This is a genomic window from Gottfriedia sp. NPDC057991 (genome assembly GCF_042886615.1).
Classification (GTDB): Bacteria; Bacillota; Bacilli; order Bacillales; family Bacillaceae_G; genus Gottfriedia.
This window is the reverse complement of sequence record NZ_JBHVQN010000002.1, coordinates 634,385-692,055: the sequence shown is the minus strand read 5'-3', so window position 1 is coordinate 692,055 and position 57,671 is coordinate 634,385. Positions and strand designations below refer to the sequence as shown.

At 33.9% G+C, this 57,671-nt stretch carries 53 protein-coding genes, 2 pseudogenes and 1 other annotated feature (2 of these 56 running past the window's edge); of the genes and pseudogenes, 5 read left to right on the top strand and 50 right to left on the bottom strand.

The window, feature by feature from the left end:
• The 3 genes from ACFVR2_RS10810 to ACFVR2_RS10800 form a co-directional block, all read left to right on the top strand.
• A protein-coding gene (locus ACFVR2_RS10810; RefSeq protein ID WP_387361512.1) for a MarR family transcriptional regulator crosses the window boundary here: on the top strand, positions 1 to 466 show its 3' portion. 20 nt of this gene lie to the left of the window's left edge; only the last 466 of its 486 coding nucleotides appear in the window; its start codon lies off the left edge, out of view; its stop codon occupies positions 464 to 466.
• A gap of 150 nt (positions 467 to 616) precedes the next feature.
• Positions 617 to 1,852 carry an MFS transporter gene (locus ACFVR2_RS10805; RefSeq protein ID WP_387361510.1) on the top strand — a complete coding sequence of 412 codons (1,236 nt, stop codon included), beginning with the start codon at positions 617 to 619 and terminating at the stop codon, positions 1,850 to 1,852.
• 216 nt (positions 1,853 to 2,068) lie between these two features.
• Positions 2,069 to 2,695 (top strand): NUDIX hydrolase, encoded by a 627-nt coding sequence (locus tag ACFVR2_RS10800; protein WP_387361508.1) that lies wholly within the window; start codon positions 2,069 to 2,071, stop codon positions 2,693 to 2,695.
• Positions 2,696 to 2,772: 77 nt separating this feature from the next.
• Here the strand turns inward: ACFVR2_RS10800 and ACFVR2_RS10795 are convergent, their stop codons facing one another.
• From ACFVR2_RS10795 to ACFVR2_RS10775, 5 genes are all read right to left on the bottom strand, one after another.
• A complete protein-coding gene (locus tag ACFVR2_RS10795; protein WP_387361506.1) occupies positions 2,773 to 2,910 on the bottom strand; it encodes a molybdate metabolism regulator in 138 nt (45 codons plus the stop codon).
• A 60-nt stretch (positions 2,911 to 2,970) separates the two neighbouring features.
• Positions 2,971 to 3,330, bottom strand: a complete 360-nt coding sequence (locus ACFVR2_RS10790) for a DUF4240 domain-containing protein (protein ID WP_387361504.1) — start codon at positions 3,328 to 3,330, stop codon at positions 2,971 to 2,973.
• A gap of 114 nt (positions 3,331 to 3,444) precedes the next feature.
• The gene (locus tag ACFVR2_RS10785; RefSeq protein ID WP_387361502.1) at positions 3,445 to 3,639 is read right to left on the bottom strand and encodes a GNAT family N-acetyltransferase; all 195 of its coding nucleotides are present in this window, start codon (positions 3,637 to 3,639) and stop codon (positions 3,445 to 3,447) included.
• Between the two features lie 86 nt (positions 3,640 to 3,725).
• A complete protein-coding gene (locus ACFVR2_RS10780) occupies positions 3,726 to 5,501 on the bottom strand; it encodes an ABC transporter ATP-binding protein (protein ID WP_387361500.1) in 1,776 nt (591 codons plus the stop codon).
• The gene (locus tag ACFVR2_RS10775; RefSeq protein ID WP_387361498.1) at positions 5,498 to 7,237 is read right to left on the bottom strand and encodes an ABC transporter ATP-binding protein; all 1,740 of its coding nucleotides are present in this window, start codon (positions 7,235 to 7,237) and stop codon (positions 5,498 to 5,500) included. The genes ACFVR2_RS10780 and ACFVR2_RS10775 overlap by 4 nt, the downstream gene beginning before the upstream one ends.
• A gap of 605 nt (positions 7,238 to 7,842) precedes the next feature.
• On the opposite strand from ACFVR2_RS10775, the pseudogene ACFVR2_RS10770 reads away from it, so the two are divergent.
• Positions 7,843 to 8,131 (top strand): annotated as a pseudogene (locus ACFVR2_RS10770) (IS1595 family transposase); the annotation flags it as partial.
• An 83-nt stretch (positions 8,132 to 8,214) separates the two neighbouring features.
• Here the strand turns inward: ACFVR2_RS10770 and ACFVR2_RS10765 are convergent.
• The 30 genes and pseudogenes from ACFVR2_RS10765 to spoIIGA all read right to left on the bottom strand — a co-directional run bounded on the left by ACFVR2_RS10765 (position 8,215) and on the right by spoIIGA (position 38,480).
• Positions 8,215 to 8,553: a hypothetical protein gene (locus tag ACFVR2_RS10765; RefSeq protein ID WP_387361496.1), complete on the bottom strand. Its 339-nt coding sequence runs from the start codon at positions 8,551 to 8,553 to the stop codon at positions 8,215 to 8,217.
• A gap of 291 nt (positions 8,554 to 8,844) precedes the next feature.
• Positions 8,845 to 10,050, bottom strand: a complete 1,206-nt coding sequence (locus ACFVR2_RS10760) for a hypothetical protein (RefSeq protein WP_387361494.1) — start codon at positions 10,048 to 10,050, stop codon at positions 8,845 to 8,847.
• Between the two features lie 65 nt (positions 10,051 to 10,115).
• Positions 10,116 to 10,841, bottom strand: a complete 726-nt coding sequence (locus ACFVR2_RS10755; RefSeq protein ID WP_387361492.1) for a YiiX/YebB-like N1pC/P60 family cysteine hydrolase — start codon at positions 10,839 to 10,841, stop codon at positions 10,116 to 10,118.
• Positions 10,842 to 11,232: 391 nt separating this feature from the next.
• Positions 11,233 to 11,778 (bottom strand): annotated as a pseudogene (locus tag ACFVR2_RS10750) (DUF1572 family protein).
• A gap of 731 nt (positions 11,779 to 12,509) precedes the next feature.
• Positions 12,510 to 13,148 carry an orotate phosphoribosyltransferase gene (gene pyrE / locus ACFVR2_RS10745; RefSeq protein ID WP_387361490.1) on the bottom strand — a complete coding sequence of 213 codons (639 nt, stop codon included), beginning with the start codon at positions 13,146 to 13,148 and terminating at the stop codon, positions 12,510 to 12,512.
• Positions 13,145 to 13,858: an orotidine-5'-phosphate decarboxylase gene (gene pyrF / locus ACFVR2_RS10740; RefSeq protein ID WP_387361488.1), complete on the bottom strand. Its 714-nt coding sequence runs from the start codon at positions 13,856 to 13,858 to the stop codon at positions 13,145 to 13,147. The genes pyrE and pyrF overlap by 4 nt, the downstream gene beginning before the upstream one ends.
• Positions 13,830 to 14,771 carry a dihydroorotate dehydrogenase gene (locus ACFVR2_RS10735; RefSeq protein ID WP_387361486.1) on the bottom strand — a complete coding sequence of 314 codons (942 nt, stop codon included), beginning with the start codon at positions 14,769 to 14,771 and terminating at the stop codon, positions 13,830 to 13,832. The genes pyrF and ACFVR2_RS10735 overlap by 29 nt, the downstream gene beginning before the upstream one ends.
• Positions 14,768 to 15,538, bottom strand: a complete 771-nt coding sequence (locus ACFVR2_RS10730) for a dihydroorotate dehydrogenase electron transfer subunit (protein ID WP_056471012.1) — start codon at positions 15,536 to 15,538, stop codon at positions 14,768 to 14,770. Before ACFVR2_RS10730 ends, ACFVR2_RS10735 begins: the two co-directional genes overlap by 4 nt.
• On the bottom strand, positions 15,535 to 18,747 hold the full coding sequence (gene carB / locus ACFVR2_RS10725; protein WP_387361483.1) for a carbamoyl-phosphate synthase large subunit: 3,213 nt from the start codon (positions 18,745 to 18,747) through the stop codon (positions 15,535 to 15,537). The genes ACFVR2_RS10730 and carB overlap by 4 nt, the downstream gene beginning before the upstream one ends.
• The gene (locus tag ACFVR2_RS10720; protein ID WP_387361481.1) at positions 18,732 to 19,832 is read right to left on the bottom strand and encodes a carbamoyl phosphate synthase small subunit; all 1,101 of its coding nucleotides are present in this window, start codon (positions 19,830 to 19,832) and stop codon (positions 18,732 to 18,734) included. Before ACFVR2_RS10720 ends, carB begins: the two co-directional genes overlap by 16 nt.
• On the bottom strand, positions 19,829 to 21,115 hold the full coding sequence (locus ACFVR2_RS10715; RefSeq protein ID WP_387361479.1) for a dihydroorotase: 1,287 nt from the start codon (positions 21,113 to 21,115) through the stop codon (positions 19,829 to 19,831). Before ACFVR2_RS10715 ends, ACFVR2_RS10720 begins: the two co-directional genes overlap by 4 nt.
• A complete protein-coding gene (locus ACFVR2_RS10710; protein WP_387361477.1) occupies positions 21,099 to 22,010 on the bottom strand; it encodes an aspartate carbamoyltransferase catalytic subunit in 912 nt (303 codons plus the stop codon). The genes ACFVR2_RS10715 and ACFVR2_RS10710 overlap by 17 nt, the downstream gene beginning before the upstream one ends.
• Before the next feature lie 81 nt (positions 22,011 to 22,091).
• Positions 22,092 to 23,390 carry a solute carrier family 23 protein gene (locus ACFVR2_RS10705; RefSeq protein WP_387361766.1) on the bottom strand — a complete coding sequence of 433 codons (1,299 nt, stop codon included), beginning with the start codon at positions 23,388 to 23,390 and terminating at the stop codon, positions 22,092 to 22,094.
• Positions 23,391 to 23,526: 136 nt separating this feature from the next.
• Complete coding sequence (gene pyrR / locus ACFVR2_RS10700) at positions 23,527 to 24,069, bottom strand: bifunctional pyr operon transcriptional regulator/uracil phosphoribosyltransferase PyrR (protein WP_056471028.1); 543 nt, start codon at positions 24,067 to 24,069, stop codon at positions 23,527 to 23,529.
• Positions 24,070 to 24,255: 186 nt separating this feature from the next.
• Positions 24,256 to 25,164, bottom strand: a complete 909-nt coding sequence (locus tag ACFVR2_RS10695; RefSeq protein ID WP_387361475.1) for an RluA family pseudouridine synthase — start codon at positions 25,162 to 25,164, stop codon at positions 24,256 to 24,258.
• Positions 25,161 to 25,619 carry a signal peptidase II gene (gene lspA, locus ACFVR2_RS10690; protein WP_069035614.1) on the bottom strand — a complete coding sequence of 153 codons (459 nt, stop codon included), beginning with the start codon at positions 25,617 to 25,619 and terminating at the stop codon, positions 25,161 to 25,163. Before lspA ends, ACFVR2_RS10695 begins: the two co-directional genes overlap by 4 nt.
• 71 nt (positions 25,620 to 25,690) lie before the next feature.
• On the bottom strand, positions 25,691 to 26,014 hold the full coding sequence (locus ACFVR2_RS10685) for a TraR/DksA family transcriptional regulator (RefSeq protein WP_387361473.1): 324 nt from the start codon (positions 26,012 to 26,014) through the stop codon (positions 25,691 to 25,693).
• Positions 26,015 to 26,267: 253 nt separating this feature from the next.
• Positions 26,268 to 26,957, bottom strand: a complete 690-nt coding sequence (locus tag ACFVR2_RS10680) for a CAP domain-containing protein (RefSeq protein WP_387361471.1) — start codon at positions 26,955 to 26,957, stop codon at positions 26,268 to 26,270.
• Positions 26,958 to 27,072: 115 nt separating this feature from the next.
• Complete coding sequence (locus tag ACFVR2_RS10675) at positions 27,073 to 27,438, bottom strand: hypothetical protein (RefSeq protein WP_387361469.1); 366 nt, start codon at positions 27,436 to 27,438, stop codon at positions 27,073 to 27,075.
• Between the two features lie 162 nt (positions 27,439 to 27,600).
• Positions 27,601 to 30,357 carry an isoleucine--tRNA ligase gene (gene ileS / locus ACFVR2_RS10670; RefSeq protein ID WP_387361467.1) on the bottom strand — a complete coding sequence of 919 codons (2,757 nt, stop codon included), beginning with the start codon at positions 30,355 to 30,357 and terminating at the stop codon, positions 27,601 to 27,603.
• Between the two features lie 205 nt (positions 30,358 to 30,562).
• Positions 30,563 to 30,786 (bottom strand) — a binding site (T-box leader).
• Between the two features lie 55 nt (positions 30,787 to 30,841).
• On the bottom strand, positions 30,842 to 31,330 hold the full coding sequence (locus ACFVR2_RS10665) for a DivIVA domain-containing protein (RefSeq protein WP_387361465.1): 489 nt from the start codon (positions 31,328 to 31,330) through the stop codon (positions 30,842 to 30,844).
• Positions 31,331 to 31,415: 85 nt separating this feature from the next.
• Positions 31,416 to 32,189, bottom strand: coding sequence for a YlmH family RNA-binding protein (locus ACFVR2_RS10660; RefSeq protein WP_387361463.1), 774 nt, complete (start codon positions 32,187 to 32,189; stop codon positions 31,416 to 31,418).
• Between the two features lie 67 nt (positions 32,190 to 32,256).
• A complete protein-coding gene (locus tag ACFVR2_RS10655; RefSeq protein WP_387361461.1) occupies positions 32,257 to 32,517 on the bottom strand; it encodes a YggT family protein in 261 nt (86 codons plus the stop codon).
• 4 nt (positions 32,518 to 32,521) lie between these two features.
• Positions 32,522 to 33,040 carry a cell division protein SepF gene (locus ACFVR2_RS10650; RefSeq protein WP_387361459.1) on the bottom strand — a complete coding sequence of 173 codons (519 nt, stop codon included), beginning with the start codon at positions 33,038 to 33,040 and terminating at the stop codon, positions 32,522 to 32,524.
• 5 nt (positions 33,041 to 33,045) lie between these two features.
• Positions 33,046 to 33,720 (bottom strand): YggS family pyridoxal phosphate-dependent enzyme, encoded by a 675-nt coding sequence (locus tag ACFVR2_RS10645; RefSeq protein ID WP_387361457.1) that lies wholly within the window; start codon positions 33,718 to 33,720, stop codon positions 33,046 to 33,048.
• Positions 33,721 to 33,724: 4 nt separating this feature from the next.
• Positions 33,725 to 34,549 (bottom strand): peptidoglycan editing factor PgeF, encoded by an 825-nt coding sequence (pgeF, locus tag ACFVR2_RS10640; protein WP_387361455.1) that lies wholly within the window; start codon positions 34,547 to 34,549, stop codon positions 33,725 to 33,727.
• Positions 34,550 to 34,798: 249 nt separating this feature from the next.
• Entirely contained in the window at positions 34,799 to 35,080 is a 282-nt protein-coding gene (locus tag ACFVR2_RS10635) for a YlmC/YmxH family sporulation protein (protein ID WP_069035603.1), read from the bottom strand.
• 715 nt (positions 35,081 to 35,795) lie between these two features.
• Positions 35,796 to 36,575, bottom strand: a complete 780-nt coding sequence (gene sigG / locus ACFVR2_RS10630) for an RNA polymerase sporulation sigma factor SigG (protein ID WP_387361453.1) — start codon at positions 36,573 to 36,575, stop codon at positions 35,796 to 35,798.
• A 269-nt stretch (positions 36,576 to 36,844) separates the two neighbouring features.
• Positions 36,845 to 37,564: an RNA polymerase sporulation sigma factor SigE gene (sigE, locus tag ACFVR2_RS10625; RefSeq protein WP_056471072.1), complete on the bottom strand. Its 720-nt coding sequence runs from the start codon at positions 37,562 to 37,564 to the stop codon at positions 36,845 to 36,847.
• A 10-nt stretch (positions 37,565 to 37,574) separates the two neighbouring features.
• On the bottom strand, positions 37,575 to 38,480 hold the full coding sequence (gene spoIIGA / locus ACFVR2_RS10620) for a sigma-E processing peptidase SpoIIGA (protein WP_387361764.1): 906 nt from the start codon (positions 38,478 to 38,480) through the stop codon (positions 37,575 to 37,577).
• A 201-nt stretch (positions 38,481 to 38,681) separates the two neighbouring features.
• Here spoIIGA and ACFVR2_RS10615 point away from each other — a divergent pair, with 201 nt between their 5' ends.
• Positions 38,682 to 39,350: a class I SAM-dependent methyltransferase gene (locus ACFVR2_RS10615; protein WP_387361451.1), complete on the top strand. Its 669-nt coding sequence runs from the start codon at positions 38,682 to 38,684 to the stop codon at positions 39,348 to 39,350.
• A gap of 48 nt (positions 39,351 to 39,398) precedes the next feature.
• Here ACFVR2_RS10615 and ftsZ read toward each other — a convergent pair whose 3' ends face one another.
• The 15 genes from ftsZ to bshC form a co-directional block, all read right to left on the bottom strand.
• The gene (gene ftsZ / locus ACFVR2_RS10610; RefSeq protein ID WP_335409404.1) at positions 39,399 to 40,541 is read right to left on the bottom strand and encodes a cell division protein FtsZ; all 1,143 of its coding nucleotides are present in this window, start codon (positions 40,539 to 40,541) and stop codon (positions 39,399 to 39,401) included.
• A 35-nt stretch (positions 40,542 to 40,576) separates the two neighbouring features.
• A complete protein-coding gene (gene ftsA, locus ACFVR2_RS10605; protein WP_387361449.1) occupies positions 40,577 to 41,863 on the bottom strand; it encodes a cell division protein FtsA in 1,287 nt (428 codons plus the stop codon).
• A gap of 221 nt (positions 41,864 to 42,084) precedes the next feature.
• On the bottom strand, positions 42,085 to 42,840 hold the full coding sequence (locus ACFVR2_RS10600) for a cell division protein FtsQ/DivIB (protein ID WP_387361447.1): 756 nt from the start codon (positions 42,838 to 42,840) through the stop codon (positions 42,085 to 42,087).
• A 594-nt stretch (positions 42,841 to 43,434) separates the two neighbouring features.
• Positions 43,435 to 44,343: a UDP-N-acetylmuramate dehydrogenase gene (gene murB, locus ACFVR2_RS10595; RefSeq protein WP_387361445.1), complete on the bottom strand. Its 909-nt coding sequence runs from the start codon at positions 44,341 to 44,343 to the stop codon at positions 43,435 to 43,437.
• A 75-nt stretch (positions 44,344 to 44,418) separates the two neighbouring features.
• Positions 44,419 to 45,510 (bottom strand): undecaprenyldiphospho-muramoylpentapeptide beta-N-acetylglucosaminyltransferase, encoded by a 1,092-nt coding sequence (gene murG, locus ACFVR2_RS10590; protein ID WP_387361443.1) that lies wholly within the window; start codon positions 45,508 to 45,510, stop codon positions 44,419 to 44,421.
• Between the two features lie 237 nt (positions 45,511 to 45,747).
• Positions 45,748 to 46,821, bottom strand: a complete 1,074-nt coding sequence (gene spoVE / locus ACFVR2_RS10585; protein WP_387361762.1) for a stage V sporulation protein E — start codon at positions 46,819 to 46,821, stop codon at positions 45,748 to 45,750.
• 61 nt (positions 46,822 to 46,882) lie between these two features.
• The gene (murD, locus tag ACFVR2_RS10580) at positions 46,883 to 48,235 is read right to left on the bottom strand and encodes a UDP-N-acetylmuramoyl-L-alanine--D-glutamate ligase (RefSeq protein WP_387361441.1); all 1,353 of its coding nucleotides are present in this window, start codon (positions 48,233 to 48,235) and stop codon (positions 46,883 to 46,885) included.
• Positions 48,236 to 49,210: a phospho-N-acetylmuramoyl-pentapeptide-transferase gene (mraY, locus tag ACFVR2_RS10575; protein WP_387361439.1), complete on the bottom strand. Its 975-nt coding sequence runs from the start codon at positions 49,208 to 49,210 to the stop codon at positions 48,236 to 48,238. It lies immediately after the preceding gene.
• A gap of 105 nt (positions 49,211 to 49,315) precedes the next feature.
• Positions 49,316 to 50,782, bottom strand: coding sequence for a UDP-N-acetylmuramoyl-L-alanyl-D-glutamate--2,6-diaminopimelate ligase (locus tag ACFVR2_RS10570; RefSeq protein ID WP_387361437.1), 1,467 nt, complete (start codon positions 50,780 to 50,782; stop codon positions 49,316 to 49,318).
• A 25-nt stretch (positions 50,783 to 50,807) separates the two neighbouring features.
• Positions 50,808 to 52,760 carry a stage V sporulation protein D gene (locus ACFVR2_RS10565; RefSeq protein WP_387361435.1) on the bottom strand — a complete coding sequence of 651 codons (1,953 nt, stop codon included), beginning with the start codon at positions 52,758 to 52,760 and terminating at the stop codon, positions 50,808 to 50,810.
• Positions 52,761 to 52,893: 133 nt separating this feature from the next.
• On the bottom strand, positions 52,894 to 55,086 hold the full coding sequence (locus tag ACFVR2_RS10560; protein ID WP_387361433.1) for a penicillin-binding transpeptidase domain-containing protein: 2,193 nt from the start codon (positions 55,084 to 55,086) through the stop codon (positions 52,894 to 52,896).
• Between the two features lie 11 nt (positions 55,087 to 55,097).
• Complete coding sequence (gene ftsL / locus ACFVR2_RS10555) at positions 55,098 to 55,463, bottom strand: cell division protein FtsL (RefSeq protein WP_387361431.1); 366 nt, start codon at positions 55,461 to 55,463, stop codon at positions 55,098 to 55,100.
• Between the two features lie 12 nt (positions 55,464 to 55,475).
• Positions 55,476 to 56,408, bottom strand: coding sequence for a 16S rRNA (cytosine(1402)-N(4))-methyltransferase RsmH (gene rsmH, locus ACFVR2_RS10550; protein ID WP_387361429.1), 933 nt, complete (start codon positions 56,406 to 56,408; stop codon positions 55,476 to 55,478).
• A 31-nt stretch (positions 56,409 to 56,439) separates the two neighbouring features.
• Positions 56,440 to 56,871 carry a division/cell wall cluster transcriptional repressor MraZ gene (gene mraZ, locus ACFVR2_RS10545; protein ID WP_098427056.1) on the bottom strand — a complete coding sequence of 144 codons (432 nt, stop codon included), beginning with the start codon at positions 56,869 to 56,871 and terminating at the stop codon, positions 56,440 to 56,442.
• A gap of 205 nt (positions 56,872 to 57,076) precedes the next feature.
• Positions 57,077 to 57,671 carry the final stretch of a bacillithiol biosynthesis cysteine-adding enzyme BshC gene (gene bshC / locus ACFVR2_RS10540; protein ID WP_387361427.1) on the bottom strand. The gene runs 1,034 nt beyond the window's last position, so the window shows 595 of its 1,629 coding nt (coding positions 1,035–1,629); its start codon lies beyond the right edge, outside the window — the gene reads right to left on this strand; its stop codon occupies positions 57,077 to 57,079.

Sequence of the window (57,671 nt, the reverse complement as noted above, 5' to 3'; positions counted from 1 at the left end):
TATGATGGGTTTCAGGGACGTATTTAACAAGATGGTTTGGCTTAATAAGTTTAAGATGGAAGAGGCTCTTAAGGGATATCAATCTTCTGAAGTACATTGTATCGAATACATTGGAAAAAATGTAGATTCCAACGTGACCAAACTTGCTGATTCCTTATATATGACAAGAGGTGCCATAACTAAAATAACGAAGAAGCTTATAAATAAAGGACTGATTGAAAGCTACCAGAAACCAGATAATAAAAAAGAAATCTATTTTAGGCTTACTGAGCAAGGAAACGTAATAGACAATATCCATGAAGATCTACATAAAAAGTTTCGAGAACGAGATAAAGCTGTATTTGATCAAATAACCGAAGAACAATTCGACAGTATGCTTAACTTCGTGAACAATTATTGTAATCATTTAGATGCAGAAATAAAGAAACAAGGAATCGATATCGATCGTAATCCGGAACAAATTTGAATAGTAAATTTGTTCCCTAAGCAGCCCAACTCTACTATAGAATAGGCTGCTTTTTTATTTCAATTTTATTGTTGACAAGGAAACAAAATCCTCGTACGATAAATATGTTTCCAAGGAATCAAAAATATCGTTATTGAGAGGAGAATATTATTGTTCAAATTTAGATCACACAAAGAACAAAAACCGGAACAAACCATAGATAAAAAAGCTTTACTTTTCGGTCTAATCTCTGTCTTTCTTTGCGGAATAGGCTTCAGTATCATCACACCAGTCGTACCATACTTAGTACAACCTTATTTAAGCAATCCAGGAGATCAAGCCATAGTTGTTACGTTGTTGACTTCTGTTTATGCCGTATGCGTGTTTTTTGCAGCGCCCGGACTTGGAGCATTAAGCGACAGATATGGCCGTCGTCCAATACTTTTAGTATCCCTTTTAGGTTCCGCTATTGGGTATTTAGTTTTTGGCATAGGAGGAGCTCTATGGGTCCTTTTTGCTGGACGTATAATTGAAGGGATAACTGGCGGGAGCATAAGCACAATCTTTGCATATTTTGCAGACATCACACCTAGTGAGCAACGAACTAAATACTTTGGGTGGGTAAGTGCAGTTGCAGGTGTAGGCGCTACAATCGGTCCTACTCTTGGTGGATTACTTGCCAAGTTTGGCTATTCAGTACCCATGTATTTTGGAGCAATCATAACTTTACTAAATGTTGTTTTCGGAATCTTATATATGCCCGAGAGCCTTGGTATAAATAATAGACTTAAAAAGATTACTCTTGTAAGACTGAATCCATTCAGCCAGCTTGTAAATGTACTTTCCATAAAAAACTTAAAATGGCTACTCATCTCAGCGTTCCTACTTTGGATACCGAACGGATCATTACAGGCAGTTTTTTCACAATTTACAATTGATACATTCAATTGGGAGCCTGCACTTATTGGACTAATGTTCTCAATTATGGGTGTCCAGGACATCATCTCACAAGGTTTCATCATGCCAAAGCTGTTAATTAAATTTAGTGATTCACAAATAGCAACTCTTGGAATGGTTTCAGAAATTATAGGCTACAGTCTTATTGCAGCATCGGCTTTGTTCTCATACTATCCTCTTCTTATCATTGGAATGTTTATATTTGGGTTTGGTGATTCGATCTTTGGGCCATCATTCAATGGGATGGTCTCCAAGACTGTTGATCCAAGTGAACAAGGTAGAATCCAAGGAGGCAACCAATCTATTCAGGCTTTAGCAAGAATAATTGGGCCGATCATAGGAGGTCAAATCTATGTATCACTCGGTCATGCCGCACCCGCTTTTATGGGTATACTCCTTATAGCAGTAGCAGCATCAGTATTGAATAAGGGTAGACTTATAAATAGATAAACTAATTTTTACGAATAGATATAGAGTGAACATTTCTAAACATCACCTTTAGCATACGGCGGTCTTAGGATGATACCGCCGTTTTTTATCCTTTTATTTCTATTGAGGTGGAATGGTAACTATTATCTTGATCAATCAAAAAATTCTTCAATCCGACAAAATTTATTTTATAATGAAGTACATGGTTCATAGATCAAATACAAGGTGGTTAGTTAAATGAAAGAAGAATTACTTAAAATTTTTGATGAATCTGGTAATCATATAGGAGAAGCCTCTCGAAGTGAAGTACATAAAAAAGGATTATGGCACGAAACATTTCATTGCTGGTTACTTAGTATAGTAGAAGACCAAGCTTCAATTTATTTTCAAATCCGTAGTCATCAAAAAAAGGATTATCCGAATTTATTTGATATCACTGCTGCTGGTCATATATTATCTACTGAAACAGTTCAAGATGGATTAAGAGAAGTAAAAGAAGAACTTGGAATAGAAGTAAAAATGGAAGATGTAATCCCTCTTGGTATCATTAAAAATTCGATTATTTTAGAAACGATTAATGATCATGAATTGAGTCATGTTTTTTTACTAAAAAGCAATAAACCTTTTACTGTTTTCAACCTACAAAAAGAAGAAGTTTCAGGAATCGTGAAAGCTGATTTTAACCAATTTTATCAATTCGCACATGGATTAAGAGATACAGTTGAAGTTGATGGTTTTCAAATTACTGAAACAGAGGAAAAAATTCCAATTCAAAAATCTGTAGATAAAAATCAGTTTGTTTCACACGAAAGTAATTATCTTTTAGATGTTGTTGAATTAATAAAAAAACATATACATAGTTAACTCTAATTTTAAGAGCCCTTTGTTTTTAAAGGGCTCTTAGTTATATCTATAATTTCACTAAAAGAAAACAATAATTATTATCCTAATGGATTTTCACCAAATCTTGCCCATAATTTTGGAAACATCGCTTTTAAACCATCAGAATCTTCTTCATCCCAATCAAATTCCATCTCGCTAGCAGGCATGAGACCTTTTTGTTCCAGTTTTTCTAACAACTCATCATAACTTTCATCGTCCCACTCAATATCACCTGTTTTTAATAACGTATATGCATCTTATCCTACATTTAATAATTCTTCATTTTGAGGATAGCCTTCTTCATCAAGATTTTCATCATTTATGTAATTTGCCAAAAACTCATGATTTCCCATTACTTTGTGATAAATTACTTCACCTTGACCAATTAGCCAACCTCTAAAATAATCAAATGTATCATCTGAACATCCACCCATTAATATATACGCAGCAGCCCATAATCTTGATTGATAACTCTCATTCATTAAACCTTGAAAATGCAAGTCGAAATCCACAATTTCATTTAAATCTTTTTTACTTAAAGCCTCAATTAACCATTCAGCTTGATCTTCTATATTTTTAGACTCTTCAATTAAACTCCAAAACTCTTTTCTATTCACGGATTACTCCCCCTAATTCAAGTTAATAAAGCAATTTTAATTTTATCATACATGTTCTTTGTCTATTTTAAATAAATAGAATGAAAAAACCCTAAATCATTAGGGTTTTTAAGTTTATTCAATATCTTTACTAAAAGAATAAGAAAGTTTTTTATACTCCATTTTTTGTTCATAAAAACGATGCATATTAAATCTTTGGACACAGGATTGTAGTGTTACTAATTGACATCCATTTCTTTTTCCAAAATCAGAAATAAAATCTAGTAATTTCTTACCGTATCCATTTGAGCGTTTACTTTCATCTGTCACTAAATCCTAAACAAATACATGTCTACCATTATAGAAATTTGTTAAAATACTAATTCCAGCGACTGCAACACTCTTTTTTAATCTTTTTACGATACACTAATGACATTTTCACCAGTTTCAGCTTCTCTTTTAAATAATCTTGAATAAACACCATCTTTTTCTAATAAAGAATGATGCGTCCCTTCTTCGACTACTTTCCCATTTTCGAGTACAACGATTCTGTCCGCTGTTAATACGGTAGATAATCGATGTGAAATGACGATGACAGATTGTTTTGATTTTCGCTGTTGAATCGCTTCATTTATTTGCAACTCTGTAATCGGATCTAGAGCTGAACTTGCTTCATCTAAAATAAGAATAGGAGAATTTTTAACTAAAGCTCTTGCTAACGATAATCTTTGTTTTTGACCACCAGATAATAGTGCCCCTCTTTCACCAATTGATGATTCTAGACCTTCTGGTAATGAATTTAGATAGTCTGATAATCCACTATCTTTTAGTGCCTGAATCATTTCATCATTTGTCACCAATTCATTTCCTATACGAATATTATCAGCTAAACTACCATTTCTTAGCTGTACATCTTGCGAAACAAACGAGATCGCATCCCTGATCCACTTTGCATTTGCTTTTTCAATTGGTAAACCATCTACTTCTATTGTTCCATTATTTAACGGATAAAAACCTAATAATAAATCTACAATTGTTGATTTTCCAGCACCACTTGGTCCTACTACGGCGACTGCTTCCCCTGGTTTCACATGAAATGACAAGCCATTTAACACAAATTCTTCCTTCGTTGGATAGGCAAATTTAACATCTTTAAATTCAATTAATCCATTAACAGAATTTAATTTTTCACCTTCTTGTACTTCAAATTCTGAAACTTCTTCAGCTAATAATTTTTCAGAACGATCTAATGCTGGACCAGTTCTACGTACTGATAACCAGTTTCTTAACATTCTTTGAATTTCATTAGCAGCAATGGTCACAAGTCCCCCTGCAGTATACATTTGTCCCGTTGTGATTTGATCATTTGAAATCAGTAAAACACTTATAAAATAGACAGCAGCTAAAGCAAATCCATTATAGCTACCGATTACAACAATCGATTGCATTCTTGCTTTTAATTCGATAATTGATTCTTTAATAAATGATTTACGAATATCAGCAACACTTTGAATTTCATAATCCGTTGCACCAAGAATTCTCGAAAGTTGAATCCCTGTTACTGATTCTCGTAATCTTTCTAAATAACGTGACGCTTCAGTTCTAGCTTTAGCCGAAGCAATTCTAGTACGAGCTCCGACTTTATTGGAAGTCCAATAAAATAAAACACCTAAAACAACACTAGTAATCATTAAATAAGGATTAATCCAAAGTAAGACAATACTATATATAAATACTCCTTGAACAGAAGCCATAAAAGTAGAGCCTTCCCATGCTAAAAAGTTATGCAGTGTATCTGGGTCATCAGAAACTCGTGCTAATAATTCACCAGATTTAGATTGATGAAAATATGAATAAGGTAAAATTTGCAAGTGCTTAAATAAGCGAAGTTTTTGCCAGTTTGTAACAGATTTAGCAATATGATGGCAAAAATACTCATCAATGACCATTAAAATTAAATCAAGAATTGCAGCAATAACAAGCAACCACATTAATCCCCATAGTAATGCATTATCATGGTTTGGAATTATATGATCAATTAACCAGCCAGTTCCTAAAGTTGGTATTAATGCTGCACAAACTTGGCTTAAAGCAATTACAAATGAATCTGCAAATACCCATTTTTTATGAGGCTTGAGAAAGTTTATGACTCTTTTTCCATCGCCTATTTTTTTAGTATTTTTCTGCATCATACAGCACTCTCCTTTTCTAGTTCACTGTATTGTGCCATATATAATTGATAGTACTGACCTTTTAATGATAATAATTCTTCATGTGTTCCTTGTTCAGCAATCCGTCCTTTATCTAATAATAAAATACAATCAGCATCTTTTACTGTTACAAGACGATGTGCGATTGTAATTGTTGTACGACCTGGGATTAACTTTTCAAGTGAACATTGTACCTTTTCCTCTGTTTCTCCATCTAATGATGATGTAGCCTCATCGAAAATTAATACTGGTGGATGACGTAATATTGCTCTTGCTAGTGCTACTCGTTGTCTTTGACCACCAGATAATTTTAGACCTCTTTCACCTACTATCGTTTCAAAACCATCCTTTAGCGATTCAACTAAATCAGATAAATCTGCTGCTTCAACAGCAAGCCCAAGTTCTTCATCAGTTGCATTAGGTTTAGCATAGAGTAAATTTTGCTTTAACGTACTATTTAAAAGGAATGTTTCTTGAGAAACGACACCAATATTTTGGCGTAATGATTGATAATCATGAGAAGATAAATCTTTATGATCAACTGAAATCGATCCTGAAGTAGGCTGGTATAATCCGAGTAATAACTGAATTAAAGTACTTTTTCCTCCACCGCTTGAACCAACAATCCCAATATGTTGACCTGCTTTAATTGAAAATGAAACATCTTTTAGGACTTCTTCAGTTGAATTTGGATAAGTAAATCGAATATTATTAACTTCTATATCACCTTTCACTTCTCCAAATTTCGGTAAATCATCAGGTTGTTCTGCAGGTAGGTCAAAGTACTCATATATTCTTTGAAGTGCTGGAACTGCTTGTTGAATTGTTAATGCATTTTCAGCCAACGAGCGGACAGGCATAAACATTGTTGGGATAAAACCTAGAACAGCAATTAATGTACCAATTGTAATTTCATGCTGCCAGATCGAGTATCCACCAATTAACATAATGACCCCTGGTGCACCATTATTAATCAAATTTCCTAAACGCCAATTAACCTTCCCAATTAAAGCCAAACGAATAGCAAATCTTTTCCAAACAGACAGTTTATCTTCTAATTTTTTATTTTCTATATCCTGCGTTTGAAAAGTCCGCACTAAACGAACTGACTCAATACTTTCTTGAGTATGATTATACAAATCAGCACTCATATCACGAGCTATAGCCCCCATTTTTCTTACTTTTTTACCAATCATAAATGAAGGAACTGAATAAATTACAAATACAATAAGCATGACCACAGCCGCTGGCCAATATAAAGGAAACACCGCTATAAATGCTGCAATTGCCGCAATTACTTGTTGAAGAAAACGAGGTATAACTGTATTATTCAAGTTTTGTACAGACTCTACATCATGCGTTAACCTAAATAACATATCCCCTCGAGGTGTTGTTGAAAAAAACGTCATCGGTGCTTTTTGAAGCTTTGTAAATGCACGTAATTGCATATCTGTAATTACATCTAGACCAATTTTTACTTGAATAAATTCTTGTAATGATTCAAAACCGACCTTAAATAAGAATGAAAGCATAATCCCTAAAATTAAATAAAAGATTATTTTCGAATCAGGACCGCTTACAATCTCATCGACCAATTTACCAGTCAAAATCGGCGGAATAATCGCAAATGCGCCAGCAATTAATGAACATACAAAAGCAACTAGAAATACTTTCCAATACGGTTTAAAATGATTAACTGTTTCGATTAAAATTTTCATCTATTGCCATCCCCCTAACCTGTAACATTTTACAATATTTTCGAACTATTTTCACTATTAAAATTTTTACCAGGATTAAAGTAATGATGGTGAGATATTTTTTATGATGTTTAAAGCGTTTCTCCCAGAACTACTTTCCGATCCTAATGTTCTTCGTTATTCCTTTTATCTAGTCTCAAATACATTTTAATCGTTCAATTAATCTATTTCTTCATTAAATTGATTGAACATTCGTGCACTATTAGTCTTAAGAGACATAAAAAAAATCTACAACTTAAGTCGTAGATTTTAAGATTATGATTATATATGCAATGTAGATTTATGAACTAATCATTTTTCTTATTTCAATATTTTAAAATCGTATGAATGAACTGATTTCCCTTTTACTGACGACAAAATTTCTTCTACTCCATTCATTTGAACTACATTTGTTTTTTTGCCAGTTTCTAGAGAATATTGTTCAAAATAATATTTAACTTTCTTTTTTGAATCATACCTTACCACAAACATTGAATCATTTTTGAAATATGTTTTTTCTCCATAGCGATATGGACCTTTTCGGGGACTTTCAATCGTAAATTTCTTTTTGACTCTATTACTAGTTGTCTTTGTTATGCACTGATACGGCAACGAATTATAAAAAGTACTCTAAGATAAAAGGATTACAACACGAAACAGTCATTGAGCGACAAATACAGCGTGTAAAGAAGGGAATTTATCACATTCAACACGTTAACAACTTTCATAATCACTTGAAAAAGTGGATAATACTGGTTCCGCTGGCTTGATTTTGGGAAAAATGTGGCATTTGAAAATCGAGTCGAACAAATGCTTATTTCAGCGTGTCAAAAATCCAATTATACTACCGTCAACATTTTAAAAGGTTTTTCATAAAGGAAAAAACCGTCAATTGACGACTAAAATGGGTTATATTTGAAATACCAAAAAGTAAAATTCGTTTTAGTCATATCAACTTTTTAGACTGACTTATATTTAATTTTTCTGAATAAATAGAATGATAGCATTCCTAATAAAAGATATATCATTACTGGAGTAACTATATTTCCTATATTATACCATATTGAAATAGGTAGAATAACTGCAGCAGCTGATAGCGTGAAGCCAACTATCATACTTCCTTTTGAATTTGAATAAATAATGCCCTGAATAATGAATATTATTGGGAAGAGTAAATATATTCCTAAAATTATATATTTACTTTCAGGAAACATAGAATCTATCCAAGTAAATGCTAATAAAACTATACTTGGTAATATTGTTGCAAGGAAATTCTTCATAATCATTCCTCCATTCATTTGAAATTACCCCTTAGTGTTTTATACACAAAAAAGGATAGATTTATAAAATTATTCATTAAAAAAACAACAAACTTTACGAAAAGAGCATTTACAATAAATGGCGAAACTCTAATCTTGTTAACAATAAAATAACAACTGAAAATAACAAGTAAGCAAGTTAAACATAGTATGATCTATTTATATTTTCTTTTCATTTTTTTTCCTAGACTATACTAGAAGGTAACTATTATTTTTTTGTTTGTATTTAAATATAAACAATGTTCATTTATAAAATAATAATTCCTTTTTTTATTTCAATATTTTAAAATCATAAGAATGAACTGATTTCCCTTTTACTGACGACAAAATTTCCTCTACACCTTTCATTTGAACTACCTTTGTTTTTTTGCCAGTTTCCAGGGAATATTGTTCAAAATAATATTTAACTTTCTTTTTTGAATCATACCTTACCACAAACAGTGAATCATTTTTGAAATATGTTTTTTCTCCATAGCGGTACGGACCATTTCGTGGATTTTCAATTGTAAATTTCTTTTTCACTATATTACTAGTAGTGTCCACTGTGTAAACATCACCTAATCCATTTACAAAGAAAAGCTCCTTACCATAAATATAGATCGAATGATTAAGGCTGTAAGGAATTGTTGCCGACAATTGATTGATGGTTTTATTTTTATAGGATACAAGTGTGATTATATCTTGCTTTAATGTTTTCTTATTTATTCGAACTAGCACTTCATCCGCATCCTTCAAATTTCCTTGTTTCCTTTCCTCAAGTACCAAGTAGTAATAATTTTCATTACTTAAAATCTGTGAGCTATGACTGTAGCTATCATAACCATTTCGGTTTTTAAGCAGAATTAAATCTTTTATTTTTAGTTTGTTGTCGTCGAAACCAACTTTACGTAAATGACAAGTATTTTTCTCAATATCTTTTGTTAATATAATTATGTCATTTTTATCTACACCCGATGTTAAAATAAAATGGGGGATATTTCCTTTATTAAATCCTTTGTCATTTCCATATAATACATTTGAAGCATAACCATTTTTTACAAAACCTGAATTAAAAATAGTAAAATAAAGATTTGAATTTTTTAAATATCCTGTTATTTCTCCTGTATGTTGATACTTCATTTTAACTTCTTTATATTTATTCCCAATTAAATGTAGTGTTTCTTTATCCTCTAATAAAAGACCAGTTTCTCCTAAGGCAACACTACCACCCTCTAATCCTTTCATTTTATACCCACTAGCTACACCGTCATCATCAACCAAGATCGCGATACTGATTCCTCTATCATCCATATCTTGGTCAGCTGTAGAAGAATAATATAAGACGGCTTGTTTATCCTCTAAAAAGTTCTTCTTTCGAATCGTCTCCTCATTTACAATAAATGGAGAAACTCTAATCTTATTAATAACAAAATAACAACTGTAAATAACAAGGAAACAAGCTAAAAATAGTATGATATATTTATACTTTCTTTTCATTTTTTTCTCCTAGGCTATAATAAAAGGCAATAAGTCTAACTGTTCAACTTATCGCCTTATAAAATTTATATTTTTCGGACTAGCGTTGTATCTTTTGCATCACGAACATCCCTCGGATATACACCTGATCCTTTGTCTTTATCTAAATCTAAGTCCGCTTTTAACTTATATGCAGACCAGACTAACTTTGCACAATTTTTATCACCATAATGGTCTGTTTTACGGTTAGTTGCAAAATTGTAAGAATAGTCATCTTTACCTACTCGACTGCGTGCCCAATCGGCAGCTGCATTCCGTTTGGCAGTTGTAGTGTTAACGGATCTGACTTGTGCATTTCCTTTGTCTACTAACCTAGCTTTGTAATCTTTGACGCGAACTCCCTCTTTTGGAACAGATTCGACTACAGTTTCAGTACTATAATACATTCCTACATGTCCATGATTTAAGTAAGCAGTTTGTGATGCCGTATAGTAAATCTGGCCTTTTACTCCTGTACCAACCGTAACAGTACCACCACCGCCCCCTCTAGCTTGCAATTTTTTTTCTGACAATCCCTGAGCTTCGTCTTGTTTAAGCTCACTAAAAAGTTGTTTTAATATAGCTTCTTGTGTATCACCACTGTTTTTAGAAATGGATTCTACGTCCTTTAACAGTTCTTTTTCTGTAACATTCGGTTGTAATGCTAAAATTTCTTTTACATAAGGTAAATTGTTTGTACTAGCATAGCTAATAGGGGTTGCAGTTAAGACTAGACTTGCAGTTAAGACACTTACTCCGATTAATTTTTTCATTTAAACATCTCCTTTTACAAATAATTTTCTGTATTTGAAATAGAGAGTGATATGTGTTGTTTATTAATTTTTATTGTCGAATCATTCATCACAATTCTATACAAGAATATTATATAAGGAAAAGTTTACTAATATTTACTAAATTTTAGTCTCTTTTGTGACACTTTTTAACTTCTTGAAATTTGGATAAACATACTTCAATCCCTCATAGTACAGAGTGAAGTGAAAGATAAAGCTAGTAATTTTTAAAGAAAACTCGCGAATTTGAGAGTTTTTAGGCAAAGACAGAGGGTGTAGTTGCAATTAAATTTTTACTAAAATTAGCTACTTCGAGGAGCTTGCTTCACCGCTGCAAATTTATACTTTCTTTATGCGTAAAAAAATCTACAACCTAAGTCGTAGATTTTTTTGATTCATTCAGTTTGTACTCTAAGAATTCTTGAGATTGTCCTTTTGGAATACTCAGACTCTTAAAATCCTCATTTTTTATTAATTTAGCAATATAAACAATTTGACCAATATGATTTCCATAATGACTAATTTGTCTATGTATTGCTTGTAAAACAGTATGATTTTCACCACGAATTTTAATGGTTTTTAATACATCTTCTTCTTGTAGACTCTCTAGCGTGTTAAAAACAACATTCCATCCTTTATTCCAATCAGCTAATAACTCATCCTTTGATTGGTAAATCCCCTCAAATTCAACGTCACGATTTCGCCATGGTTTTTCACCATCCGTCGTGAGAAAATTCGTCCATCTAGAAATCATATTACCACTTAAATGCCTTACAATTATGGAAATACTATTCGATTCACTAGATGGTTGTTAGTGCAACTCCTCATTATTTAGCTGATCCATCGAACGATCACCAAGATTTTTTATCCCTTTGAATTCCTTTAAACTATTCGAAAGAAATTGTTTTGCGATTGACATACTTGACCCTCCAATTTTAAAGTTTCTTTCAATCAATTGTATGAATAGTTTAAAAACTTATTAATTATTTATCAAATAATTTGTTTTGGATTAAGGTTGTGAATTTAGACTAATTTAGTTAGATTATTAGGTGAAGATTTTCATTTTGAATGATTTTTTATGTGAATCCTATTCATTTTATGTGATTTAAAGTTTGGAAGCTTATTTTAAATGAATTTTCTATCGTAGAGCAGTCATGATGATGTGATTTTTATGATTTATTTGTGATTTTGCTATTTTTAATTGTGATTCCTTAATTTTAATTGCCATTATCGTTTTTTAATTGCTGTTCTCTATTTTTAATTGCGATGGCTCATCTCTATTTGCCATTCCCAGTCTTTTATAGCGACGCTCATTTTTACTTCCTATCCTCCTTTTTTAAAGTAAATACTCATTGTTTTATTTTGAAATACTAATTTTCTGACCTAATTTCTTTTAAACCGAAGCAATTCTACGATTTATTTGCAGTTTTGATTATTTTAATTGCAGAATTGGTCTTTTTAATTGCACATTTGGCATTTATTTGCAGTTCGCTTTTTTTATTTGCAGTTTCGACGATTTTATTTGCACTTTCGGTCGATTTTATTTACCCTTTAGGTCGATTTATTGGCAGTCCACTTTTTTGCACTACCAACAAATTTATTACATAAAAAAAGATGACTCCAAAAAAGTCATCTTTCCTACTCTAAGTATTAAACTTCAACAGTCATCCAGCTAGCGTCTTGTGGATTTTTTCTCCATGCAGTTAGTTTTGCTACATGTTCTGCTTCGATTGAACCTTGTTCTTTTGCTACTTCAACTAGTGTGTCATAGTCAGTTAAAGAGTAGTATGTTACGTCGTTTGCATCGAACTTCTCTACTGCTGCTGGAAGATTGTATGTGAAGATTGAGACTACTCCTAGTACTTCGCAGCCTGCTTCGCGTAGAGCTTCAACGCATGTGATTACGCTGCCGCCAGTTGAGATTAGGTCTTCTACAACTACTACTTTTTGTCCAGCTGTGATTGGGCCTTCGATTTGGTTTCCTTTGCCGTGGCCTTTTGCAGAGCTACGTACATAAACCATTGGTAATGCCATTAAATCACTTGTCCATGCTGCGTGTGGAATGCCAGCAGTTGCAGTTCCAGCGATTACATCTACGTTACCAAATTTAGTTTGAATTAATTCAACTAAACCTTTTGCAATGTTTTTACGAATTTCTGGATAGCCAAGAGTTAGGCGATTATCACAATAGATTGGAGATTTGATTCCTGATGCCCAAGTAAATGGAGTTTCAGGTTGTAGGCTTACTGCCCCAATGCTTAATAAGTTTGCTGCGATATTTTTTTTCATATTGTTACGCCCTCCCACTGTGCAATTACTTCTTCATATGCTTCTACTGGATTTTCGCTTTTTGTAATACTGCGTCCTACTACAATATAGCTACTTCCAAATTGTCTAGCTTTCGCTGGAGTTGTTACACGTACTTGATCATCTACACTATTATCTGCTAGGCGAATACCAGGGGTTACAGTTAGGAAGTTATCCCCTTCAACTGCTGCTTGCACTAACTCTACATCAAGTGGAGAGCAAACTACACCGTCAAGACCGCTTTCTTCTGTTATAGCAGCATATAGTTTAATCGAATCCTGTAAAGAAGATATTCCTTGTTCATGGATTACTTGTTCTTCTGAAGTACTTGTCAGTTGTGTCACAGCTATTAGTAATGGTCTTTTTTTACCAGCTGGAGTGCCTTCTTCTAGACCTTCTAAAGCTGCCTTCATCATTTTCGTTCCACCAGCTGCATGAACATTAACCATGTCTACTTCTAGAGATGCGATATTTTTCATTGCATGTTTTACTGTATTTGGAATATCATGAAGTTTCAAATCTAGGAAGATTTGATGTCCTAATTCTTTTAATTCCTTTATGATCGCTGGACCCTCTTTGTAAAATAGCTCCATCCCTACCTTTACATATAGAGACTTTTGAAATTTTTTTACAAAATTCATTACTTCATCTTTTGATGAAAAATCAAGCGCGATGACCACTTGTGATGACATGTTGTTTCCAGCTCCTTCCAATACATTCTTCAATTGATTGATATCCATATTTGTTTAGTACTTCTGGTAGTTCCTCAATGATTGTCGGACAAGCAAATGGATCAACGAAGTTTGCTGTTCCTACACCGATCGCACTTGCTCCCGCTAAGAAGAACTCAAGTGCATCTTCTGCATTCATAACCCCGCCCATTCCGATGATTGGGATGTTTACTACTTGGCTCACATCATGAATCATACGAATCGCTACTGGTTTTATTGCAGGACCTGATAATCCACCAGTTTTATTAGCTAGTATTGGTTTACCAGTTCTTAAATCCAGTCTCATCCCAAGTAATGTATTGATCATTGTTAAACCATCTGCTCCTGCATTTTCAATTGCTTTTGCGATTTCAACAATATTTGTTACATTTGGAGATAATTTTACGTAAAGCGGAACTTCGCTTACTTCTTTAACTTTCTTAGTTACTTCAGCCGCTGTTGCAGCATCCGTTCCAAATGCAATCCCACCACATTTTACGTTTGGACAAGAAATGTTTAATTCTAGTGCTTTTACATTACTTACTTTGGAAATTTCTTTTGCGACTGTTACGTAGTCTTCAATAGTTGATCCAGCAATATTTGCAACGATTGGTACATCATAATTTGATAACCATTTTAATTCTCCGTTTATTACTTTTTCTAAACCAGGATTTTGAAGTCCAATCGCATTTAACATCCCCGCCTGAGTTTCAGCTACACGAGGTGTTTCATTTCCGTACCTGGTTTCAACTGTTGTTGCTTTTATCATAATAGCTCCAAGAATACTTAGATCGTAAAGATTTGCAAACTCTCTACCAAATCCAAAGCAACCAGAAGCTGGCATAATAGGATTTTTTAAATCTAAGCCAGGAAGTTTTGTTTGTAATGAAATCATAGTACTACCTCCTCAGCTTGGAATACTGGTCCGTCGCTACAAATTTTACGATATGACCCGTCTTCAGTATGGCATACACATGCGAAACAAGCTCCGATTCCACAGCCCATTCGTTCTTCAAGTGATATATAGCCATCCTTCATACCTTTATATTGCTGTTGTAAAGCCTTTAACATCACAGTTGGACCACATGCAAAGTATTGATCAAATTGAAGCTCTTTTTCACGAATTACATCTGTTACGAATCCTTTCGTACCTAGAGTTCCATCTACCGTTGCCATAAAGGTTGGTCCTAATTCCGAAAATTCTTTTTCATAAAAAGCTACGTTACTTGATGCAAATCCTAACACATGAATGACATTTACACCACGAGCTTTAAATTGCTTTGAAAGTTCGTACATCGGAGGTACTCCAATTCCACCACCAACTAGTAGTGCTGTATCTCCTTCTGAAAGAGTTTCAACATCATAACCTTGACCTAGAGGACCTAATACATCAACTTGTTGTCCAACGCTTGCTTCTTTTAAAAGCTTAGTTCCTTCACCTTCTGCGCGGAATATCATAGTGAACTCACTTTTCTCTTTGTCGATCGAACATATACTGATTGGTCTTCTTAATAGTGGCGTTAGTCCACCAGTCACTTTTATATGGACGAACTGTCCAGGAGAGTGCATCTCCTGAACTAGTTCACCTTTTAATGTCATTTCGACAATTTGATGGGCAATTTCTCTGTTTGAGACAATTGTCATGAGTTCTTTTTTTATCATACTAATACGCCAGCCTTCATTTCTTTGTTTGGTAGTGCAGAAGTTGAGAATGTTAAGCTTTCAATTACTGATAATATTGCAGTTGCTGTATCTAGTGAAGTTAAGCAAACTACTCCGTTTTCAACTGATTCTCGACGAATTCTGAATCCATCACGAGCTGGTTTTTTACCTTTTGTTAACGTATTGATAACAAACTGTGCATCTCCACGCTTGATCATATCTAGCATATTGTCTTCATGCTCGTTAATTTTGTTTACCGCTTTTACTGGTACACCGTGGTTTTCTAAGTGATTTTTAGTTCCTTCAGTACCGAATACTGTAAATCCAATTTCATGGAAGCGTTTTGCGATATTTACTACTTCTTCTTTATCTTTATCAGCTACTGTAATGATCACTGAACCGTGAGTTGGGATTTGCATACCCGCAGCGATTAGTGCTTTGTATAATGCTTTTTGAAGACTTACATCTTTACCCATTACTTCTCCAGTTGATTTCATTTCAGGGCCTAAAGTTATATCTACTGAGCGTAGTTTAGCGAATGAGAACACCGGTGCTTTTACATATACTTCATTTCCTTCTGGATGGTAGCCTGTTGCATATCCGAATGAAGCTAATGTTTGACCTAAGATAACTTTTGTTGCGATATTTGCCATTGGTACGTTTGTAATTTTACTTAAGAATGGTACTGTACGGCTTGATCTCGGGTTTACTTCTAGTACGAATACTTCATCTTTATCTGTAACAACAAATTGGATGTTTAGTAATCCTTTAATATTTAAGCCTTTAGCTAATTTGATTGTATAGTCGATTAATTTTTGCTTCGCAGCATCTGATACATTTTGTGTAGGATATACTGCGATTGAATCTCCTGAGTGAACTCCAGCTCGTTCGATATGCTCCATAATACCTGGGATATATACATCGATTCCGTCAGAGATTGCATCTACTTCAATTTCTTTACCAGTTAAGTAACGGTCGACTAATACTGGATGTTCTGGATTGATTTTAACTGCATTTTGCATGTAGTGAAGAATTTCCTCACGGTGGTAGACAATCTCCATCGCACGTCCACCTAGTACATATGATGGTCTTACTAATACTGGATAACCAATTTCATCAGCGATATCTGCTGCTTCTTCAGGTGTCATTGCTGTTTTACCTAAAGGTTGTGGTACTCCTAATTGTTGAAGTGCTTCTTCAAACTTGTCACGGTTTTCAGCACGATCTAAATCTTCAAGTGAAGTTCCGAGAATTTTCACACCACGATCTACTAATTTGCCTGCTAAGTTAATAGCTGTTTGACCACCGAATTGAACAACTACTCCAATCGGTTTTTCTAAATCAATAATGTGCATTACGTCTTCAATTGTTAATGGTTCGAAATACAGTTTGTCTGAGATACTGAAGTCAGTTGAAACTGTTTCTGGGTTGTTGTTAATAATGATTGCTTCGTATCCAGCTTCTTTAATCGCTCTTACACAATGTACTGTTGCATAGTCAAACTCAATCCCTTGACCGATTCGAATTGGACCAGATCCAAGAACTACTACGCTCTTCTTATCCGTTACAATTGATTCATTTTCGATTTCATATGTTCCATAGAAGTATGGTGTTGTTGATTCAAACTCAGCTGCACATGTATCAACCATTTTATATACTGGAACGATTTGATTTTGTTTTCTAAATTCGTATATTTCTTTATTTGTAGCATTCCATTGTGATGCGATGTAATCATCACTGAAGCCCATTTTCTTAGCTTTTAACAGTACATCTAGTTCAAAATGGTTTTCTTTAACTTGTTTTTCCATTTTTATGATCTTTTCAATTTTGTGTAGGAAGAAGAAATCAATTTTAGTAATATCGTGTATTTCTTCTAATGTCATACCTGTTCTCATTGCTTCAGCAACAATGTATAGTCTTTCATCGTCAGCTTTTGCCATGCGAGTAATCATTTCTTCTTTAGAAAGTTCTTTTATTGCGTTAAGCTCGATGTGACTTATTCCTAATTCAAGAGAGCGCACTGCTTTTAATAATGACTCTTCAAGTGTTCTACCGATTGCCATTACTTCTCCAGTTGCTTTCATTTGAGTTCCTAACTGACGGTTTGCTGTTTCAAACTTATCAAATGGCCAGCGTGGAATTTTTGATACGATATAGTCTAATGCTGGCTCGAAGCAAGCATAAGTTTTCTTTGTAACTGGGTTAATCATTTCATCCAATGTTAAGCCTACTGCGATTTTTGCCGCTAATTTTGCAATCGGATAGCCTGTTGCTTTTGAAGCTAGCGCACTTGAACGTGATACACGTGGATTTACTTCGATTACATAGTATTGGAAGCTATCAGGATCTAGTGCAAGCTGTACGTTACATCCACCTTCGATTCCTAAAGCACGGATGATTTTTAATGATACATTTCGTAGCATTTGATATTCGCGATCGCTTAACGTTTGAGAAGGAGCGATTACGATTGAATCTCCAGTATGAACACCAACTGGATCGATGTTTTCCATGTTACATACTACAATCGCATGGTCATTTGCATCACGCATTACTTCATACTCGATTTCTTTAAAACCTGCAATACTTTTCTCTAATAGACATTGTGTTACTGGGCTATTTTTTAATCCGCTTGCTACGATTTCTTTTAAATCTTCTTCATTATTACAAATTCCTCCGCCTGTTCCCCCAAGAGTAAAGGCAGGTCTTACGATAACTGGGTAGCCAATTTCTTCTACAAAGTCGTATGCTTCTTCTAAAGTATGGATGATTTCACTTTCTGGTACTGGCTCACTTAAGTCATTCATTAAAGTTCTGAATAAGTCACGGTCTTCTGCGCGGTTAATTGCTTCTAGCGTCGTTCCTAAAATTTTCACACCACATTCTTTTAACACACCTGATTTATCTAATTCTACCGCTAGGTTAAGTCCTGTTTGACCTCCTAATGTTGGTAAAAGTGCATCTGGGCGTTCTTTACGAATGATTCGACTTACGAAATCTACAGTTAGTGGTTCGATGTATACTTTATCTGCTGTTTGTACATCCGTCATAATTGTTGCAGGGTTTGAGTTTACAAGAATTACTTTGTATCCTTCTTCTTTCAATGCCTGACAAGCCTGTGTTCCAGCATAGTCAAATTCTGCTGCTTGACCGATTATGATTGGTCCTGATCCGATTACTAAGATTGTTTTAATGTCTACGCGTTTTGGCATTGTAAGTTCCCCTCTCGTTTCTGTGCTTCCATCATGCTCATAAATTCGTCAAATAAATAGTTTGCATCTTCTGGTCCAGGTGAAGCTTCTGGGTGATATTGTACTGTGAATGCTGGGTATGTCTTATGTTTAAGACCTTCTACAGTCCCATCATTTAGTGCAACATGTGTTACTTCTAAATCAGTTCCTTCAATTGAATCCGTTTCTACTGCATAACCATGGTTTTGTGAAGTGATTGCTACTTTTCCTGTTTCTAAGTGTTTAACTGGATGGTTCGCACCACGGTGACCGAATTTAAGCTTTGAAGTATTTCCGCCATTTGCTAGAGCAAATAATTGGTGACCTAAGCAAATTCCGAATAATGGTACTTTGCCTACTACTTCTTTAATCATTTCGATTGCTACTTGAACGTCTTTTGGATCTCCAGGTCCATTACTTAACATAATTCCATCCGGAGCAAGTAAGAAAATTTCTTTTGCTGAAATATTATATGGTACGACTGTTACGTCACATTTACGGTTTGTTAATTCTCTTAAAATACCGTGCTTCATTCCGAAATCTACTAATACTACTCGGTGTCCTCTACCTGGACTTCTATAAGGTTTTTGTGTTGAAACTCGTTCAACATGATTTGTGAATAATGGTGTATTTGTTAATTCTGCAACTACTTCATCAACATTTGCTTCCATGCTGCAGAATTTACCTTTCATCGTTCCAACTTCACGAAGCTTTTTCGTTAACATACGTGTATCGATTCCTGCTAAACCTGGAATTCCTTTATCTTTGCAATATTGATCCAAGCTCATTTTGTTTCGGAAATTTGATGGATGCTCAGCATATTCTTTTACAATTAAGCCATGTACTGCTGGTACGATACTTTCAAAATCCTCTAAGTTGATACCGTAGTTCCCTACTAAAGGGAAAGTGAATGTTACGATTTGTCCACAGTAAGATGGGTCAGTTAATACCTCTTGATATCCTGTCATACCTGTTGTAAATACGATTTCTCCTGTTGTTTCAACTTCGCTACCAAATCCTTCTCCTACAAAAACTGTACCGTCTTCTAATATTAATTGACGCATCATACTGTTAGTTCCTCTCTTTCGTATACTAATTTGCCATTTACCATTGTCATTACTGGCCAACCTTTACAGTTCCAACCATTAAATGGTGTGTTTTTACCTTTTGAAAGGAATGTTGTTGAATCGATTTCCTCTTCTAAATCTAAGTCGATTACAGTTAGGTCTGCTACCGCTCCAACTTCAATTTTTCCTCTGTTTAAGTTAAAAACTTCAGCAGGTTTAGTTGTTAAAAAGTTTATTACTTGTTGTAAAGTCATTTTACCTGTTTCAACAAAATGAGTGTTTAATAATGGAAAAGCAGTTTCTAACCCTACAATTCCAAACGGTGCTAATTGCATTCCCTGAGCTTTTTCCTCTTCTGTATGAGGTGCATGATCTGTTGCAATCATGTCGATTGTTCCATCAAGTAATCCTTCGATTAATGCTTCTCGATCGACTGCACTTCTTAATGGAGGATTCATTTTGAAATTTGTGTCTAAGCCTGGGATGTCATCTTCACAAAGAATTAAATGGTGTGGAGAAACCTCAGCCGTTACATTAATTCCAGCACGTTTTGCATCGCGTACTACTCTTACTGATTCTTTTGTACTGATATGGCAAACATGATAGTGACAACCTGTAGCTTCAGCTAATAGAACATCTCGAGCAATTTGAACACTTTCACAAATTGAAGGGATTCCATTTAAACCATTTTCTTTTGAAAACTTACCTTCGTGGACACACCCTTTTTGAATCAGTGTGTTTTCTTCACAATGTGCAACGATTGATACATTTAGTTCAGCTGCTTTTTGCATTGCTTTGTACATCATTTCAGCGGATTGAACACCTACACCATCATCTGTGAATGCAAAAGCTCCATTTTCTTTTAAGCCTTCAAAGTCTGTTTGCTCTTCACCAGCTTGTCGGATTGTAATTGATGCATATGGTAATACATTTACGACTGCTGTTTCTTCTATTTTTTTATTTAATGCGCTTAAGTGCTCGATTGTATCTGGTACTGGTCGAGTATTTGGCATTGCAGCAATTGTTGTAAATCCTCCTCTTGCTGCTGCCTTCGTACCTGTTTCGATTGTCTCTTTATGTTCACCGCCCGGCTCACGAAGATGCACATGAACATCGATTAAACCTGGTGAAAGCAATTTGCCCTCTAATTCAATTTGAATCGCATCTTCATCAACGATTGTTGCAGCGATGACTGAAATTTTTCCATTAACTACTAATACGTCTCGATTTAGAAGTTCACCATTTTCTTGTAAGATGACACCGTTTTTAAACAAGTACTTCATTTTTCATCTCTCCCCATACTGTTGGTAAGGCTCTTTTTAACACAGCCATTCGTACAAATACTCCATTTTCCATTTGCTTAAAGATTCTTGATCGCTCGCATTCAACCAGTTCACTTGCAATTTCAACATCTCGATTAAATGGTGCTGGATGCATGATAATGCTTGTAGATTTCATTTTTGCTGCTCTTTCAACCGTTAGGCCATGCTTTTGTAAGTAATTTTCCATTATGTGATTTGTCTCTTCGTCATGTCTTTCATGCTGAACTCTTAATAGCATCATGACATCAACTTCTTCGACTAATTCATCTAAATTTTTATATGTTCCATAAGTATTTTTATCATCTTTCCATTCATCAGGACTTGCGAAGTATACTTCTGCACCTAATCTAGTTAGTGCTTCAGCATTAGAGCGAGCAACTCTTGAGTGTCTTAAATCTCCAACGATTGCTACTTTTAATCCTTCAAAGCATCCAAATTCTTGTTTGATTGTTAGTAGGTCAAGTAGGCATTGTGTTGGGTGATTTCCACATCCATCGCCGGCATTCAGGATTGGCATTCCTGCATCCTTTATTTCTTGAAAATACTCGTCTTGTGTATGACGGATTACGACTGCTTCAACACCAATTGCTTGAAGAGTTTTAACCGTATCATATAAAGTTTCACCTTTTTGAATACTTGAGTTTTCAACAGCTAAGTTAATGACTTCAAGTCCAAGTTTCTTTTGGGCTACTTCAAAGCTGAAGCGAGTTCTCGTACTATTCTCAAAAAACAAATTTGCAACAAATGTCTGACGTTTCAGGCTACTTATTTCTCCATTTGCAAAGCTTTGTGCTTGTTCTAGCAAATCTTGAATTTCTTCGATTGTTAAATCAGACATGGTTAATAAATGATTCATCCGTCATCCCCCTAAATGAATTTCATCTGTTTTATTTAAGGCGCATCTTTTCAATGTAAGAATGCCCTATTTTATTGTCAATTATGAAGTTAAGCTCTCATCCTTATTTTCAATTGTACGATCGCCACCAATGTTTTCTGGTAGGACTAAATTTAGTACAACTCCGATTAAAGCTGATAAAGCCATTCCTTCTAATGCGAATTGTTTACCAATGTGTATTGCAGCTCCACCAATTCCTAGTACTAGAATGACTGAAGCGATAACTAAGTTACGTTGTTTAGCGAAATCGGTCTTGTTTTCTACCAGTACTCGTAATCCGCTTGAAGCGATGATTCCGAATAGTAAGATTGAGATCCCACCCATTACAGGTGTCGGGATTGAGCTAATGACCGCTGAAATTTTTCCGATGAATCCGAATGCCATCGCCAAGATTGCAGCACCTATGAATACGTATACGCTGTAAGCTCTTGTGATTGCTAGAACTCCAATGTTTTCACCGTATGTTGTTGTAGTAGGTCCACCAATTAAGCCTGCTATCATTGTTGAAACTGCATCTCCGAATAATGACTTATCTAATCCAGGATCTTTAATTAAATCTTTATTTACGACACTTCCTAGTACGACTTGGTGTCCAATATGTTCTGAGATTGTCACGATTGCTACAGGAACAAAGATGATCAATAACTGGAATGTGACATGTGGTGTGTAGTGAACAAATGGCACTGAGAAATCAGGTACGTCTATCACGCGTGCTTCTTTTATTCCCGAGAAGTCTACTACTCCAAAGAAGATTGAAGTGATATATCCACCGATAATTCCCACTAATATTGGTATGACTGATAAGAAGCCTCTAGTGAATAATGCTGTTATAATTGTGATTGCTAATGTAATTAATGCGATTGCGATTGATGTTGAACTGTATTTGCCGTCTGGTCCATTCATTGCCATTCCTACTGCTACTGATGATAAGCTTAATCCGATTACGATGATTACCGGGCCAACAACGATTGGTGGTAATACTCTGAATAACCACTTCACGCCTACTTTGTTAATGATTAGTGCGATTACTGCATAAATAATACCTGTGATGAAAACTCCTACGAACGCTGCACCAGGTTCTAAATTTGTTTTCGCGTAGATCATCGGAGCAATGAAAGCGAATGATGATCCAAGATAAGATGGTACTTTACCTCTTGTGATTAATATGAACACGATTGTTCCAATCCCACTTGAAATTAGTGCGATTGAAGGGTTTATGCCGATTAAGATTGGAGCTAATACTGTCGAACCAAACATTGCGAATAAATGTTGTAAACTTAGGAAAATCCATTGACCTAAATTCGGTTTTTCGTTTATCTCAAGGACAGGTTTTTGTTTCATCATGTTGTTTCCTCCATTTTTCCCAATAAAAAAACTCTTTGTGGTTATACACAAAGAGTCCAAGTGCGTTGCTTAAGAAGGCAGCAACTAACTAGACCCTTTGTTAGCCTCTCTGGACCATATTTAAAAGGGACTTCTATTTTTCAAATATACTTACTTTATCGTGGTCATCTGTTTCCTTTAATGCTACGACTACTTTTTCATTACTCGATGTTGGTATATTTTTACCAACGTAATCTGCTCTTACTGGAAGCTCACGATGTCCTCGATCTACTAAAACTGCTAATTGTATTTGTGCCGGTCTACCTAGGTCCATAACAGCGTCCATTGCGGCACGAACTGTTCTACCTGTGTAAAGCACATCATCAACTAAAATGACTTTTTTGTTTGTTAGGTCAACAGGAACATTTGAACCCTTCACTAAAGGTTCTTTGTTTTCTGTTTTTGTCGATAAATCATCTCGATAAAGAGTAATATCTAAATCACCCATGATTACATCTTTACCTTCAATCTGTTTAATTCTTTCTGCAATACGCTTTGCCAGATAAACACCTCTTGTTTTAATACCAACTAAAACAACATTTTCAATACCTTTGTTATTTTCTAACATTTCATGTGCAATTCTTGTTAAACCACGTCTGATCGCTAGTTCGTCTAAGATGATTGCTTTTTCAGTCATTTACCTTACCTCCTACTTTTATAGTGTAGAAGCAAAAAACCCTCTTGCCCGATGGACAAGAGGGTTGCGCAAAAGGATACAATTATCCCTTTTTCTTTTTCCGCTTCCTTCTCAACCTCACGGGGTTGTGTTAAAGGTTCATTCAACTGTCCTCATTATGACCTATGTCACGATCATTGTCAACAGTTATCTTTGTAATTGTTCAATAATATTTTCTAGTACTTTTGGTATAGGTGATGATAACTCTAAATACTCATTTGTTCTTGGATGTTTAAATCCTAAAACAGCTGCATGTAGAGCTTGACCATCAATATCTAATGTTTTGCGAGGTCCATACTTAGGATCACCAGCTAACGGGTATCCAATGTATTTCATATGGACACGAATTTGGTGAGTACGGCCTGTTTCAAGCTGACATTCAACTAAAGTAAACTCATCAAAACGGTCTAAAACTCTAAAATGAGTTACTGCTTCTTTACTATTATCTTCAGTAACCGTCATACTTTGACGATCAGTCTTATCTCGGCCTATTGGCGCATCGATTGTGCCTTCTTCATGCGGAATTACCCCATGTACAATCGCAATATACTTACGTACAGAGGTTTTTTGACGTAATTGGTCTGCAAGCTTCTCATGAGCTACATCATTTTTTGCAACCATTAATAAACCTGAAGTATCCTTATCGATTCGATGTACTATACCAGGTCTTAATACACCATTTATACCAGATAAATCTTTACAATGATACATTAAAGCGTTCACTAAAGTACCCGTTTCATGACCTAATGCAGGATGAACTACCATTCCACGTGGTTTATTTACTACAATAACATCCGCATCTTCATAATAAACATCCAGTGGAATATTCTCAGCAATTACTTCTAATGGCTTTGGATCAGGTACTGAAACTGATATTTCATCGCCCTGTTTCACTTTATAATTACGTTTAATTTTTTCACCGTTCACTAATACAAAATCTTCTTTTAACCATGTTTGTACTTGAGACCTTGACCACTCATCATTTTGAGTTGCAATAAACGTATCGATTCTTTCTAAATGTTGATCCTCTTGAACTGTATAAGCAAAAACTGTCATTTCTTAACTCCTCTTTTATCTTCCAATAAAGTAATAATAAATAATAAAATAACGCCCACACAAAGTGCTGAATCTGCGATATTAAACACAGGGAAATCATAATTAAAAATATAAACATGAATAAAATCAACTACTTCTTTACGGAAGAATCGATCAATAAAATTACCAATCGCACCACCTAAGACTAACCCTAAAGATAAACCAAGGAAGCGATCTCCTTTTGCATGCTTTTGAATAAAGTAAATCACTGCTACCACAAAGACTAATGTAATTAAATAAAAGAAGCCCATTTTGCCTTGGAGCATTCCCCAAGCCGCACCTTGATTTCGATGTGATGTTATGTAAAAAATATTTTTAATAATCTCAATATTTTCTCCTAAATACATCTTCTTTAAAACTGCAAGTTTTGTCAGTTGATCAATTAAAATGACAATTACCGCAATAATATATGCCACATTTATCCCCTACCTTATTAGATATCTCATCAAATTTTAGCATAGGGGAAACGTTTATACAATGAATAGTATTAGTAATGATTTCTTACAAAACTAAAATCCTCTAATGTTCGACCTGTTGGAAGCACTTTTAATTTTTCAATCGGAATAGCTTGCCCAGTTACTTCACAATAACCAAATAATCCATGATCAATTTTTTGCAAGGCAATCTCAATATCATATAAATCATTTTGCATGTCTTCAACGAGAATATGATGTTTATTTGTCCCCTCAAAAATTGATTGATGCTGCTCAATATCAGAAGAACTTATTGGTTCGGAAAATAAACGATGTAGCAATTCATTTTTAATTAGTTTGAGCTCTTGTTTAATATAGAAAATTTCATTGCTCCTCATCTTCTTCACTCCCAATTTATTTATGTACAAATACTTTTCCCTCAAATCGAAGTCGATAATAGGTGAAACTTTTTCCTTTAAAGGAAATGGATAAAGATATTACCATTCATAATTGTGAAAGTGAGTGTTATTTTGTTTAATGAATGCCCTATACTCTATAAACGAAGAAAACCCGCTTAGGAATCAATTTCCTATTGCGGGTTTTTCTATCCACTATAATGCTTTAATTTCAATTAATTCTGGCCAATATTCATTAATCAGTAAATTGTTGCGTCCAATAAGTTCCTACTTTACCTACGCCAAGTTGTTTAAAATTAGGACTCATGATATTTGCTCTATGACCTGTTGAATTCATCCAATCAGTCATAACTTCGTTTGCAGTTGTTTGACCGTGAGCGATGTTTTCACCTTTATATCCACCATTAAAGCTTAATGTTGAATGATACATATTGTTCGCATTACTCATCGTTTGTGACCATGCTTGAGCCGTTCCGTTTAAATAGCTAGATAGTGTTAATGGCTTTAATCCACCTTTACCACGCTCGATATTTACTAAATTTAAAATTTGTTGTTGAATCGAGGCATTTGAGCTAGCTGGTGTAGATGGGTTTGATGGTGTTGTTGGATTTGATGGTGTTACTGGTTTTGTTGCTGGTTTAGTTGGTGGTACATATTTTACGTATTTTTTCAGAATATATCTTGTCTTACCTTTATAGCTAACTTTTACAAATGTACTATTGTAACCCGAGTAGTTAATTTTTTGATTTTTAGCTAGATATCCAACAGTTATAGCTCTATTGTTAGCTTTGTCTTTTACAGCTACTTTAGTAGCAGTTACTGCACCTGAAGTTGCTCCTGCATTTGATCCTAATCCTAAAACCATTGGCATTGCGATTGCAATTCCTAAAACTGTTTGAGTTACTTTTTTGATGTTTTTATTCAAATTGTATTCCCCCAATGTATGTTTTTAGTTGTTGTTATCGCTTACAAGAATCATCATACATCAACACATACATACATACAATCCAAAAATAAAAAAAGGAAGATTTTACTAATGATCATCCTTTTTCACCTTCAAAATCTTTTCTATATTCTTCTTTAAGAATTTCTCTTACATCATCTCTTTTAATAAACTCTTTCACAAATTCCCTAATTCCTTGTTTTCTCATTTCCTCAAGCAACTCATTCCTAATTCCTTCAATATGAACGGACTTATCAATTTCTTTTTTGAGAATACCTTTAATATCTGGTTCCTTTATTCCTAACAAGTAATATGAACGCTTGATACTTTGCTGTATACTTGAACGACTTTTCTGCTCCAGGTCAGCAATTTCTTGGTAGCTATATCCCTTTTCTCTTAATTCCACTCGCTTCTTCATTAAATCAGTTAATTTATCCCAATTTGGATTATTTTCATAATTCATTATGTATTAACCTCTTATATCTTATTTTTAGGACTGTATACATAACATACACCAATACATACCTTTTTACAATTTTTGAAAAATATTAAAACAAATCTAAATTAAAAAGAGTCGAAAGCTTAAACTTTCGACTCTTCTCTTAATTGCTTAAACACTTAATGATTACAAACCTTTTACAACACTTGCACAACGTAAGCAAAGTGTAGGGTGCTCTTCATCTTTTCCAACTTCCTCAGTAACTACCCAGCATCGTTCACAAGTTTCACCTGTCGCAGGAGTTACTTCGATACTTAATGTATCAAATTTTTGAGTTGTTTCTGGAGCTTGCTCATTGCTATTTGCAATTTCAACTTGAGAAACAATTAATAATTGTTTGAAGTCTTCATTAATAGAGTTTAATAACTCTGTTACTTCTGCATTTGGATAGATTTTCACTGATGCAGTTAGAGACTTACCGATTACTTTTTCATTACGTGCAACTTCAAGTGCTTTTAATACGTCATCACGTAAATCCATGAATTTTTCCCACTTCGCTTCTAAGCTTTGCGTATCGCCGAAATCTTTAACAGCTGGCATTTCAGTTAAGAAAATGCTATCAACTGTAGTTCCTGCCAAATGTGACCAAACTTCTTCAGCTGTATGCGGTAAGATTGGAGCAACTAAACGAGTTAGTGCTTGTAATGATTCATGTAATACTGTTTGAATTGCTAAACGATCTTTATTCGTTTTTGGCTCAATATATAAAACGTCTTTTGATAAATCAAAATAGAAAGAACTTAATTCTGTTGTACAGAAGTTTTGAATTGTGTGGTAAACATTTGCAAATTCATATTTCTCGTATGATTCACGAACAGTTTTAACTACATTGTTTAACTTAACTAACATGTATTGATCTAATTCGCGTAGCTCTTCATATTTTAAAGCATCTTGTTCTGCATTAAATCCATCTAAGTTACCTAGTAAGAAACGGAACGTATTACGGATTTTACGGTATACTTCAGCAACTTGTTTCATTAAAGCGTCAGAAATACGTACATCTGATTGATAATCTACAGAAGCTACCCATAGACGTAAGATATCTGAACCATACTGATTCATAATTTTTGATGGTAGGACGATGTTTCCAATTGATTTACTCATTTTACGACCTTCACCATCTAAAACGAAACCATGGCTTACTACAGCTTTATAAGGAGCTTGACCTGTTACAGCAACGCTTGTACTTAATGAAGAGTTAAACCAACCACGGTATTGGTCAGAACCTTCTAAGTAAATGTCAGCAGGGAAAGATAATTCCTCACGAGTGTTTAATACCGCTTGATGTGATGAACCACTATCAAACCATACATCCATGATATCTTTCTCTTTAGTGAAGTTACCATTTGGTGAACCAGGATGTGTAAATCCTTCTGGTAATAATTCTTTCGCTTCTTTTTCAAACCAAATATTTGAACCATGCTCTTTAAATAAGTTCGAAACATGTTCAATCGTTTCTTCAGTAATAATGGCTTCTCCGTCTTCAGCATAGAATACTGGGATCGGAACTCCCCATACACGTTGACGTGAAATACACCAATCTCCACGGTCACGAACCATGTTAAATAGACGAGTTTCACCCCAAGCTGGGAACCACTTAGTATCTTGAACAGCTTGCATTAATTGCTCACGAATTGCTTCAATTGAAGCAAACCATTGTGCAGTTGCTCGGAAGATAATTGGCTTTTTCGTTCTCCAGTCATGTGGATAAGAGTGTGTAATAAATTGTAATTTTAATAAAGCACCTTTTTCTTCTAATGCTTTTGTAATTACTTTATTAGCTTCATCATAGAATAATCCTTCAAATCCAGGAGCTTCTTTCGTTAGTACACCTTTTTCATCTACTGGACAAAGTACTTCTAATCCATATTGTTGACCTACACGGAAGTCATCTTCACCATGACCTGGTGCAGTATGAACACAACCTGTTCCAGCGTCAGTTGTTACATGATCACCTAAAATAACGACTGACTCGCGATCATATAAAGGATGCTTACAAATGATTCCTTCAAGTTCTGCTCCATTGTAAGTCTTTTCAACTACTGCATCTTCCCAACCTAATTCTTTTGCTACAGCTTCCCTTAACTCACTAGCAACCACGAACTTGTCACCATTTACAGATACTACATCATAGCTTAAGTCAGGATGTAAACATACAGCTAAGTTAGCTGGGATCGTCCATGGAGTTGTCGTCCAAATAATGAATTTTTCTCCACCGTTTAGAACATTTTTCCCATTTTCAACTGCAAATGCAACATAGATTGATGCTGAACGCTTATCTTGGTATTCGATTTCCGCTTCAGCAAGTGCAGATTCACTTGATGGAGACCAATATACAGGTTTTAGACCTTTATAGATTAATCCCTTAGTAGCCATTTTACCGAATACTTTAATTTGTTCAGCTTCATATTCTTTTTCAAGTGTGATATATGGTCTGTCCCAATCACCTAAAATTCCTAAACGTTTAAATTGTTCTTTTTGACGTTCTACTTGCTCGTAAGCATATTCTTCACAAAGTTTACGGAATTCTGCTACTGACATTTCTTTACGATTTACTTTTTTATTTGCTAATGCTTGTTCAATCGGTAACCCGTGAGTATCCCAACCTGGAACATAAGGAGAACGGTATCCATTCATATTATAAAAACGAACAATGAAATCCTTTAATACTTTATTAAGTGCATGTCCCATATGAAGGTCACCATTTGCATAAGGTGGTCCATCGTGTAAAATAAATGACGGTTTTCCTTCGTTATGTTTTTGAACAGTTGCATAAATATCTTTTTTGTTCCACTCTTCTTGAATTTGTGGCTCACGTTGCGGTAAATTTCCTCTCATAGGAAATTCAGTTTTTGGCATAAGTAACGTATCTTTGTACTCCATTTGCTTTCCTCCATTTTTAAACATTTTAAAAGATTGATCTAAAGCTAGCCGTTTCAGGCAAGTCCAACTACTCAAAGACAGCTTACTTTACATTTTTTAATTTCCACATTAACGCATTGTATCCATCTTACAAGCCTTTTATTAGTGGGGTTGTCTATTATGTATAATAAATCGTATAAGACGCAAAAAACCTTCCTCATCCCAAAAAAGGGACGAGAAAGGTTTCCCGTGGTACCACCCTAATTGACAATAAATTTCATGAATTCATTGTCCACTTAGCATTCGTAACGTGAATGAAACGTCTTTTCTTACTAATTTTCAGAAAAGAACTCTAGGGTGATTTTCCTTCTATTTTCTATATCAAGCTTACACTATCCTTGACTCGCTACCTAGTTTTATAGAAGTACTCTTCCCTGTCACCGATTTACTATTAATATCTAATAAATTATATGTAAAACTTTACAAATCGTCAAGGCATATACGACTAGTTTGCGATTTCTTCTGTTTCTTTATCATCTAAAATATGATCCCAATCTTCATGTCCTAACATTTCTAATTGAGTTTCAATTGCCATTCTTAAACGAGTTCGGAAAACTTTGGATTGCTTCTTAAGCTCTTCAAATTCAATTGTAACTTTTCTAGATTTAATTAAAGCTTCATTGATAATACGATCAGCATTTTTCTCCGCTTCTTTAATGATCAATTTAGCTTCTTTTTGGGCACTACCTTTTACATCTTCAGCAGCTTCTTGCGCAATTAAAATTGACTTATTTAAAGTTTCTTCTATAGTAGAAAAATGCTTTAATCTTTCTTTCATATCAAGAATTTGTTCTTCTAATTGTTTCTTCTCACGAATAACTAATTCATAATCTTTAATGACTTGATCTAAAAACTCATTAACATCGTCTTCGTCATAGCCACGAAAACTTTTACCAAATTCTTTATTATGAATATCAAGTGGTGTTAAAGGCAATTAAGCCACCTCCATGTATGTTTTTTATTAATAGGTTATAATAAATTTTCGACAGTTTCTACGTTTTTCCTGCTACAATTTCTGACTATTTTTTAACACCGTAGTTTATCCGCCATTTTTCTTTTTTTGATAAGCCATCAATTGACATTAACATTCCTCTACCAAAACCTTTGACAGAGAATAAATCTCCTTCTTCACATAAAAACGAAGTAGAATCAATAACTCGCTGATTTACTTTAACGTGTTCGGCCTTTATTAAGCTTTGAGCTTTTTGTCTCGATATATTATAGAATTCACTCAATAAGACATCTAATCTTAGTGATGATACAGTCCCATTATTAGTTTGCCAAACATCATCTGATTCAATCAATTCTTTAAATGAAATTCTCCTAAATTTAATCGGCGATTTCCCTACAGAAGTTAAGTTATTTTCTACAAAACTTGCTATTTCATCAGCAACAATTACTTGGATCATATCATTTTTAAGTAGAATATCACCAAATTTCCCTCTTGTGATTCCCAAAGACATTAATGTTCCTAATACTTGCCGATGTGATAAAGTGTGAAATTTAGTTGCATAAACTAAGTCAAATGCAACTAAAGAATAGTCCTCTTCAACTGGTGTATAAAAACTAGGATAAATAATTGCACGCTTTCGTTCACAATCTTTACGTCCACCAAAGAAAGCGACGAAACACTCCCCTTGATTACCGATAATTGTTTGCAATATCATTTGTTCTCTTAAATCAAGAAAATCCGTCAACTTAATAGAATAGCGTTCAATTGCTTGTTCCTTCCAACTGATAACCTTGTCTACGAAAACATGCTCTTCTTTTCGAAAATGATCATAAATACTCATTGATGTAATCCTCTTTTTCATCAAACTATCAATATTAATAAAAAAGAGAACCTGTTAGATTCTCTCTTTAAAAGTAATTAGAAAGACTTGCAATACCAATTCCAGCAAATTCTAAAGCAAATAATGCAATAATTGGTGAAAAATCAAACATACCGATTGACGGAACAATTCGGCGGAACGGCTCTAAATATGGTTCTGATATCCTACCAATTAAGCGACCGAAGCCTGATTGTCTTATTTGAGGGAACCAAGATAAAATGATATGAATTACGATGACGTATCTATAGTACCGGATTAAATTGTATAAAATAAAAAAAAGTATACCCATTTAATTACCACCTTTTAATAGAATTGTCTTCCTCAAATAACATATCTGTAATCGTACCAGAAATATCAATATTATCAGGTGTACAAATAAACGTATTTGTACCAATTTTTTTTATATCTCCACTTATTGCATAAACTGTACCACTTAAGAAATCAACAAAGCGTTTAGCTTGATCGATTTGCATTTGTTGTAGATTAATCACAACTGCTTTTTTTGATTTTAAATGGTCTGCAACATCCTGTGCTTCTGCATATTCACGCGGCTGCGCTAATACAACTTTTGACGACAAAGAAGCTCCTCCTGGAATACTTACTAATTTTTGCTTTGATGCATTTCGCTCATGGTTAATTTCTTCATTACCATGTTTAGACATTTGTTGTTGATGATGCTGTTGTTGATATTGTTTATGTTGTTGCTGTTGCTGCTGTTGCTGCTGTTGTTGTTGTTGTTCTTCGTATTCATAATCATCTTCATACTCATCTTCCATTGCAAAAAAGTTTCTTACTTTCCCAATAATACTCATCTTCTCTACCTACCCTTTCCTACTAAATCAGTACCAATTCTTATGAATGTAGCACCTTCTTCTATTGCGATCTCAAAATCATTAGACATCCCCATTGATAATTCAGAACATGGAATATTTGCAAGATGTAGATTTCTTACTTTCTCTTGTAATTCCTTTAATCCTTTAAAACTATTTCGAATAATCGTTACATCCTCTGTAAATGGTGCCATCGTCATTAATCCAACAACTTGTACTTTATCAAATTCTGAAAGCTGTCTAGCAAATTCGATTACATCATTTGGATATATGCCGTGCTTTGAGTCTTCTCCAGATACATTCACTTGTAGGAAACATTTTAATGGTTCAGCTGCTCTTTTTTGGATCTCTTCTGCTAAAGATAGTCGATCTAATGAGTGTAAGTAATCTATTCTATGTATGACGTCTTTTACTTTTCTAGTTTGAAGTGAACCAATAAAATGCCAAACAACATCATTTTGGATGTGATCTTGTTTTTCCTTTAGACCTTCAAAACGGTTTTCGCCTAATTGATGTATACCTTCAGCTAAAACTTCTTTAGCCACTTCAGTAGATACTTGTTTAGTAACAGCTATTAAAGTGACTTCATCATTTCGATTTGCTCTTACTTTGGCTGCATTAATTTGTTCACTAATACGTTCATAATTTTGTTTGACTGTCATGATGCTAATTCCTCCAACCAATAAAACTCATCATTCTTCCTGTTTTTCCACCATCTTTACGGTGAGAAAAAAATATGTCCGGGTTACAACTTGTACAATAATTTGTCATTATTATATTTTCTTCACTAATACCCGATTTAATGAGTAATTGTTTGTTTGCTTCTTTTAAATTCAATTTGAATTTCCCGTTATGTAAAGTGGTTAAAATATTATTAGGTATCTTGTGTTCAAAAGCATCATTTAATTTATTCATCACAAAATCATCCACTTCATAACAACAATCAGCAATTGATGGCCCAATCGCAACTTGGATATTTTTTAGTTGTAAGTTTTCTTCTGTAATCCATTTTTCGATTAGACGTCCTCCAATGTTTTGAACAGTACCTTTCCAACCTGCATGAGCTAAACCAATAAATTTACTTGTTGGTTCAAGGAAATACAATGGAACACAATCTGCATAACAAGAAGTTAATAATACATCTTCCTCATTCGTATAAAAACCATCTGTTGTCTCGATGCTACTTTCGTAATCAATAACACCTTTGCCACAATCTTTTTTCGTTACTTTCACGACATTATTCCCATGAACTTGTTCTGAACAAACCCATTTTGTCTTTGAAAACTCTAGTTTACTCGCAAGGAGTTCTCTATTTTCTACTACAGTATCCTTCGAGTCATTTACATGTAATCCAAGATTAAAAGAAGTGAAACAACCTTGGCTAACTCCATCATTTTTTGTTGTAAATCCTGCAACTAAATGTTTGTATGAGTCTTCCCAAGGTTGAATCATAAAAGTACTTTCAGTCGATTGAATGAAACTCTCTTTCATATTTATAAGACCTCACAGAAACTAATTTAGTAAATATATATGTAAACCAGTTGATGGTTTCCTATATTTTACCATAGATTTCACATTTTTGATTATTTTTGACAAAACACTATTATTTTTTTCACTTTCGAAAGTATAAATTAGTAGCGAGGAAACGTACTCGACGTGGTAGCCACTTTTAAGAATAAAGTATAAGTGCAACTATTCCATTGCCTTCGCCTAAAAAACTCGTCAGTCGACGAGTTTTCATTATGTGTATTTTACTGGACTTGCTTGGTTTTCATCCAAATCTACAGATGAACGATATTTTACCAAAATAACATCTTCACCTATTTTAACAATATCATTCCAATAAATTGTCATTTCCTCTTCTTTACTAAAAAAATTTAAACCTTTCCCTGGCTTTGTTAATATAATCGAAGTTATTTTTCCGTTTGATTGATCAATATCTAAATCAACAATATTTCCTAATTTCTTTCCATCAGCAACATTTACAACATCTTTAACTTGAAAATCTGAAATTCTGGCCATTTAACTTCACCATCCTTTTTATAAAATATATGAAGTAAGGGCCAAACATCATGATAAAATTCAAATAAAAATGTGTTAGACAATGTTGTTCGATGTTCAACCATTGTCTAACACATTAATATCGTATTTTCATTCTTCCAGTTTAACTATTTATAGTTATTGGATTATTTGGTTTTAAATTTTTGTTTGTTTATAAATTTCATTCATTATAATAAGCAATTCATTATACAGGAATTAAAGCTTGATTGAAATCTGACTCCTTTTGTTGCTACTCTAGGTCATAAGTCAATTTCCGGTAATGGTTAGAACCTACTTTTCTTTTGGGTAATTACTCTTTATTCAGGAAAAGAAATAGTATGATGTCTAGCTAAGGCTCCTAGCTCCTTGAGGTCATAAGTCAAAGCCCGATGAAAGTAAAAAGCAACTTTCCTTTCTTTTGGGTAATTACTCTTTATTCAGGAAAAGAAATAGTATGATGTCTAGCTAAGGCTCCTAGCTCCTTGAGGTCATAAGTCAAAGCCCGATGAAAGTAAAAAGCAACTTTCCTTTCTTTTGAGTAATTACTCTTTATTCAGGGAAAGAAATAGTATGATGTCTAGCTGCGGCTCCTAACTCCTCGAGGTCATAAGCCAATTTCCGGTAAAGGTTAAAAAGCAAACCTTTACCGGAAATCGTCTTATGCTTGTCGGAGCTGGACAGTCGCCTCCGCTTTTCTTTATCCCTGTATATTTTTGTTCATTTGTTTTATTGCTGATTTTTCTAGTCTTGAAACTTGTGCTTGGGAGATTCCGATTTCTTCGGCGACTTCCATTTGTGTTTTTCCTTGGAAAAATCGTTTGCTTATGATCATTTTTTCTCGATCGTTTAGTCGTTTCATTCCTTCACGTAGTGCTAGTTCTTCAACCCATTGCTCGTCCTTATTTTTATCATCACTTAGCTGATCCATTACAAAAATTGGATCTCCGCCATCATTATATATCGGTTCAAATAACGAAACTGGGTCTTGAATTGCATCTAATGCAAAGACGATTTCTTCATGTGTTACGCCTAGTACTTCTGCGATTTGAACAGGAGTTGGTTCTTTTGAATTCTCTGCTAATAATCGCTCTCTAACTTGTAATGCTTTATAAGCAATGTCTCTTAATGATCTAGACACTCTTATTGGGTTATTATCCCTTAAATATCTTCTTATTTCACCAATAATCATAGGTACAGCATACGTCGAAAATTTTACATTTTGGCTTAAATCAAAATTATCAATAGACTTCATAAGGCCTATGCAGCCTACTTGAAATAAGTCATCCACAAATTCTCCGCGATTATTGAAACGCTGAATAACACTTAGGACAAGTCGCAAATTACCATTTACGATTGTTTCTCTTGCGCTTCGCTCACCGCTTTGCATTGCATGAAATAACTTACGCATCTCATCATTCTTTAAAACTGGAAGCTTTGATGTATCTACTCCGCATATTTCTACTTTGTTTCGTGTCATGATGTTCCCTCCTACTTGGAGTTGCTGTACTATAGGTAAGTATCTCCTTCGGTGGAAAATTTATGCACGAAATAAAATATACAAAAATAATAAATTCAGGATAAAAAAACCTAGTAAATTCGCAAAAAGCAAGGATTTTCTTTGTTGAATTAATAAAAATTAACAGGTAGGACTTATGAAAATATTTTTAAAAATTATTTAGATATCCTTCATACATAGAAAAAACCGATTAGTATTTGAAAAATCTCAAATCTAATCGGTTCTTAATTTTAAACCATTTTATTAAATTCTTTTCGAAGTCTTTTTATAATACGTTTTTCTAATCGGGATATATATGATTGCGATATTCCAAGCATATCAGCTACATCTTTTTGAGTTTTTTCTTCAGTTCCATCTAGTCCAAATCGTAGCTCCATTATTTGTTTTTCACGATCATTCAGTTGATCTAATGCCTTTGTTAGTAATGATTTATCGACATTAGCTTCTAAGTCCTTCGTTATGATATCGTCTTCTGTACCTAATACATCTGAAAGTAATAATTCATTACCGTCCCAATCAATATTTAGCGGTTCATCGAATGATACTTCAGAACGGTTTTTATTATTTCTACGTAAATGCATCAGAATTTCATTTTCGATACATCTTGAAGCATAAGTAGCTAATTTAATTTTCTTTTCCGGATTAAAGGTATTAACGGCTTTTATCAATCCGATTGTACCAATGCTAATCAGATCTTCAATATTAATTCCTGTATTTTCAAACTTTCTAGCGATATAAACTACTAATCGTAGATTTCTTTCAATTAGTAGTGATCTAGCACCTAAATCTCCATTCGGTAGTTTCTGTAAAAGCTTTTCTTCTTCTTCCCTTGTCAAAGGAGGCGGTAATGCTTCACTTCCCCCAATGTAGTATACTTCATCGGCTTTCAAACCAAGCTTTACTAATAGCTTATACAAACCTAACTTTAGTTTTAAGAAAAATCGATTCATTTTCTACCTCCTATGCAATTTCATTAATTGTTCCTTGCATCATTTTTGGATGAAGGATACATTCATATAAATTGTCTGAAGACAAAGTAACATGACTCAATCCAACTAAAACCGAACTCGATGAATACCATTTCCCATTAATTTTCAATTTAACAACAGTAGGTTTTATTGCGACGAGGAATTGATTACTTTGACCAATACTTTTATAAGGTATATACGTTCCTTGAAAAAAACTTAAGACATCGAGTGCTTCAGTATTATGTAATGTATTTTCAGAGTCTCTGACTAACTTTACTAGTTCTATTGGTAATCCATAGTCACTAGTGGAACAATCTAAAATAATGACTGGTTTCCTAGAAAGAGGCTCATGAAGTGAGTTACCACTATCCATTAACCCTCTAATTTTAATCGAGGTGTTCCGCCACACAATTTCCATTTCGTACATTTCATTCAATTTCCATTTTGTAAACGAGATCTGATTGATTGATTTCCTAGCGTAAAATATAACGATTGGTAGCATTCCAATTACAAAATACCAGCTAACAGGGTCCCCATAAAAGGATGATTTCGTTAAATTTGATTCATTAGTAGCAAATAAATAATGTAAGCCTAATAATGCGCCACCTAAAACGAATGTTGAAAAATAGAAGATACTTAATAGCTGTAAAAAAGTGATGATCCGCTGACGTCCAAATGCAAAAAATACGATGAAAAACGATAATAATATTTTCATAAAGGGTGAGCCAACAACATATGCATAAGGAGTAAACGTCATTAAAACAACGATTGAACCTAATAATGCCCCTAACAATGACCGCAAAATAGAGACATTTCTTTTTAGAATTAAGCCTGTCAACTGAATAATCAAGAAGTCCATTAACAAGTTTAATAACCAAACAAGATCGCCATATATCACCAATTTTGTTCGCCATCCTCTATAGAATATTCATTTATATGTAAGTATAGGATGAGCACGGTAAGAAGTCTGTCAAAAAAAGGTATCTTTATTGAAGAGTTTTTCGACAATACATTTTCGAAATATGGATTGGACAGGTCAATATTTTAAAGAAAACTTACCCTTTATTTCTATTAAATCTACCCCATAAGGAGTGAGGATTTGGATAACTGGATATTTCATTCACCCATTTTTGAGTTTGACGGAACTAAACCAACAATAAGACAACACTCTGCCTGGAAAGGTCATGCTAAATTTGCTTATGATTTAGTTCAATTCATGAAACCAAAAAAAATTGTAGAATTAGGTACTCACTTTGGCTTTTCTTTTTTTTGTTTTTGTCAAAGTGTGAAAGATCATAATCTGTCATGTGAATGTTTTGCAGTTGATACTTGGCAAGGTGATCTGCATAGTGGATTGTATAGTAATGAAGTTTTTGATACGGTACATGAAATTGTTCAAAAACATTACCAAAAAGAAGCTAAAATGTTACGCAATTCTTTTGATGAAGCTATTCAGAATTTCGAAGATCATACGGTCGACATACTTCATATTGACGGGTTTCATACTTTTGAAGCTGTGCTACATGATTACACTACTTGGCTACCAAAAGTATCTAAAGAAGGAATTGTTTTAATCCATGACACTGAAGTAAGAATACAAGATTTTGGAGTTTATAAATTTTGGGAAGACATTAAACAACAATTCCCATCTTTTGAATTTACACACTCACATGGGTTAGGTGTATTTTTCCCTAAAGGCTGTAACGAAAAGTTCAAGAGTGTCTTTAGTGATCTAACTAATTTACAAAATCACTATTCGAAAGAATGAAAAAAACCAAGATAAGAGATTCATCTTATCTTGGTTTTTTTACATTTATTAGCGTCTTTTACGATTACGTAAGAACGCTGGAATATCTAAGTCATCAAGACTAGTTACATTTTTAGTCGTTTCTACAACCGGAACTTCTTCGCGAATTGGTTCACGTTTAATAGTTGGTTGTGGAGTTTGAGTAGGTGTTGAAATTGTTTGTCTTGCCATTGGTTTTGGAGTAGGTGGTGCTGTAATAACACCTTCAAATCCAGTCGCAATAACCGTTACAATAATTTCATCCTTTAAGTTTTCATTGATTACAGAACCGAAAATCATATTTACTTCTGCATCACATGCAGTCGATACGATATCTGCAGCTTCTTGAACTTCATATAAGCTTAAGTTAGTTCCACCAGTGATATTCATAAGTACACCTTGCGCACCATTAATTGAGGTTTCTAATAATGGACTAGAAATAGCTTTTTTAGCTGCTTCAGCCGCACGGTTTTCTCCACCAGCAACACCAATACCCATTAATGCAGAACCTTTACTAGACATAATTGTCTTAACATCTGCAAAGTCAAGGTTAATTAATCCCGGAACAGCGATTAAGTCAGAAATACCTTGAACCCCTTGACGAAGTACATTATCTGCTTCGCGGAATGCTTCTAGCATTGGAGTATTACGATCAACGATTTCTAATAATCGGTCATTAGGAATAACAATTAAAGTATCAACGCTTTCCTTCATTGCAGCGATTCCTGTTGCTGCTTGAGTTGAACGCTTTCTACCTTCAAATGTAAATGGACGAGTAACTACACCTACAGTTAATGCACCTAATTCTTTTGCTACTTGTGCAATTACTGGAGCTGCACCTGTTCCTGTACCGCCACCCATTCCAGCAGTTACGAATACCATGTCTGCTCCTTTAAGAGCTTCTTGTAATTGTTCTCTACTTTCTTCTGCTGCTTTTTTACCTACCTCTGGATTAGCTCCTGCCCCTAAACCACGAGTCAGTTTGCCACCGATTTGCATTTTCACTTCTGCTTTTGATAGATTAAGAGCTTGTGCATCAGTATTCACAGCAATAAAATCTACACCTTGTACTCCATGTTCAATCATTCGGTTAACGGCATTATTTCCTCCGCCACCTACACCAATTACTTTTATCTTCGCTAATGCATCTACATTTGTATCAAAATCTAACATGATTGATCCCCCTACTATTCAAATTCATCACAAATTTAATCCCATAAATATTTAAAAATGCTTTTAACTTTACTCATGACGCGCTCTTCATCCTGCTGTTTTGGTTTTGGTTTTGTATTTGAATTTGAAACAGCCACAGGTTTTCGTTCATTTGACTCGAATGCAATATTAGAGCTAAGTTTTTTTCCACGCATTTTTGATTTATAAAAAGCATACTTGATTAGACCTACGCCAGTAATGTATTGAGGTTCTCTTACACCAATATAATCTGGTGTTGCAACCCTTACATTATTTTTAAATACCTTTTGAGCTAAATCGATTACACCAGTCATTGTTGCTGTACCACCAGTTAGAACAAATCCACCTGGTAAATTGCTGCCTCTCATTCTTACAAGCTCATTTTGAACCAAAATTAAGATTTCTTCTAATCTAGCTTCAATAATATCGGAAATTTCTTGCTGACTGTATTGTTGATGTTGTTCACTACCCATTATTGGAACACTTAATACTTCTTCAGGTAATGCAGTATCATAAAAAGCATGTCCAAATTTCACTTTAATTTTTTCTGCATCTTCTGTTGAAGTTTTCAGTCCAATTGATATGTCTTTTGTAATATGGTCCCCTCCAACTGGTAGGACTGAAGTTGCCATTAGTACACCCTCTCTAAAAAGAGAAATTGTAGTTGAGCCTCCACCGATGTCAACAAGTGCTACACCTAAGTTTTTTTCATCCTGCTTTAGTCCTATCGTACTTGCAGCCATAGGTTGTAGACAAATATCCGTTACTTCTAACCCCGCTCTTTCAACACAACGAAGTATATTATGTACTAGAGTTCTTGAACCAGTGATTAATGTACCTTCCATTTCCAACCGTACACCAATCATTCCTCTTGGGTCTTTTACCTCAGAAAGGCCATCAACAATGTATTCATGTGGAACAACATCGATAATTTCTCTTTCCGGTGGTATAGAAATTACTTGAGCCTGATCCATTACCCTTAAAACATCTTCATTGTCAATTTCTTTATTTTCTTTAGAAACTGCTACTACGCCGTTCGTACTAATCAATTGCACTTGATTCGCACTAACCCCTACAATTACTTTGTCAATATGAATGCCAACCATTCTTTCTGCTTGATCAATTGCTTTTTTGATTGATTTGACTGTTTCATCTATATCAACTATTGACCCACGTTTTAAGCCCGAAGATTTAACATTACCAACACCGATAATGTTAAGTGTGTCGTTAACTAGTTCTCCTATGATTACTTTAATTGTTGAAGTTCCAACGTCAAGACTCACATAGATCTCATTGCTGTTCATGATGGCACCTCCTTTTTCTCTATCTATTATAATCGAGCATCAATTCATTCTTAAATATCATATATGAAAACTATTCAACATTTACGGGGTTTTTCCTCTTTTTTAAGTTTGATTTTTCATAATCTTTTTAATTTTTTTCATTATTTCCATTTAACTACTAGTCTACACTAACATGTAAAGTTAAAAAAGACTTGAAAGTACTGTTTACTAATGTATATCGGCTATTTAGTATCCGTACTATAAGGAGAAAAATACGCACCAACTTCTAAATGGATAACCCCTTTTTGATCTTTAGGTATTGACTTTAAAATTAATGGGTAATTTGACATTTTATTCGAGAATTTTCGAATCGTTGTCCTTACTTCATACCCTTCATTCGTATAAACCGTTATTAACAAAGGATCATCCTTACTTGGAGTATAATCTATTTCAGAAATTGAATGAAATATACTTTGTGGCATTTTTTTCAATTCTGCAGCCATTTCCTGCAACTCGTCTCCTTGTTTCCAACCAATTAAATCAGGTGCTGTAGTATTTCCTAGTGATTTTTTCTCTTTAATAAGGACTCCGCTTTCTAACAATAGATACTTTTTCCCGCTGAATAGACCTTGTCCAACAGGCTGAAATTCTTTTACATCGATTTCTACTTTATTAGGAAATCTTTTACGTACGATTGCAGATTGAATTGTATTTTGACTTTCAAGCTGATCTACTACCCTTTTTGACCTTATTGTCAAAAAGCTTTTATTAATGTTTACACCGGCTAATTTTTGAATTTCTTTATCAGAGTACAGTTGGTTTCCATTAATTACTAAGTGAATTTTTGAACCAATTGATGTTTGGAAATATAATACACATAAAAGCAAAGAAAAAAACACAAGAATTGTAACCAGTAACCGCAAATTTGTTTTTTTACGTTTTTTATTACGTAAAACAGGTACACGGTCTTCTAAACTAATAATCTTATTTTCCTGCATAAATATGCCTCCATTATCAATGTTCAACTAAAAATATCTTTTTAATTTACTTTTGCTTAAGAAGTAATTTAAGAATATTGAACTACTCATGACTAAAGTTACGAGATTCTTGGGAACAAAGCATACTTGCTAGCGTATTTCTTTCCTAGCAGAGGTTTCTTTTATTTACTAAGCTATCCCCGTAGTCCCTACGGTTAAGGTTTCCTAACGCTAGGTAAAACGCACTCAGCTTGATTTTAAACTGAGGGGTATTACGGTTGTTCTCTTTGCGACTTTCGAGAGGTATTGGCGAACGACAGCCACCAAACAAGTTCTATTCACGCAACAAGCACCATACTTGAATTCGTTCTAGTTCAAGTGTCCGATATGATTTTATCTTATACTTCATGTCGGATACTAGTATAGTAAAATAATATGACGTTTTTTTAATACTATATTGCATCCGAAGTCGATTCATCTCATAATTTAAATCACGAGTGTTCTTGACTTAATAATAGAATAATAAAAAATAGAATAGCAAATGAATGCCATTCTATCTTGGTCATCATATGCTATGTAAATTATAGCATATAATATGGTTAGTTTAGAAGAAACTTACATTTTTTTCCCAACAATTTCAACTTCTGTTTCAAGTTGCACATTAAATTTTTCTAATATAGTTTCCTTAATATATGCGATTAAGTCTAGTACATCTTTTGAAGTGGCATTTCCAGCATTTACAATAAAGTTACCATGCATTTCAGAAACCTTCGCACCACCAATTTGATATCCTTTTAAATCGGCACGTTCAATTAAATTACCAGCATACTGTGGTAATGGATTACGGAAAATACTTCCAGCACATGGATAATTCCAAGGTTGTGTTTCTCTTCGATAATCTTTGTTTTTTTGCATTAATGCAGTTGAAGCTTCTTTTGTTCCCTCTTGAAGCTGAAGTTCTGCTTCTAATACAAATCCTTTACGTTTATGTTGTAAAACTGAAGTTCGATAAGAAAAATCTAATTCTTCATTTGATAACCATTCCATTGTTCCATCAGGAAATAGAATGTGTGCTCTAGAAGTAATATTTGAAAAATCTGATTGATGGGCACCTGCATTCATATATACACCCCCACCAACACTACCAGGAATCCCACTAGCAAACTCTAGACCAGATAATCCTTTTCTACTTAATTGAGTAGCTAATCGAATAACTGAATAACCTGCACCTACAACTACTTTTGTACCTTCTACTTCAATGTGGTCTAAGCAATCACTAATTTTAATTAAGACACCTTCAATACCTTGATCCGATACAAGTAAATTTGACCCTCTTCCGATTACCGTCACATTTACGTTATGTTCATTTGCAAGGTTAATAATCTCTTTAATTTCATTCACAGTTTTAGGAATAACCAAATACTCAGCTGGTCCTCCAATTTTCATTGTCGTATGGTTTGCTAAAGGCTCATTTATTAGAAGACTCGAGTCATTTAATATTTCCTTTAATTTTGATTCAAACATTCGATCTATATCCCCCTTTAGCTTATAGTATCTTCTATTACATTTTTATTTTATTTCAAACTTGTTCGTGCAAGTTCATTTACTTATTTTCTCTAATACATTTACTAGTTTTTTTGCAGCATCTGGTACACCCATTTTTAATGATGCATTTTTCATCTCTTCAAGTTTAATAGGATTTAGTAATACTTTTTCAATTTCAGTTACTAAATATTCACTATTGAAGTTTTTTTCCAATATAACAATTGCCGCACCATTTTTCTCAAGTGATCTAGCATTAACTTCTTGATGATTATTCGTTACATATGGGCTTGGTATTAAAATACTAGGTTTACCTAATGCAGTTAATTCTGCTAATGTAGTTGCCCCGGCTCTTGATACAACTAAATCCACTTCTCTTAATACTTCAGGCATATTATGTAAAAATGGCTTAACCACTACATTTTCTGGGTTACCGACTTTATTTATTTCCTCAATGACAGAATCGTAATGTACTTCGCCTGTTACATAAATCATTTGGTAATCTTTTTCACCTAATTGATTGACACTTTTTAAAAAGGCTTGATGAATCGGTCTTGCTCCCCTCGAACCACCAACAATTAGTACTGTGCGTTTACCTGATTTTAATCCTAATGATTCTAATACGGCTGGATTTGATTCTCCAAGTACTTCAGAAGCCCTCGGGTTTCCAGTAAACACTACTTTCTCTTTATTAAAATATTCAGCGACTTCTTCAAAACAAATTGCAACTTTTGTTACATAACGATTTAAGAACTTATTTGTTAGTCCAGGTATACTATTTTGTTCGTGTATAACTGTCGGAATCCCTAATTTTGCTGCTGCGTAAACAACAGGACCACAAACATATCCACCAGTTCCAACAACTACATCTGGCTTAAATTCACGAATTATTTTCTTACTATCTGATACACCCTTTAAGAATCGATAGACTGTTTTAAAATTCTCTAATGATATGCTTCTCTTGAACCCTGTAATAACAATAGATTTAAAAGGTATGTTTGCTTTAGATACAATCCCTTTTTCTAATCCATTTTCTGTACCAACATATAAACATTCTACATTGGAATCTTGTTTTTTTAACTCTTTAATTAGCGCAAGTGCTGGATAAATATGACCACCAGTACCCCCACCACTAACTAAAATTTTCATAAAGATCCTCCTAAATTACAATACATAAATAACTTTAAGCAGTTTAAGTAGTTATTATACCAATTTTATCACTATCATTCTAATTGTTTTTTCTATAAAAATAAAGAAAACTCACCAAGTGGCGAGTTTTTAGGTAAGCCCACGTCGCGTTTTCTTCTCTTAATATATAAAAAAGACCGACTCATTTTTGAAAAATCCAAGTACATCGTGTACTTGTTTCAATTTGAGTCGGTCTTTTTATGTACGCGCATGTCTACTAATATTTAATAATACACCTACGGCTAATAGCATTAATGTTAAAGATGAACCACCATAGCTTAAAAATGGTAATGTAATCCCTGTAACAGGCATTAAGCCAATTACAACGCCTATATTAATCATTACCTGTATTGCTATCATTGAGACAATTCCTACTGCTAAAAAAGTACCGAATAAATCAGGAGCACTTAAGGCAATTCGGATCCCTCTCCAAAGTAATAAAGAGAATAATAAAATGACAAAAGTTCCGCCAATAAATCCTAGTTCTTCTGAAAGAATAGCAAAAATGAAATCAGTTTGTGGTTCAGGCAAATACATAAACTTTTGTCTACTTTGTCCCAATCCTAAACCAAATAATCCACCTGGACCAATTGCATAGAGTGATTGAATAATTTGGAATCCAGTTCCTAATGGATCAGACCATGGATCTAGAAATGATGTAATCCTTTTAATTCGGTATGGAGCAGAAGCTATTAGGCCAACAAATCCTGCAACCCCAACAATACCCAACCCCATAAAATGAGATATTCTTGCCCCAGCTACGAATATGATGATTACACAAGTACCTACCATTACTGTACCTGTTCCTAAATCAGGTTGAAGCATAATTAAACCAAATGCCAAAAATACAAGACCTAATGTTGGTACAAGTCCCTTTTTAAAAGACGTAATATTTTTCTGATTATCTGCTAAGTATTTTGATAAAAATACCATCATTCCAAGTTTCATAAACTCAGAGGGCTGGATCGAGAATGCACCGATTCCAATCCAACTTCGTGCACCACCTCGTACTAGACCAACTCCTGGTACAAGTACAAGTACCAACAAGATAAAACAAGCGATTAATATTTTTTTTGCATGTGTTCTGAAAAACCAGTAGTCAATATTTGAAACTACAAACATTCCAACTACTCCAACCCCAGCAAATAATAATTGCCGTTTAGCAAAAAAGAACGAATCATGAAACTTATAAGATGCCCATATTGCACTAGCACTGTAAACCATAATCATACCTACTGTTAATAATGATAGCGTAACGAGAACAAGAATCATGTCAGGACTATTTTTCTTTGTTGGCACTTAAATACACCTCAACTTTTGAATTAAACAAGCCTTACATTAACTTATGCACTGCTTGTATAAATTTATTACCACGTTCTTCAAAAGTCTTAAATTGATCCCAGCTTGCACAAGCAGGTGACAATAAAATAATATCTCCAACTTCTGAATGAGCGAATGCTTCATTTACAGCATCTTCAACATTATCTACCGATTTTACTGCTTTCATTCCTGCTTTTTCTGCTGATTCAATTAATTTTTCTGCTGTTTGACCATAAGTGACCATTTTTTTTACATTTTTAAAATAAGGAATTAAATCGTCAAATCCATTTCCTCGATCTAATCCACCAGCTATTAAAATGACTGGTTTTTGAAAAGAAGAAATTGCTTTTTGTGTTGCTAAAATATTAGTAGCTTTTGAATCGTTATAAAACTTTCTCTTATTTATTTCAGTAACAAACTGAAGTCGGTGCTCTACACCAGTGAAAGTTGTTAATACCTTTTCAATCGCATCGTTTTCAACATCAAGAAGTTTAGAAATCGCTACTGCTGCTAATATATTTTCTAAGTTATGTTTACCTGGTAAGACAATTTTTTCAACTTCAATTACTTTTTTCTCTTTAAAATAAACAAAGCCGTTTTGAACATATGCACCATCTTGCACAATTTTAGTTGTAGAGAATGGAATAATTTTCGCTCTAATTTGACTAGCCATTGCCATTACATTCTCATCATCAAAATTAACGACAGCAAAATCATTTTCTGTTTGATTTTTAAATATATTGGCTTTTGCCCTAATATACTCATCTTTTGTACCATGATAGTCTAAATGAGCTTCAAAAATATTTGTGATTAATGAAATTTTCGGACGGAAACTTTCGATTCCCATCAATTGAAATGAAGAAAGTTCAGTTACAATAATATTATCTTCATTTGCATTTTCAGCAACTTCACATGCGACAGTACCAATATTTCCTGCAACAAGTGGTTTTTTATTGCCTTCTTGTAACATATTTAATGCTAAAGTCGTAGTTGTCGTTTTCCCATTTGAACCAGTAATTCCGATAAATGGTGCTTCGCTTATTAAATATGCAAGCTCTATTTCCGTATAGATTGGAATATTACGCGTTTCAGCTTCTAATAAAATTGGATTCGTATATGGAATTCCTGGATTTTTAACGATACAAAATGGTTGATCATCTAATAATGATTGTGGATGCTCACCACAAACTACGTTAAAACCTTCACTTTTTAGCTTTTGTGCAATTTCGTTTTGTTCAAAAGGAGTTCGATCATTAACAGTTACAGTAGCACCTAATTTTTTTAATAATTTACTTGCTGCGTAACCGCTCTTTGCCATTCCTAAAACTAATACATTTTTATTTTGAAAGTTCGATACGTTATTCAATTACATCCACACCTCAATATAGATTCCTAATAATGCAAAAAGTAATCCTACAAACCAAAATGTTACAACTACACGCCATTCTGACCATCCAGATAATTCATAATGATGGTGCAAAGGACTCATTTTAAATACCCTTTTACCTGTTGCTTTAAATGATGCAACTTGAATCATTACTGATAGTGTTTCAATTACAAATATACCACCTATAATAACAAGTAAAATTTCTAAGTGTGTAACGATTGCAACTGCAGCCAACGCCCCACCTAATGCTAATGAGCCCGTATCTCCCATAAAGACTTTTGCAGGGTGTGCATTAAATACTAAGAAACCTAATACAGCTCCTACTACTGCGATTGAAAATATTGCAACATCAAGCTGGTGTTGGTTATAAGCAAGAACTGCATATGCACCAAATGCGATTGCTGCTGTACCTGATACAAGTCCATCTAATCCATCTGTTAAGTTAACAGCGTTTGAAGTACCAACTAGCATAAAGATAATTAATAATACATAGATGAAGCCTAAATCAAATGAATAATTTGTTCCTGGTATAGAAATAGATGTAGAGATTCCCATAGCACGGATTGCAAAAAAGACAATGATTGATACAATAACTTGGCAAATGAATTTTTGTTTAGATGTTAGTCCTAGGTTTCTTTTTTTAACAACCTTAATATAGTCATCTAAAAATCCAATTACTCCAAAACAAATTGTGACAAATAATAATACATATGTACGTGTTGATAAAACATCAAAATACATAGAAATTAAAAGTGCAGATAAACTTAAAGCAATTAATATGATAATCCCACCCATTGTTGGGGTTCCTGATTTCTTTTTATGAGATTGTGGACCTTCGTCTCGAATACTCTGTCCAAATTTAAGTTTTCTTAAGTACGGTATAAAAATAGGCGATAAAATGACTGCAATGATAAATGCTGAAATCATAGCAACTAAAATTGACGGTTCTAGCATTATACGCCCTCCTTTCTAAGTTCTCTTCTTTGTTGTTTACTTAATAGTTTAATTCTTTTAATAAGAATTATGAAATCAATTTTTCACATTACAAAGAAGAGGATACTATCCTCTTCTTTGCAAAATTACTTCTTTAGCTTCTTCAACATCATCAAAATGTGAAACATTCGTTCCTACAATCTGATATGTCTCATGACCTTTACCTGCAATAACAATAATATCATGTTTTTTTGCATTTTGAATCGCAAATGTTATAGCTTTTTTACGATCTTCTATTACCGTAATATTATTATGCTCTAATCCGCGTTTCATGTCTTCTAAAATTAAAGTTGGGTCTTCTGTTCTTGGGTTATCAGATGTAAAGATCGCTTTTGTTGAAAGATCCGCTGCAATCTTACCCATCAGTGGTCGTTTTGTTCGATCACGATCTCCACCACAACCAACAACAGTAAGTATATCATTTTTTGCAAATTGCTTAACAGTATTTAATACATTTTCTAAACTATCTGGTGTATGGGCATAGTCTACAATAACTGTAAAATCTTGACCAGCATTAACAGCTTGGAAACGTCCTGGTACTCCTTCAATTGTTGCAACTGCGTCTAGAATTGTCTCCATTTCGATATTTAATGCGATTCCTGCACCAATTGCAGCTAACACATTATATACGTTAAATGTTCCAATTAGATTCATTTCTACAACATATTGTTTATTTAAAAAATGTAATGTGAATCTAGTACCAGCATTCGTTAATTCAATCTCATCAGCAAACAAGTCAGCTTCTTTACTTAAACCATAAGATATTAGATTAGCTTGCGTAAACTTCATATATTCATCAGAAGCAGGATCATCATTATTTAGGATTGCAAATTTAGGTTTTTGAGTTGAGAAGCTATTACCTAATTGAGAGAATAATAAACCTTTAGCTTTTTTATATTCTTCCATCGTTCCATGATAATCTAAGTGATCTTGTGATAGATTTGTAAAAACAGCAATATCATATTCACAGCCATGAACTCGCCCTAAATGTAATGCATGTGAAGAAACTTCCATTACTGCAGTATCCACATTTGCATCAACCATTTTTGCAAACATTGATTGTAAAGTTAAACTATCAGGAGTTGTATTTTTTGTTTCAAAAATCTCTTCTCCAATTTTCATTCCAATTGTGCCAATGACACCTGTTTTTTTCTTATTGTGTTTAACAATCTCTTCAATAATATATGAAGTTGTGGTCTTACCATTTGTACCAGTAATACCAACTAGATTTAGTTTATGAGTTGGGTTTTCATAAAAGGCATTACCAATAACAGCCATCGAACGATTTGTGTCTTTCACATAAGCTACTGGAACATTCGATTCAATTGGTTTTTGTGCAAGTATCGCTACTGCGCCTTTTTCAATCGCTTGATTTACGTACTTGTGGCCATCAACTGTATATCCTTCAATACAGATGAATAAATAGCCTGGTTTTACATTTCTCGAATCCATTTCAACTCCAGTGATTTCCGGATTTTCAGATGGAAAATTCACTAAAGGCTTTAATCTTGATAGTAAAGTATGAAGTTTCATAGTAATTCCTTTCGTATTCACTAAATCATTTTTTATCTTTTGTTTTAGATTTAGTTTCTTCTTTGGTTCCTAAATAAATTCTAATTTTAGAACCTTCTTTTAGTTTAACACCTGCTTTTGGTGCTTGGTCAACGACAATATTTCCACTGCCACTATATTCAATAGTAAAAGTATCTAGCAAAGGTTGCAAATCTTTTTTCTCCAAACCAATTAAATTTGGCACTTCATATGTTGGTGTATCACCGTATACGAATTTTTTTGGGATTTGATTTTTTCTAGGTGGTACGCCTAAAACTTGCATACTATCACGAATAATATTCCCTACTATTGGAGCAGCTACAACTCCCCCAAATTGAACAGTGCCTTTTGGATTATCAACTGCAATATAAACCACTATTTGAGGATTGTCAGCTGGTGCAAAGCCTACAAATGAAACGATAAAGCTACTATCGTCGTATCGTCCATCTTTTACTTTTTGCGCTGTTCCAGTTTTACCACCAACACGATACCCTTCCACAAATGCACCTTTACCAGTACCTTGTGCAACAACACTTTCTAGAGCTAATCGTACCTTTTTAGATGTATCTGGAGAGATCACTCGTCTTTTGGATATTGGTGTTTTACGACTTACTACTTCGTTTGTAACCGGATCTACAAACTCTTTAGCGATATATGGTTGGTAAAGAATTCCCCCATTAATAGCAGCTGATACGGCTGCAACTTGCTGAATTGGTGTAACTGATACACCTTGACCAAAAGCAGTTGTTGCTGCTTCAACTGGACCGACTCGATCCATACTAAATAAAATCCCTGAGCCTTCACCTTGTAAATCAATTCCTGTTTTTTTACCGAAACCAAAATTACGAATATATTTAAATAAACGATCTTCTCCTAAGCGATTACCTAATTCTACAAATCCTGGGTTACATGAATTTTGAACTACCTCTAAGAATGTCTGAGAGCCATGTCCACCTCTTTTATGACAACGCAAACGAGCTCCAGCTACTTCAGCAGCCCCATCATCATAAAAATGGTCTTTATTCAAATCTACTAACCCTTCATTTAATGCAGCTGCGAGTGTAATAATCTTAAAGGTTGAACCAGGCTCATAATTTGACCAAACAGGTAAATTTCGATTATATACTTCTGGAGAAACATTTTTAAAATTAGTAGGATCGAAGCTTGGACGACTACTCATTGCAAGTATTTCTCCCGTATTCGGATTCATCGCAATTCCAATCATTGAATCAGGATTATATTGAGCTGTTGCATTATTCATTTCTCGTTCAAGAATTGTTTGTATACGCGAATCTACAGTTAATTTTAAGTTTAAACCATTAATCGGCGGAATATAGTCGTCTGCAATATTGGGCATTCTTTGTCCCTTAGCGTCAGAATAAAATTGTACACTACCTTTTTCACCACTTAATTGCTTGTCATAATATAGTTCTAATCCATTTAAACCCTGATTATCGATTCCTGCAAATCCTAAAACATGAGAAAGATAGTCACCAAACGGATAATATCTTTTAGAATCCTCTGCTATGTAAACCCCAGCTATGTTAAGATCTCGGATTTGTTTAGCTTTCTCATTTGTAATTTTTATACCTTCTGTGCGAATGTGTTCCATACTAGATCTTTTCGTTAAAATCTTATAAAGTTTCACCTCGGAGATTTTTAAAATTGGGGCAAGTTTCTCAGTCGCTGCTTTAGGATCTTTAATTTGCCTAGGAACGACTAATACTGATGGAGCACTTTTATTAGTAGCAAGGGCAACACCATTACGATCTAAAATTTCACCACGCTTTGGTTCAAATGGAATGTCTCTACTCCACGAGTTTTTCGCTCGCTCAGTTAAAAGATCACCCATCGCAAATTGTACATAACCAAGCCTCGTTGCAATAATAGAAAAAATTAATAAACCACCAATGAATACAAAAAATAATCGTTTTCGAACTGTTACATTAGATACTCGCATCGAAACGAACACTCCTCTACATTATGTTCGTTTCAATATATGCTTGTACCAATTACAATAGACCTTCTAGCTGTTTATTGTCCTAGAATGGCCTATTATAATTTTTATTTAATTGATTCTTACTTCAACCTTTTTACTCTTGTGCATCTTCATTTACACCAGTATCTTCTTTAGTTGATCCATTCGGTTTCGTTAATTCAATGGTTAAATAATCATTATCCCGTAGCTCTGAATCCTCTTTAATACTCTGACTCGTTACGTAACCAGATCCTTTTGATGAGATTTTTAGCTTAAATAATTTACCTAAACGATTAACATCCGATTTTGACCAGCCAATGATTGACGGCATCGTATTTGTTCCATTTGTCTTAAGATAGATTTTAGTACCTCTAACAACTTCAGTTTTGGACTTAATTGATTGTCCAGTAACTTCTAACTCATTACCTAATAATACTGGTTTCAATCCCTCAGATATAGCTAAAGATTTTGCTTCATCTAAAGTTAGACCTTTCAGATTCGGAATTTCTATACTTTCTTTATCGATTAATTTATCTACCTTTGCATTTTCAACAGGCTCAACCTTCATATACTCTAATGCGCCTTTCGTCACTGTTCTAAATATTTCAGAAACACCATCTGAACCGATCTCAGTCGCTTCAAGTTTTGGACGAAGCATCGCTACATATACGACCAATTTTGGATTATCTGCTGGTGCCATACCGATAAATGAAAATAGATTTTGACCACGTCCTTTAAGATATTTCCCGTGATCGTCAACAACTTGAGCTGTACCAGTTTTACCAGCTACTGAGTATCCTTCAATCGCATAATGATGCCCTGTACCGTGTGGCGCAGTAATAACTGTTTCTAATAACGCTCTCTCTCTTTTTGCTGTTTCTTCTGTAATTGGATTACCAACAACTTGAGATTTATAGTCTTTAATAACTTTATTCGTATCATGCTCGACAATTTTATCAACAAGATAAGGCCTCATCATTTTTCCATTGTTAGCAATAGCACTTGCAGCTTGGATAATTTGAACTCCTGTTACTGTAGATCCTTGTCCAAAAGCAGTTGTAGTTTTTTCAAGTGGATAATTAAATACTAATTTACCACTTGATTCACCTGGAAGATTAATATTAGTTTTTTGTGTAAATCCAAAGTTTTTATAATATTGTAAAAAGCGATCTGCACCTATTTTTTCATTAAGTAGAATCGAAATACCTACGTTTGAAGACCTTTGGATCCCTTCGTCAAAAGTAATTGAACCCCATCCATTTCGATTTACGTCATGGACAGTGCCTCCACCCGGTACTTTATATCGACCTGATTGGAAATATTCATTTCCATTATAGACTCCTTCATTCATTGCAGCCCCTAAAGTGAATATTTTCATCGTAGAACCTGCTTCAAATGCATATGAAATCGGGTCATTCGTATAGTTTGTAATGTCATGAAGATTCGGATTGAAGCTAGGACGATTACTCATCGCGAGAATTTTACCTGTTTTTGGATCAGAAACGATTGCCATAATTTTTTCTGGCTCATATTTTTTTTCAACGCTAGTCATTGCATCTTCTAGTAAACTTTGAATCTTTGTATCTATTGTTAAATACACATCATCCCCGTTGTGCGGAGAAATAACCTTTTCATTTACATATGGTAATATATTGCCTTTTCGATCACGTAAAAAGCTTCTTTTACCATCCTTTTCAGTTAACTCAGTATTCAATGATTTTTCTAATCCCATTTCTCCAATTAATTCGCCGTTATCATTTATATTTGTGTAACCTAAAGTATGAGATGCAAAAACACTATTTGGATAATAACGTTGCTGTGAAGGAGTAAAAACAATACCAGGTAGCTTTAATTTCTCAATTTGTTCTTTTTTGCTTTGAGAAATATTTCTTCCACCTGGTCCTAATTCAACTTGATATTTTGGTTTACCTAATTTCGCTAAAAGATCCGATTCATCGATACCTAAAATTGGTGCTAATTCACTTGCGGTTTTTTCTTTATCTACGACATGTCTTTTCACTTTAGAGTTTTTTGATGCACTTGGATCTAGAACAGCCGACACAGTGTAAGCTGTCACCTCTTCGGCTAGTGGAACCCCATTTGAGTCATATATTGTTCCTCTTTTAGCAGGAATTTTTTGAGATGTATTGTAATTCTCATCCGCATAAACTTTTAAATTTTTACCTTCTACTGTGTTTGATAATTGAATATAAGAAAGTCTAGCAACAAGGGAGATAAAAAGGACTAAAGTAGCAATAAAAAACCAACGAATACCATAATTTGTGTATTTATTTTTTTTCTTACTCATATCACAATCTCCTACTTGCTAGTGTCGGTAAACTTTACGTTATTACTATCAATATTTAAACCTAACTCTTTTGCTTTTTGCCATATTCGCTCATATGTGCTTAATTCATCAATCTTCATTTTAAGCTCAGAGTTACGCTGTTTTCCATTCGTTATTTCATTTTTCACATTTTGAATTTTTAAGTTTGTATCATATATTTCCGCTTGGGTTTTAATGATTTTTGTCCCCATAAAGAAGCATGCAAAAAGAAATACTAAGTAAAGTATTTTTTCAAAAGGTGTAATTTTTGATACTTTCTTTTGTTTTTTCTTGTTAGAAGGTCTCTGTTGTAAATCAGTAACTTGTTTTTGTTGTAGCTTTCTAGCCAAATTACTCATTATTTTCCCTCCTTATAATTTTTCTGCAACCCTTAACTTTGCAGATCTTGCTCGTTTATTAAATTCGACTTCTTCATCTGTTGGTAAAAGTGGCTTTCTTGTCACTAGTTTTAACTTCGGCTTAAACTCATCTGGAATAATTGGTAAACCTGGTGGTAACGGTGGAAGTGAACTAGCTTCTTTAAAAATCGTTTTACAAATGCGATCCTCTAATGAATGGAATGTTATTACACTTATTCTTCCTTTTGGTTTTATAAGCGTAATTGCATCTTTTAGAGCTTCTTCAAATACACCTAGTTCATCATTTACAGCTATACGAATTGCTTGAAAAATTCTTTTAGCAGGATGTCCACCTGTTCTTCTTGCTGGTGCAGGTATTGCATCTTTAATGATTTCGACTAACTCAAAAGTTGTTTCAATCGGTTTCTTAGCTCTTAATTCTTCAATCCTTCTAGCAACTTGTTTAGAGAATTTCTCTTCTCCATATCGGAAAAATATTTTCACAAGCTGCTCGTAAGGCCAGTCATTTACAACTTCATATGCTGATAATGTTTGTTCTTGATTCATACGCATATCAAGAGGTGCGTCTTGATGAAAACTAAATCCCCGTTCAGCTACATCTAATTGTGGCGAAGAAACACCTAAGTCAAATAAGATGCCATCTACTTCAAAAATCCCTAAATTATGGAGTTCTTCTTTTATATGTTTAAAATTACTTTTTACAATTGTTAATTGATTCTCATATTTATTCAATCGCTCTTTTGCATGTCTAATTGCTGTTTCATCTTGGTCAAAAGCGATTAATCTACCCTTCGATGAAAGTTGAGATAGTAAGTATTCACTATGACCTCCACCGCCAAGTGTACAATCTACATAAATGCCATCTTCCTTAATATCTAATGAATCAACAGTTTCTTTTAATAAAACCGTAATATGTTCAAACATGATGCTTTCACTACTTTCAATTTGTTAATTTTTACAAGTCAAATCCGATTAAGTTTTCTGCTAACTCACCAAATGACTCTTCTGATTCATTCATATATGTATTCCAAGTTGTTAAATCCCAAATCTCAATTCGATTTGTAACACCAACTACTACACATTCTTTTTCTAATTTTGCATAACTGCGTAAATTAGGTGTTATATTAATTCTCCCCATCTTATCCATCTCACATTCCATTGCCCCTGAGAAGAAAAAACGGGTAAATGCTCTCGCATCTTTTTTAGTTAGTGGTAGTGTGCGCAGTTTATCTTCAATTACACTCCATTCAGCCAATGAATAGCCAAATAAGCATTGATCCAAACCTCTTGTAACAATGAAGTTTTCACCAAGCTTGTCTCGAAATTTAGAAGGTATAATAAGACGTCCTTTTACATCGATATTATGTTGATATTCACCGATAAACATCCTATTCCCCCACTTTCTAACACAAACTTACCACATTCCCCCACTTCTTACCACCTTTTCTAAAAAATTCTTTAAAAAACAAAAAAATCCTGCTAGCAGTGCAGCAGGATTTCATTTTTATTATAAAATTCAGCTTATTTCAATGTTTGTTTCTTATAAAAAACAACTATTCATATTAATAAAAGCAATATTTTTGATTATAGGCTTAAATTTTTACGATTTGATGAGCGTAATCCCATGATAGTTCTAAATCACAAAGTTCATGAACAAAATCAAAACCATATTTATTAATATAGTAGAGAATATTTAGCGTTCGTTCCTGAGGTTTCCCATTAGGAGAAATTGAACAGATGATTCGATTCCATTTTTTAATCTGCTCTTCATTTTGCTTTAAAATTGATTCTTCTATTTTTTGTTCTAAAAGTAAAATTTGTTCTTCTATCTTTAAATAATTCTTTATCGAAAAATCCTTTAAATTAGGTGTTACTTTTTTCGTTACATCTTGAAGAGGTATATGCAATTCTTCTAAAGATTTTTTAGCATTACTAAACACTACTTTATAGTCTAGTTTCACTTGTTCTTTAATCCATTCAACTTTTTTTTCTTCTAATGATGTTTTCAGTACATCATTAATATCTAATGAAAAATCTTCTAATGCTGATACAATATTTCTTTCAAAAATAGTAAACATATGTCTTAAAAACACGGGTGGCATTTCAAGGTTAAATACATTAAAAATGTCCTTTAGCTCAGCCCAATAAGCAATTTCACCAGGTCCACCGACAAATGCTAATGTAGGA

Excerpts from the sequence above, each read along its gene's own strand:
- carB (WP_387361483.1), bottom strand. The coding sequence starts at position 18,747 with ATGCCAAAACGCGTAGACATTAAAACAATCTTAGTAATCGGATCAGGA.
- ACFVR2_RS10560 (WP_387361433.1), bottom strand. The coding sequence starts at position 55,086 with ATGAGTAAGAAAAAAAATAAATACACAAATTATGGTATTCGTTGGTTT.
- spoVE (WP_387361762.1), bottom strand. The coding sequence starts at position 46,821 with ATGATTCTTGTTCTCGTTACGCTATCATTATTAACAGTAGGTATGATT.
- ACFVR2_RS10765 (WP_387361496.1), bottom strand. The coding sequence starts at position 8,553 with ATGAATGGAGGAATGATTATGAAGAATTTCCTTGCAACAATATTACCA.
- murG (WP_387361443.1), bottom strand. The coding sequence starts at position 45,510 with ATGAAAATTTTAGTTAGTGGTGGGGGTACTGGTGGTCATATTTATCCA.
- sigE (WP_056471072.1), bottom strand. The coding sequence starts at position 37,564 with ATGAATCGATTTTTCTTAAAACTAAAGTTAGGTTTGTATAAGCTATTA.
- ftsA (WP_387361449.1), bottom strand. The coding sequence starts at position 41,863 with ATGAACAGCAATGAGATCTATGTGAGTCTTGACGTTGGAACTTCAACA.
- rsmH (WP_387361429.1), bottom strand. The coding sequence starts at position 56,408 with ATGTTTGAACATATTACGGTTTTATTAAAAGAAACTGTTGATTCATTA.
- ACFVR2_RS10570 (WP_387361437.1), bottom strand. The coding sequence starts at position 50,782 with ATGAAACTTCATACTTTACTATCAAGATTAAAGCCTTTAGTGAATTTT.
- ACFVR2_RS10755 (WP_387361492.1), bottom strand. The coding sequence starts at position 10,841 with ATGAAAAAATTAATCGGAGTAAGTGTCTTAACTGCAAGTCTAGTCTTA.
- ftsZ (WP_335409404.1), bottom strand. The coding sequence starts at position 40,541 with ATGTTAGATTTTGATACAAATGTAGATGCATTAGCGAAGATAAAAGTA.
- ACFVR2_RS10655 (WP_387361461.1), bottom strand. The coding sequence starts at position 32,517 with ATGGGTATACTTTTTTTTATTTTATACAATTTAATCCGGTACTATAGA.
- ACFVR2_RS10710 (WP_387361477.1), bottom strand. The coding sequence starts at position 22,010 with ATGAATCATTTATTAACCATGTCTGATTTAACAATCGAAGAAATTCAA.
- ACFVR2_RS10660 (WP_387361463.1), bottom strand. The coding sequence starts at position 32,189 with ATGAGTATTTATGATCATTTTCGAAAAGAAGAGCATGTTTTCGTAGAC.
- ACFVR2_RS10705 (WP_387361766.1), bottom strand. The coding sequence starts at position 23,390 with ATGAAACAAAAACCTGTCCTTGAGATAAACGAAAAACCGAATTTAGGT.
- ACFVR2_RS10715 (WP_387361479.1), bottom strand. The coding sequence starts at position 21,115 with ATGAAGTACTTGTTTAAAAACGGTGTCATCTTACAAGAAAATGGTGAA.
- ACFVR2_RS10760 (WP_387361494.1), bottom strand. The coding sequence starts at position 10,050 with ATGAAAAGAAAGTATAAATATATCATACTATTTTTAGCTTGTTTCCTT.
- mraZ (WP_098427056.1), bottom strand. The coding sequence starts at position 56,871 with ATGTTTATCGGTGAATATCAACATAATATCGATGTAAAAGGACGTCTT.
- ACFVR2_RS10780 (WP_387361500.1), bottom strand. The coding sequence starts at position 5,501 with ATGATGCAGAAAAATACTAAAAAAATAGGCGATGGAAAAAGAGTCATA.
- mraY (WP_387361439.1), bottom strand. The coding sequence starts at position 49,210 with ATGCTAGAACCGTCAATTTTAGTTGCTATGATTTCAGCATTTATCATT.
- ftsL (WP_387361431.1), bottom strand. The coding sequence starts at position 55,463 with ATGAGTAATTTGGCTAGAAAGCTACAACAAAAACAAGTTACTGATTTA.
- ACFVR2_RS10685 (WP_387361473.1), bottom strand. The coding sequence starts at position 26,014 with ATGAGGAGCAATGAAATTTTCTATATTAAACAAGAGCTCAAACTAATT.
- ACFVR2_RS10675 (WP_387361469.1), bottom strand. The coding sequence starts at position 27,438 with ATGAATTATGAAAATAATCCAAATTGGGATAAATTAACTGATTTAATG.
- ACFVR2_RS10735 (WP_387361486.1), bottom strand. The coding sequence starts at position 14,771 with ATGATTTCATTACAAACAAAACTTCCTGGCTTAGATTTAAAAAATCCT.
- ACFVR2_RS10565 (WP_387361435.1), bottom strand. The coding sequence starts at position 52,760 with ATGCGAGTATCTAATGTAACAGTTCGAAAACGATTATTTTTTGTATTC.
- murB (WP_387361445.1), bottom strand. The coding sequence starts at position 44,343 with ATGTTTGAATCAAAATTAAAGGAAATATTAAATGACTCGAGTCTTCTA.
- ACFVR2_RS10600 (WP_387361447.1), bottom strand. The coding sequence starts at position 42,840 with ATGCAGGAAAATAAGATTATTAGTTTAGAAGACCGTGTACCTGTTTTA.
- ACFVR2_RS10800 (WP_387361508.1), top strand. The coding sequence starts at position 2,069 with ATGAAAGAAGAATTACTTAAAATTTTTGATGAATCTGGTAATCATATA.
- ACFVR2_RS10775 (WP_387361498.1), bottom strand. The coding sequence starts at position 7,237 with ATGAAAATTTTAATCGAAACAGTTAATCATTTTAAACCGTATTGGAAA.
- ACFVR2_RS10720 (WP_387361481.1), bottom strand. The coding sequence starts at position 19,832 with ATGATGCGTCAATTAATATTAGAAGACGGTACAGTTTTTGTAGGAGAA.
- pyrR (WP_056471028.1), bottom strand. The coding sequence starts at position 24,069 with ATGACTGAAAAAGCAATCATCTTAGACGAACTAGCGATCAGACGTGGT.
- ileS (WP_387361467.1), bottom strand. The coding sequence starts at position 30,357 with ATGGAGTACAAAGATACGTTACTTATGCCAAAAACTGAATTTCCTATG.
- ACFVR2_RS10635 (WP_069035603.1), bottom strand. The coding sequence starts at position 35,080 with ATGGCCAGAATTTCAGATTTTCAAGTTAAAGATGTTGTAAATGTTGCT.
- ACFVR2_RS10650 (WP_387361459.1), bottom strand. The coding sequence starts at position 33,040 with ATGAGTATTATTGGGAAAGTAAGAAACTTTTTTGCAATGGAAGATGAG.
- pyrF (WP_387361488.1), bottom strand. The coding sequence starts at position 13,858 with ATGTCATCACAAGTGGTCATCGCGCTTGATTTTTCATCAAAAGATGAA.
- ACFVR2_RS10730 (WP_056471012.1), bottom strand. The coding sequence starts at position 15,538 with ATGATAAAAAAAGAACTCATGACAATTGTCTCAAACAGAGAAATTGCC.
- ACFVR2_RS10645 (WP_387361457.1), bottom strand. The coding sequence starts at position 33,720 with ATGACAGTCAAACAAAATTATGAACGTATTAGTGAACAAATTAATGCA.
- pgeF (WP_387361455.1), bottom strand. The coding sequence starts at position 34,549 with ATGAAAGAGAGTTTCATTCAATCGACTGAAAGTACTTTTATGATTCAA.
- pyrE (WP_387361490.1), bottom strand. The coding sequence starts at position 13,148 with ATGAAAAAAAATATCGCAGCAAACTTATTAAGCATTGGGGCAGTAAGC.
- sigG (WP_387361453.1), bottom strand. The coding sequence starts at position 36,575 with ATGACACGAAACAAAGTAGAAATATGCGGAGTAGATACATCAAAGCTT.
- ACFVR2_RS10695 (WP_387361475.1), bottom strand. The coding sequence starts at position 25,164 with ATGACAGTTTTTGCTTATACAGTTCAAGAGGATCAACATTTAGAAAGA.